Genomic DNA, 57,304 nt, shown 5'->3' with positions numbered 1-57,304 from the left:
GAGGCTGGATTTGTACCACCGGCTCAACGTGTTCCCGATTGGCCTGCCGCCGTTGCGTGAGCGGGGCAAGGATGTGGAGTTGCTGGCGCAGGCTTTTCTCGATGAACTCAACGAACAGCACAGCACGCGCAAGCATTTGCCCGAGACGTTGCGGGAGATGCTGCTGGGCTACGCTTGGCCGGGCAATGTGCGTGAGCTGAAAAATTATCTGCAACGCGCTTACATCATGTCGAGCGTGGATTCCACTGAAGTGGCCATGGTGCCGCTGCAGATTTCGCTGGCGCGTCCTGCGGCGGGCACGGCCGTGACGATTGCGTTTGGCACGTCGCTGGCACAGGCCGACCGGCAACTGATTCTCGCCACGCTGGAACAGTGCGGTGGCGTGAAAACCCGCGCTGCCGAGGTGTTGGGGATCAGCCTGAAAACCTTGTACAACCGCCTTGTCGAATACAACCAGGAAGCGCAGGCTGATGAGTCGGCGAGGGCTTGATGCGCGTTGGGCAGGGTTTTGGCAGTTGCGGTAGCGCGCCAGCAGGGTCAGGTCTGCTGGCGGGTACGGCACACGGCACACGGCACAAGACTTGCATTGCCACCGTTACCGCCCAGCCGGACTGGTTTGGGTGACTAAACGAGGAGCCTGCCATGCGAGTGTTTCACGAGTTTCCCCGCAACTTTCCTACCAGGCATTCCGCCGTTTTCTCCATCGGGTTTGCCCCGCTTCAGTGCCATCGTCCTGAGCCGACCGATCCCCCGTTACCGGATGAGCCCGATCCGCTCCCTGATCCTACGCGGGAGCCTCCTGAGCCAGCCGCTCCCCCCATTGGCGATCCGCCACCGCAGCCGCGCGAAATTCCACGCATCCTCAACGGCTGGCACTGAATTTCATTCAATTCCCCACTCAATCTGCCGCTGTAGTTGTTACAAAAAAATTGCGGTTTTTACTCGTCTGTACCTGTCTTTACCTTCTTCCCAGCCGAAACGCAGCCGCTTCCTGATAACGGCGGCTGCCTCCTTCGCGCTCCGGGTTTTGCCGCCCCTTTGCAGCTTGGTCTGGCTCGCCGGAATGCTCAAGGCACGAGACTTGCGTGTCTGTGTCCGGAACATCCCCACCCGCAACCTCAACCATGGATGAGATGGAGTCGTAATGAGCCGATTAATCGTGGTATCGAACCGAGTGGCATCAACCCAGAAAGGGAATCCTGCAGCCGGGGGCCTCGCCATTGGCGTGCTGGACGCGCTGAAGGAAACCGGTGGCGTGTGGTTTGGCTGGAGCGGCGAAATTACCGGTGAAGCCGCTGGGCAGACGCAAGCGCCTGTCATCGAGCGTCAAGGCAATGTGACCTACGCCACCGTCGGCTTGAGCCGGCGCGATTACGACCAGTATTACCGGGGCTTTTCGAATGCGACGCTGTGGCCAACTTTCCATTACCGCAACGATCTGTCGCGCTATGACCGTCAGGAATACGCCGGGTATCGGCGGGTCAATGCGATGCTCGCCCGGCAGCTCCAGGCGCTGCTGGAGCCGGACGACATCATCTGGGTCCACGATTACCATTTGCTGCCGTTTGCCCAGTGCCTGCGCGAACTCGGGGTGAAAAATCCAGTGGGATTTTTTCTGCACATTCCGTTTCCGGCACCCGAGGTGCTGCGTTCCGTGCCACCGCATGAGGAACTGGTGAAAACCATGTGCAGCTATGACGTGGTGGGTTTTCAGACAGAGGCGGACCGCCAGGCGTTTGTCGATTACGTTGAGCGCGGCCATTGCCATGGCAGCGTCGATGACGCCGGTGTGCTGCATGCGTGGAGCCGGTTTTTAAAGGTCGCGGCTTATCCGATCGGGATCTATCCCGATGCGATTGCGCAAGTCGCAGAGCAATACACCGACCGCAAACCCGTGCGCAGCCTGCGCGACGGCATGCACGGCCGCAAGCTCATCATGAGCGTGGACCGGCTGGATTATTCGAAGGGGCTGGTGGAGCGGTTTCAGGCGTTCGAGCGTTTGTTGCTGAACGCGCCAGACTGGCATGGACGCGTGTCGCTGGTGCAGGTCGCGCCCCCGACGCGCTCAGACGTGCAGACCTACCAGCGGATTCGCCAAACGCTTGAAGGCGAGGCGGGCCGGATCAATGGCCGTTTTGCGCAATTGAACTGGACGCCGATCCAGTATCTGAACCGCAAATACGAACGCAACTTGCTGATGGCCTTGTTCCGCCAGGCGCATGTGGGTTATGTGACACCACTGCGCGATGGGATGAACCTCGTGGCCAAGGAGTACGTCGCGGCGCAAAACCCGCAGGACCCGGGCGTGCTGGTGCTGTCGCAGTTCGCGGGAGCCGCCGGGCAACTGCCGGGCGCGCTGGTGGTGAATCCGTTTGATCTGGCGCAGATGGCGGAAGCGCTGGAGCGTGCGTTGTCGATGCCACTGGCTGAGCGCCAGGCGCGTTACACCGACATGATGGCGTTGCTGCGCGAGAACAATCTGTCGGTGTGGCGCGATACCTTTCTGGCGGATCTGCGCCACGTCGCCACCGCTTCGTCGGCCACGGAAAAAGCGGTCAGACGGGTTGACGCGCAGATGTTGCGGTCTTCGCTGGAGCGTTAGGGCATTAATGCGCTAGTGAACTCGCGGGCGTGGGTTAGCTGGCTACGCGGTATCGCGCTCGTGCTTGCGTACCGTAGCGGGGCATAGCACTGCATCCTGCCGCGTAGCGCTACGCAAGTCATGCAAGCGACGCAAGTCATGCACGGCACGCAAGCGACACAAACGACGCAAGCGACGCAAGCGACGCAAGCGACGCAAGCGACACAAGCGACACAAGCGACACAAGCGACACAAGCGACACAAGCGACACAAGCGACACAAGCGACACAAGCGACACAAGCGACACAAGCGACACAAGCGACACAAGCGACACAAGCGACACAAGCGACACAAGCGACACAAGCGACACAAGCGACACAAGCGACACAAGCGACACAAGCGACACAAACGACACAAACGACACAAACGACACAAACGACACAAACGACACAAACGACACAAACGACACAAACGACACAAACGACGCAAACGACGCAAGCGTCACATCCCCCGTGCCTGCCAGACAAAAGGCACTAGCCATGAAGCGGTGCTGCCTAGCGCACCAGCCCGGTGCTGCCGCGTGGCGTCACCCGCAAGGTGCTGACCAGCGCGGCCACGAGGGCAAACCCGGCGGCTACATAAAGCGCAACAGTGGGCCCATGCAGCGGCGCGACGCCGAAAATCAGTGCGGCCAGCGCTGCCCCCAGCGTTTGCCCGGTTAGGCGTGCGGTGCTCAGCATGCCGCTTGCGCCACCGCTGCGCTCGCGTGGCGCAGCCGCCAGCATCGCCCGGTTATTGGGTGCCTGAAACAGGCCAAATCCTGCGCCACACAGCGCCATGCGCCACGTGATGTCCATGGGCTCCGGGTGCGCGCCGAGAGTAGCGAGCAGCAGCAACCCCGCGCTTAGCAGCAACAAGCCAGCGCCACCAAGCCAGCCCGCCGAGATCCGGTCTGACAAGACTCCGGCTAGCGGCGCGGTCACGACGATCGCTAGCGGCCAAGGCGTAATCAGCAAGCCGGTTTGCACTTGTGATAGCCCCAGGGTGTCTTGCAGCCAGAACGGCAGCGAAACGAAGGCCAGCATCTGTGCCGCAAACGAGCACACCGAGGTGCCAATCGAGAGCGCGAACAGCGGGATTTTCAGCAGATCGACGGGCAGTAGCGGGGCCGGCTGAGACAGTTGCCGCCGCACGAAAAAATAACCAATCAGCAACGCGCCCAGCACTTCAGCCGTGAGTTGCGGCCACGCCTGCCCTTGGCCGAGACCATCGACGGCAAAAATCAGCAGGCCGAAGACAAAAGCGTTCATCAGTGCGCTGAGGTAGTCGTAAGGCGCGTCGTTGCGGCTCAGGTTGGCGGGCAACGCCTTGAGGCCGATCACGATGGCGGCGAGGCCGATCGGCACGTTGACGGCAAAGAGCCACGGCCACGAGGCAATGGCGAGCATGGCGGAAGCAACCGAAGGCCCGAGCGCTGAGGCAATCGCTACCACCATTGTATTGAGCGCGATGCCGCGCCCTAGATGCGCGGAGGGATAAATCATCCGCACCAGCGCGGTGTTGACGCTGACAATGCCCGCCGCGCCGAAACCCTGTATCACTCGCGCTAGCGCGAGTGTCGGCAGGGACTGCGCCAGGGTGCAGCCGAGCGAGGCGATGGTGAAGAGCATGAGACCGGCGAGGTAGACCCGTCGATAGCCGATCCGGTCGCCGAGCGCGGCCAGCGGCAGCAACGAGATCGTGACTGCGAGCTGATAGGCGTTGACGACCCAGATCGAGCTGGCGGCGCTGGCCTGCAATTGGCGCGCGATAGTGGGCAACGCAACGTTGGCGATAGCACCATCGAGTACGGCCAGCGTGACGCCCAGCGCCACCACGAGAATTGCCCAGTAGCGTTGCGGCACGGCGAGGCCGGGTTCAGTGGCTGAGGTGGGCGCGGACGGGGGCGATGCACGTGATACCCGCGGCGACGCGCGGGGCGAACTGGCTGCATCGGGTGAGCCGGTTGCATCAGTTGAATCAGGAGGCAGGGCGGACATGTGGGCTGGGTGGCGTGGTTTTGCGTTGCGTTGCGTGTGAGGCTTGAGCGGGGCAGCCGCGCTGGCAGGGGGGATGCGTGATGCGGGCGGCTAGCCTGATTCGCTAGCCTGGTTCAACGGATTAAGGGTGTTTAAGAGTGTTTAAGGGCGAATCAGGATGACTGTATGGACGCTCTAACTGATGCGGTGCTGCTTGAACCAGCTGCATGAGTGCACCACCCGAGCAAACCACCCGCGGCCCCAACAGACTTTTTGCTCGCCATCCGCAGGCTGTTGCTGCGCGGGTTCGCCCGGCACCGTTACGGGTTATCTACTTCAACTCGTACAGCCCCGTATAGGTAGCCGAATCAATCTGGTTCAGATGAATCATGAAGCGAGCGATGGCATTGGTGGTCTGGGCCTCGAGCGGCAATTGGGCGACTTTCATCGCATGCAGCTGGAAGATGTAGCGATGCGGTTTGTCGCCACGCGGTGGTGCGGCACCGCCAAAGCCCGGCAAGCCGTAATCGTTGCGCAACTGCAATGCTTCTGGCGGCAGTAGCGAGCCATCGGCACTGCCCGCGCCAGTTGGCAGAGCTCGTAGATCAGCCGGCAGATTGACCATCACCCAATGCCAAAAGCCGCTGCCGGTAGGCGCATCCGGGTCGTAGACCGTTAGCGCGAAACTTTGCGTGCCAGGCGGCGGCGCTTCCCATTGCAAATCAGGCGAACAATTGCCGCCATCCACACCGAAAGCCTTGCTATCGAATTCCTGAGCTTTGCTCATGAAGCCGTTCGCGGCGAAAGCGTCAGACCAGAGGCGGAACGCAGTCATGTGGGGTGTCTCCTTGCAGAAATGAGGGGAACGCAGGCCCGGGGTGAAGCTCGATGCGAGACCCAGCGTGAGGTTTAGCGGGGAGGGGGCTGCGTGAGGCGCACGAGTGTATCACCGGCTTTTTCAGCCTTGAGCGGCATTGGGCGGGTGGTGATGGGGGAGGGGCGAGGGTGGGTTACGAAGCCAGATTTTCGTTTTGCTGATTTTGTCGTGGCTTCTTGCTGCCATGGTGGGCTGGATGGATCTCGGAACAGGCCCGGACCCATCATCCTCAGGCCATGGCATCACCCTGTGCAATCAGGTCTTGAGGTATGTCAATTGAGCCACGCCATCTTCATCATTAAATTCGATGCTGAATTGATGGCGGAGTCTATTCACGCATTGCGTAATTATATTTTTCATTTGATCCTTATGCGTCTGGCTGGATTTTTCCGTGCCATACATTATGGAGTAATTTGGAATTGGCGCGCGATTCACGATTTTTATATCTATTCCATCGGCATGTTTTCCGAGCGCGATTGCAATATTTGTTTCGGCAGTGGAGTAATTGTCGAAGCGAACGTCAGCGTAGACATTTTTAGTTAGATCTTTTTTTGCATCGTTTTCATTGTAGCTGATTGCCCCGACAAGATTTAATCTCCATGTTGGGTCGCATATGTCTGAAATATTTTTCGGCAATAATTTTGGATTTATTTTTTTAATTAAAGCTTGAATAAATTCGATGCCTGGCAAGGTATGTTCTTTGGCAAATTTATTGCTGAGAAAAGTATCCATATTTTGAATGGAAAGTTTCAAAAGGGATTTTAATTCATCTTCGCTTGCATCGCTCTCGGGGAGGATGGAAATTAATTCTCCAAGCCTGGTGAGTAGTTTATTAAGATAAAAGGAAGGTTCTTTTCTGGAAAAACCTTCCACAAAACGTTTGAATGTTTCAAGGTGTCGCAGTTGGCCGAAGCGGAGTTTTTGCGAGGCCAGATTAAATAAATCATCCATGTTTTCATGGGAAAACACATCGGGAGGGCTGGGGCGCTTGATTGAAGGAGTTGGCAAATGGCGCAGGCTCTTGATAACACGCGCAGTATGATTGTGTCCCCAATGATCACGGTCATTGAAAACTAGCATCAATTTTGTGCGTAAACGCTGAGCTGCCGGATGATCTCCCGTCTCCGTCAGGCCAGACATGGATTCAATGAAGTTGTCGGTTTTAAATTCCTGCCTCATATTGTATTTGCAAATTTTATCTATCAAATTGCTGCATAGATTCATTATGTCGATCATGGCGGGAGTAGCTTTGGATTTTCTTGAACTGCTAAGAATGCATGATATGCCACGGCTAATAGATGAAGCCTCATTCCGGTTGGTGCATGGTAAGTCGATGGAGGTGAGCAATCTGGCAATGGCGGAACGCAATTGTTCGCTTTCTACCGTGTTGCTGGCATGTCTCAGGCTATCGGCAGCCATGCTGATTCTCTGGAAATTCCAGTCATTGGCATTTTTTAACAGAGGTGCCAGCGTGGAATATAGCTTGCTGGTGTTGCTGGTGATTCCCATTAAACGCACCCCATTTAATATGCGGGCCAGTATAATCGAATCAGAACATTTAATTTTTGCAATAACTGGAATGAGCGCTGAGAGAAAATTCTCGGTTTGGGTTTGGCTAATCATGTTTCTGGTCGAATAGCCCAGAAATGAAAGTTCCGAGCTGTTGAAGTAATCGTCTGAATGTGGGGAAAGTGCCTCGGTCAGTCTGTCAAGCAACAATGCAACCTGATAGTGCTCATGAAGTTGTGGTAATAACTGAGACAGGCGTAGAAAAAAATCAGGAACAAAGGTGTTGCTGTGTTTTTTTAGTAAACCATCTATCTGCTGGAAGGCAGCAGAGAGATTTTTTTCTGGATCGTAAAAACAGGTTAGCCCCGCGACAATTTGCAGAATGGTATGTTCGAGATTTTTAATTTCTAGAAAAGATGAGGCTTTTATTTTGCTACTGATAATGACGCGTTCCAGGGCAAAGCCAAGCTGGTTTGCATCACCTTGCGAAATTTTGATGGTTGGATAAGTTGGGACAGGATTTTTCCTGGAGTATGCAGAGTTGATGGCCGCCGCAATTTGCCCCAGTGTTTCTGCTGTATCAAGACGCTGAAAATTCCATTCAGGTATGGGTTCTTGAGCGTTATTGTCGCTCAGTCTTATATGCTTTGGTCTGGTTGACTGGGCATTGACCGAAGTGGCAAATATTTTTACTGAAACATCCGAATTATTGCGAGTCTGCGTTTCATAACGTGGCCTGTTATTATCCGTGGACACTTGAATCGAGCGAAAACTTGATGATGAATAATTTGTTGATGAATTATTTCTTGAGGAATCTTCAGGGGCTTTTCTTTTATGTTGGTTTACGTTGTACATATAAATTATTTATATTGATTTTACGGTTGAATATCTAATAGCTGAAAAACCGCTGGCGTACCGATGCTCTTTATCGTCATCGAGTCTGTTTAAGTGGCAATAAGCAAAAAATAGTTCCAGAGAACCAGTGGATGCATCTGTGAGTGATGTGATATAGCGATGCGGCGGGGTGCGGGCTCACTACCGGGCAGGCTCTGCCATCAGCGCCAAGCCATGCTTAAGTTTTTCTGGCCACCGGCCATCACCCCGGCCCGCGCTGCTCGAATGCGATCACATCGCTTTCCAGCCAGCTCACCAACTGCTGCAGCACGTCATCGAGATTGCGGTTGGCACCGCGCAACGCGCATTCCCACACCACCGCGACGCGCCAGCCCTGGGCGACGAGCGCGGCCTGAGCTTTCAGGTCGTGGCTGCGGTTCCGGTTGATTTTTTCGCGCCAGAATTCGGGCCGCGTCTGAGGCCATTTGAATAGCGGGCAGCGATGCCCATGCCAGAAGCAGCCATGCACGAACACCACCGCGTGATAGCGCGGCAGCACGATATCGGGCCGTCCGGGCAGCGTGCGCACGTCTAGCCGAAAGCGCAGCCCACGCCGGTGTAACAGGCTGCGGAGCAGGATTTCAGGCCGGGTATCACGGCTGCGGATGCCCGACATCATCCGGCTGCGGGTTGCGCGATCAACGACGTCCGTCATCGTCAGCCAGCGGTGCGGCCCGCCTGGGCGCGCAGCGCCTGCACGTGCGGCAGCATGATGCGAGCCACCTCGCGCATCACCGGCATGACCACGCTATTGCCGAACTGGCGATAGGCCTGGGTATCGCTGACCGGAATCCGGAAAGTATCGGGAAAGCCCATCAACCGGGCACATTCACGCGGTGTCAGGCGGCGCGGCCGCATGGCTTCGCCCTGGTACAGCAAAATTTCTGAGCCATCCTTGTGATAGCGCGCCGAAAGCGTGCGCGTGACGCTCTCGGGATAGGCCATGCCAAAACCAAAACCATTGCCCGCTGCGCGGTGTTTTTGCGCGTATTGCTGCAGGTAGTTCCAGAGTTTTTCGCTGAGCGTATAGCGCGGTTGCACCTGGCGCTGGGCATGGTCGAAAAAGCGCGTGCCGTCCCACGGCAGCACCGGCTCGCTGCCATCGGTGCGATGCAGGATCGTGGCGAGCTTCGGGCCGGTTTCGGGTAGCCGCAGGTCGTCCCACGAGAACGAGGTCTTGCCGCGAAAGCCGACGAGGATGATCCGCTCCCGGTGCTGCGGCGTGAAATGCTGGCCGTCGATCACGCGGTAATGCACTTCGTAGCCCAGTTCGTCGCGCAGGGTTTGCACGATCACGTCGAAGGTGCGGCCCTTGTCGTGCGCCAGCAAGTTCTTCACGTTTTCCAGCAGAAAGGCGGCCGGACGCCGTGCCGCGAGAATGCGCGCGACATCGAAAAACAGCGTGCCCTGAGTCGTGCATTCAAAGCCATGCGGCCGCCCCAGCGCATTTTTCTTGCTGACCCCAGCGATTGAAAACGGCTGGCACGGAAAGCCGCCCAGCAAGACATCGTGCTCTGGCACCTCGGAGGCCGGGAGCGTGACGATATCGCCCGCTAACGGATGCGTGTCGCCGTGATTCTCGCGGTAGGTTTTCTGCGAAAAGGGGTTCCATTCGCTGGTGAAGATGCATTCACCGCCGTGCGCTTCGAAGCCCAGGCGGATGCCGCCAATTCCGGCGAAGAGATCGACGAGGCGAAGTGGCGTGGCGGTGGTGGCCGCAGTAGCCGAAGCCGCGCTCGAAGCTGCGGCAAGCGAAGCGGGTGGGGTGACGCGGGGGCGGGAGGTGGGAGACATAAGAGCCAGTTCGGGGGGAGACATCACTGCGACGGTGACGGTGCTGGGCGTGGCGGATGCAGTGGATTAGCAACACGGCAGCACGGCAGCACGGCAGCACGGCAGCACGGCAGCACGGCAGCACGGCAGCACGGCAGCACGGCAGCACGGCAGCACGGCAACACGGCAGCACGGCAGCACGGCAGCACGGCAACACGGCAACACGGCAACACGGCAACACGGCAACACGGCAACACGGCAACACGGCAAAAACCTAACCGTGCGGATTCTAGAGGCCTATCGCGTAACGTGCGCGTGGACGCCCGAAAAAGTCTTCCAGCCGCAGGGGTGGCGCTTTGTCAGGCGGGCGCGAGCCCCGTCACGGCTGGGCCCTGCGCGAGCGCCGCGCGGCCGCGCGCGACGATTTGTGCCGAGAGCTTTTCCAGCCGGGGCGACTGCACCTTCCACGTGTGCCAGTACAGCTCGACATCAGTCGGCAAGGCCGGGGCGAGATCCTGCAGCAGGCCTTGCGCCAGGTCTGCGCCAAATTCGAGCTCGGGCACCATGCCATACGCCAGGCCGCGCTGGATAGCCAGATAGCGTGGCACCGCGGCGGGCACGTAATGGCTCGGATAAGCCTCTGGTGGCAAGCCCATGTGGGTTTCAAGAAAACGCGCCTGAAGCGCGTCTTTGCGCGACGAGAGCATCACCGGTGCCCGCCGTGCGGCATCACGAGTCAAACCCTCGGGAAACCAGCGGGCGATAAACCCGTTCGATGCCACCAGGCGGTAGCGCATCGCCCCAAGATGCTCAGCGGAACAGCCGCGCAATGGCGTGCTTTCGGTGGTGATGCAGCCGATCGCCAACCCTGACGCCAGCCGTGCGTGCGTGTGATCTTGGTCCTCCACGCTGAGGTCGAGCAGCACGTTCTCCTGTAGCAGCACGTCAGCCAGCGCGGGGAAAAACCAGGTGGAAAGCGTGTCGGCGTTGACCGCCACGGCGATGCTCAGCAGCGCTTCGCTGGCATGGGCGAGGTCGCTGGCGAAGTCGTCTTCGAGCAGCGCCGTGCGCCGTAGATATTGCAGCAGGCGCTGCCCGACTGGCGTCGCGCGACAGGGCCGGGTGCGCACGATGAGCGGATTGCCCAAGCGGATTTCCAGCCCGCGCACGCGCTGCGACACGGCCGAGGCGGTGAGATTGAGCCTTACGGCGGCTTGCTCGAAACTGCCGGTTTCGATCACGGCTCGCACGGCGGCGGTTTGACGGGGGTCGAGTTCCACGGTAGGCCTAGCCTGTTAATCAAGAGTTTTTAGAGCGTGTTAGGCACTTTGGATAATAGGCATGGCATGGACCAAGCATGAGCATGGCGAAGACAACGAAGTGCAGACCTGCGAGGGTTTCGGGGAGGCGCTCGTAGTCGCGGGCCAGTCGTCTGAAGCGGTTGAGCCAGCTCGACCACCCAGCGGCGGGGCAACAGAACAAAACCCTTTTTCGCCTCAGACAGCTTGATGACCTGCAGTTCGATACCTGCACCAAGAGCCGCCTGTGCAGGGGCTTCACCTGTATAACCCTGATCGGCAAACGCCACTTTCACGCTCTGCCCGGTGACATGCTGAACCTGGCTTGCCAGCTCGGCCACCTGTGCACGCTCCTGCTCATTGGCTGGCGTGATGTGCACCGCGAGCAGCAACCCCAGCGTGTCGATAGCCATGTGTACCTTGCTGCCTCGCTTGCGCTTGTAACCGTCGTAACCTGCACGCGGACTGCTTTCACACGTGGGCTGCAATGTGCGTCCATCCAGGATAATCGCACTGGGCTGGCCCTGACGCCGTTGCGCCACGCGCCGCATCGAGCGCAAATCGCTGGCCATCGCCTCGAAGCAACCCGCGTTCAACCAGCGTTGCGTTTGCTGGTAGACCAGTTCCCACGGCGCGAAGTTGGCCGGCAGCATGCGCCACGATGCACCCGCTCGCGCCATCCAGCGCAGCGCATTGAACATTTCGCGCAGTTCATTTCGGCGTTGCGGGAGCGTCTTCGTTCATCAAGCTCAGGTACGGAGCGGCAAAGCTCCATTCCTCATCCGATACATCCGCCGGGTAGGGTTTGCGTGCTGTCATTCCGCCACGTTAACAGGTCTGACCAAAAGTACCTAACACCCTCTAGATCGCCCATCAACCACAGCAGGTGCCGCTGGTTTTCCTTGCGCATCCCGTCGTCGCAGCGGCAGTTATCTGTGAATACGGTGTCGGCGGCTTGATGCAATCGTCTAGGCCGGATGGGGTGTCGTTGCAGTGCAAAGCGCGAGCGCTGCTTGGATGTTATGGCTTGGCGGAACCAGTAGGCGGGAAACGTTACTCAAGGCGGAGTAAAAAAAGTAAAAGCCAGTTAATTTTGATTAAGTGTGAATGTATATATGACTATAAAATATTCAGGCCGAGTCGGAAATTATGTAATTCGAATGCGGGACGAATTAATTTGGGAGGCGAAAACAGTTGGCTGGAACCATAATTTGGTTGGCTTGGGGCGGCGGCAATGCGAGATTGGTGTGTTATTGGAATTTAGGCGTTATTCAAATCAGGGCAGGATGAGTGAAAACGATTTAAAAATTTTTAAATTGCCAAAAATTATAATATGGCTCAGGAGTGAGTTGGCGGACATGCATTTGAGCAACTTTGGCGGGTCCGGGACGCGCTGCTGGATAGGTTGAAAAGGGGCAATGGCATTATTTGTTTGGACGGCCCGGGATTTGATGGTGGTAGATTAAATTCAATTTCCAGCAATTTGCCAGGGGATATTTTGAGTATTTTTGAGTATTTTTGAGAATTATTCAAAAATTTCATCTTGGTCTGCGCATTTATATCCCGGGATAACGCATCTTGATATCATTTTTTCTCAACTTGCTGAATGGCCTGGCGAATGGGGTGAGAGGCTGATTTCTCTTGATTTGAGCGAAAATCCGGGGGCGCAAATTCCATCTGGTCTGACAGTTAATTTTGTAAAACTTAATATGGCTTGTAGTTCTATTGCGAAAGCTCCGGAGAGCTGGTTCAGAAATTTTCAGCAATTAAATTTGTCCCGCAATCAATTGATTGAACTTGATTGTCGGCCGCTTCAGAAATTAACCATGCTGGATCTCAGTGATCATCTGTTGGCTAAAGTGCAAGGGTTTTTGCCGAAAAATCTGGTTGCTCTGAATTTTAATTTGACAGGAGTGAGCGAGCTGGGAGATGGGTGCTTTTCTCATCTCGTGAAGCTGAAAAATCTTGCTAAATTTTTATGGATTTCATTTTTCGGTGAATAATTTTTGCGCTGAAAAAACGTTGTGAAAATTAAAAAATGTGCTTCATTTTTAATAAAACTTAAACGAGGTTAATAAATGCAAGGAAATTTTTCTGTCAAGCATCCCGTTAATTCAGGCGATCGTAGCCTTCTTAATTTGCCTCCCCCAGGAGTGACGCCTCGGGAAGACTCTCTGGGTCGTGTGGCGAGTGTAGTGCCTCCGGCCATAGGAAGGGTCTGTCAGGATGAAATCATGCCCAAGGCTCTTGACATGACAACCCAGATTTCTCCGGCGAAGCCGAAGGTGGTGACGAATACGGACATGAAGCAGACGGAGGGACAAGACCATTCAACAAAAAATACTAGTTGGTTCTCGGTAATGTGGAGAAATAAAACATTGAGGAAGCATATTTTTGATTTCGCTGAGCGGCCAGAGCCCGATAAAAGAATAGAAATTCAGGATGAGTCAAGGAAAGAGATAGAGGAATGTGGAAATAAAGTAGTTGAGATTTTTAGAAAATACGATAAACACCGATGTCTGCCTGATTTCAAGCGGGATAATAACGAATGGCTGTCTTCCGAGAAGAAAAAGGAATTGAAAAGTGAGCTGGAAAATTTTTTACTTGGCGCAGATCAGAAAAATGTACGGAGTCGAATTAGTGTAGGTGGTTTACTGCCATATGACGCTGAGTCGTATCTGCCTGTTTTGATTGATGTTTTATTGAAAATAAAGACTGATCAAATTCACTCAGTTAGATTGCCGCACATGCGCTTTAAATCGGGTGAGATATTGAATCAAATTTTAGCGCCTGATATTGTTAAGGGAATAGTGAAAAGGCTTGGTGTTGATATTGATAGACTTAATAATGGGGGTCTCGATGTAATATCGAAAATGAGTAATTTAAAAAATTTGGATCTGACATTATCCAGTATTTGTGGTAAAATAAGCCCGGCTATTGAGAGTAAGTCGGTAACGTATTTCCTTTATGATGACGGGCGCGATCTAAAATTAGATGGAATAGGAAATTTTCCAGAGTTGCTTGAATTTGACTATTTTGGAACGGGCATCAATTTGACGTATGATTGGGAAGATCGTTTTGTCGATTTTGGTTGGGAATGTAAAAAGAAAATGCCAAAAATACAAAAGCTGAGATTTATGCATGATTATTTATTGCGTGATGTATTTCGTGATGATAATTTTAAAAAATATTTTAAGGAAGAGATGGGGTATGATATTGTGTTTGATTGCTACGTTTGATTATTGCGTTTGCAATATTAATGATATTCTTTTCAATTTATTAAAGCACGATAATGAATATGCTATTTATCCAGGGGGTGCGAGCAGATGATGGCGACGGTAAGGGAGGGCAAGACTATCTGAGCGCAGCATTGCTGTCAGTCATGATTCCCCCGATTAGCCTTATCCGGCGCAGTGGCGTTGCGCTGGATTTGTGAGTCATCCGGATCTGGCTCAGCGATGACTGGAATCCTTGGCGTAACTGAGGTTAAACGGCCACTTTCGTGAAAGCCGAAGGACGGCTCAGGGTCGGCAAGTGACATTCAAACCGGCACTGCAGAGTCATGCGTAAGGAGCGAAGCGGATGTGCGGCAGAGCGCCGATTTCCATGGGCCCGACTCGTGAAAAGTATTTTTCGTAACATCTCGGGCGCTTGCCCGGTGCTCGGAATCCCTATGTGGCTTGACGATAGTCCCTCGGCATTCAGCAATTTATGTCCTGAATGCCGAGAGGCTTTTTGGTTTGTGCTTCATGCAACGCTTATTTCAAGATGCCGTCCCATTGTTTGAAGGGTCGCAGCAATTCCATCAATGCGAGTGGTGTGCCGCAAATTTGTGAGGCGGTTCACTTCCTGAGGGGGGGCAATCTCCGCGCGAGTTCAGCGGGGCGAATGTTTTGCGTCACCATTTCGTTGAGTAACCAAATCTTGGCTGACAGGTTGGCCGGAAGCTTGATGACGGGTTGTCCACGCTTCGGCTTCGATGGCGTGGGCACAACGCGTTTGTCCTCAAAGTAGAATTCCATCGCTGTTTCAAGTGCTTCCTGAGCCATTGCAAGCGCTTCTTCGGTGGTCTCGCCTTGAGTAATAGCTTCAGGAATGTCGGAGAACGTTACAACAAAGCCGCCATCGGCTTCATCAGGGGTAAGGGTGACAGGAAATTTCATAAATACCTCGCTTATTATTTCAGGCCAAGTTGCTTTTTGATGCCCTCAACAGTGCTTTTTTGAGGTCGGTGTTGTGCATCGGTATCGCCCGACGAGTTCAAGCAGCGGCATTGTTCAACTGAAGCAACCGAGGCCGTTCTCCAAGATTGAAATGGCCCGAAGAAATCAGGCAGGTCACATCGGGAACTGAGCGTGGTTTTTTTCCCAGTTGGAACTTAATACTCGGATGGGTTACCAAGCTTCTTTATCTAATAAGATGTTCGTCATGAGTCAATCCACTCCATCAAGCTTAAATAAGTCCGGTTCATTAATAAATTACAACCCGCAAAATACTGCGCAGGTAGAGGTCACGTCCTCCCCCGGTCAGGTACTTGGATTCGTCGAGGTGGTGAATCCCGAAGATTCTCGTGTCACCATTTCGAGTTCTACTGTGTCACCGAAAAAAATAGCCGGTGCAGAATTTTTCAAGCCAAAAGACGCTGAGCATGATAATCATCGCGATGATCCAAAAATTAGTCAGGCTTCCAGCTGGAAAATGATTCAGGGGATTTTCCGTAAAGAAAAATCACGCGAAATTATTAAGAGGGAAATTGAGCTTGTCTTTGAAAAACATCCCCATATTTATGTCAACAAGGAATTTGTTCCTGAATTATTTGTCGATATTTTTATTGAATTGATTGGCGAGTCAGGCCAAGAAAATTCATGTCTGAGGTCAGATAGTCTATTGTCCGGCAAAAAGACCATTTTTATCGATGCGATGACCGCGAATATCGATTTTTGTGAAAAATTATCCCAGGCATCACGAGATGTAATTGATGTCAGAGTAAAAATCAAGCCATCGGAAAATTATTTTTCTGCTAGTCACATTCCATTTGTTGCCGATGAGCTTAGTAATTATCATGTGATTGATCAGAGTGGTAATTTGAGGGAAATTAATCTCAAATTTAATGCTGGTGACACTGAGAAGTTGACTGACTCTATTAAACACTCACCAATGCTTGAAAAGCTCGGTCTTGTTAAGCATCGGCAGGGTGGGCGAGGTCCGGTTAATCTTGGCGAAATAATTAAAAATTTGCCGGAAACTATTGCGGAGATAACTGTTGAGGATAGAAATGTTCCGTCGAGACAGTGTAGTCAGTATGACAATACTGATAGCGTGAGAGATTTAATATCCCGTTTTTCTGGTTTGAAGAGACTTAAAATTAATCTCCCGGCAATATCCGGAGAAGTTTTAAATATGGTTGGAAATTTAAATGAATTACATTCTCTATCTTTTCTCGGAATATTGCGTAAATGTCTGGGGAATTCTACAAGAGAACTTCCTCCAGAGAAGCCGGTAGTTTGTGCTATCGAGAAACTCGAGATTAATTCCACATCGATCCCATATATTGGGGATTTTCTTGAAATGCCTAACCTGAAAGAGATTGAGGTGGCATGGGGAACAATCAATAAAGAACACATTGATTGGTTAAGCAAGTGCCAATTGCTTAAAAAATTGACCTTCATTGATTGTAAAATTTCAAAAGACATTTTCGATCAATTGCGTTCGAATGTCGAGGTTTCTGAATTGTGTGTTCTTAACTCTATCGTGGATTGCTCCGATTTAATTGAGCCTGATTTAAATGCAGAAAAAACGCCTGATGCGTTGACCATTTATCTGGATCCTCTTTCGTCTGAAAATGCATTAAAACTCGACTCCGAGAAGGTGGTCAGTGTGCGCACGGCAACTCGCGATGGTGTTGATCTTAAAATTCTTGTGTACAAGGAAGTAAATAAATTATATACGATGGAAAATCTGGGGAGTATTAATGTTGTTTATCGTTGTGGCGCTTCTCTCGAGAAAATCGATAAAATAAATGCAATTAATGAACGGAGAGCCGAAGAAAAATTGCCACCCGTGATAATTCAGCATTACGACAATAATGAACAGTTAATTGAGTTGCATTAATTTCCTGCTTAAACGGTGCCCGTAGTGACGTCGTGGTTGAGAGCAGCTAACGCAACCTGGGCATGCCGCTACTGGTTCCGTATCTTGGTTGTATGTCCAGAAGAAAAATCAGCAACGAAGTATGGGTGATGCTAGAGCCACTGATCCCAGCGTTTATGCTGTCACCCAAGGGCGGCCGGCGATGCTCGGCCAGTGACCGCGAAGCACTGAACGGCATTTTGTGTATTCTGCAGGCAGGCCTCCCGTGGGAGCACTTGCCTGGTGCTCGGAATCCCTACGTGGCTTGACGATAGTCCCTCGGCATTCAGCAATTTATGTCCTGAATGCCGAGAGGCTTTTTGGTTTGTGCTTCATGCAACGCTTATTTCAAGATGCCGTCCCATTGCTTGAAGGGCCGCAGCAATTCCATCAATGCGAGTGGTGTGCCGCAAATTTGTGAGGCGGTTCACTTCCTGAGGGGGGCAATCTCCGCGCGAGTTCAGCGGGGCGAATGTTTTGCGTCACCATTTCGTTGAGTAACCAAATCTTGGCTGACAGGCTGGCAGGAAGCTTGATGACGTACTGTCCACGCTTCGGCTTCGTGCGGCTGCCACGGCGCTGGGTGGTCGAGCGCAGCTTCGGATGGCTCAACCGCTTCCGCCAACTGACACGCGACTACGAGCGCTTGCCTGAAACCCTGGCCGGCTTGCACTTCGTCGTCTTTGCCATGCTCGTTCATGCTCTGCCCATTATTCAAAGTGCCTGACACGCTCTAGCCGCTGCAAAGTGACGCGGCCGCCTCGCTCGCTATAATCCGCGAGCGCTATCTCTCTCAACGCGGTGGTCGCTAGCCCTTGCTGCCAAGCCCCTGCCGTTAAGCTCTCTTTCCCGCCCCTTATGCCCGACACCACCTCCACGCCTGTCACGCCTGCGCTCGAACTCGATGGTTCGGTCTGGTTCCAGTCCGGCTCGCATACGCTGGGCGGTGCGACGCGCATGGCGTTGCTGGGGGCGATTCACGCGACGGGCTCAATCACCGGTGCGGCAAAAGCGGTTGGCATGAGCTACAAGGGCGCGTGGGATGCCATCGACGCGATGAACAACCTCGCTGGCGAAGCGCTGGTAGTGCGGGCGGCCGGTGGCAAGGGAGGCGGGGGCACGACGCTGACCGCGCGAGCCCAGCGTCTGATCAAGACGTTTGCGCTGATTGAACAGGAGCACCGCAGGTTTCTTGAACGTGCGGGCGCAGCCATTGAAGGCTTCGCGCCTGACTGGGAATTAATCGGGAGGATGGGGATGAAAACAAGTGCGCGTAACCAGTTGTATGGCACGGTCACGGCGATCCGGCGGGGAGCGGTGAACGATGAAGTCACCTTGACGCTGCCTGGCGGGCAAACGTTAGCCGCCGTGCTGACCTGCGACAGCACGGCTGCACTGGGCCTGAGCGAAGGCGTCGCGGCCTTTGCGCTGATCAAGGCATCGTGGGTGATGCTGCTGGTGCAAGAGCCCACTGACACAGGGCTCAAACTATCGGCGCGTAACCAGTTGCACGGCACGATTGCCAGCGTGAAGCACGGCGCGGTGAACGACGACGTGACGCTAACGCTCGATGACAGCACGGTGCTTGCCGCCGTGGTGACGCATCAAAGCGCCGAGGCACTGGGCCTGAAGCCGGGCCAGCGCGCGACGGCGGTATTCAAGGCGTCGAGCGTGATTCTGGGCGTGCATGATTAATCAGCCGAAGGTTTGGCTCTCTGAGCGTTTGAGTGTCTGAGCGCCTGAAAAATTAAACCGGCCGCAGCGTGTGATACAGCCTGGTGCCACGTTTTCAAACCACGCGTAACTGGACCGGTTGCCTTGGACCCGAACCCATTGCCCGGTCGCGTACCTGACCGTTGTCCACCTGCACCACCTGATCGCCGAACAGCGCTAGATCTTCGGCATCGTGGGTAATCAACACCAGCGGAATGTCCAGCCGCGCCTGCAGCTCAGCCAGCTCATGGCGCATGCGCTGACGCAGCGCGCTATCCAGCGCTGAAAACGGCTCGTCGAGCAGCAGCAGGCGAGGTTGCGTGATGAGCGCACGCGCCAGCGCGACACGCTGCTTTTGCCCCCCTGACAACTGCGCCGGACGCAATGCCGCCAGCGCGCGCAATTCCAGCGCATCGAGCCAGTACGCCACTAGCGCCTGGTTGGGCGCATCATCCGGCTCGCCGCGCGCGGCGGGATTGCACCAGCCAGAGCTCAAGCCAAAGGCGATGTTCTGCCGCACATTCAAATGAGGAAACAGCGCGTAATCCTGAAACAGATAGGCCAGCTTGCGTTGCTGTGGTTTCAGATGAATACGTCGTGCGTGGTCAAACCAGGTTTGATGATCGAGCTCGATCACCCCTTCATCGGGCTGCACTAGCCCGGCAATGGCTTGCAGCGTCAGGCTTTTGCCCGCGCCCGATGGCCCGAACAGCACCAGCCGCCGGGCGTGCGCAGTGAACGCCACATCAAGCGTGAACACACGCCCAGCGGTATTGAAGGTTTTGCGGAAGTGAGCGGTGAGTGACATTTCAGCGAGGCATCCCAAGCGCAGATTGCGGCACCAGCCGGCCCGCCAGTAAAAGAATCACCACGCACGTCACCGACGTCACGAGCACGAGAAAGGCCGCGGTCTGGTCATCGCCTGCTTGCACGGCGGCATAGACCGCGACTGACAGCGTTTGGGTCCGTCCCGGCAGATTGCCCGCGATCATCAGCGTTGCGCCGAATTCGCCCAGCGCCCGCGCGAAGGCCAGCAGCCCGCCTGCCAGAATGCCGCGCGCGGCCAGCGGCAGGGTGACGCGAAAAAAGATCGCCGCTTCGCCGAGGCCCAGCGTGCGAGCGGCGCGCTCAAGCTGTGGATCGATGGTTTCGAACGCGGCGCGGGCGGATTTCGTGACTAGCGGAAACGCCACCACGCTGGAGGCGATCACTGCGCCTTGCCATGTAAAGACCAACTGAATCCCCCATTGCTCCAGCCATGTGCCGAGCACGCCGCGCCGCCCTAGCAGCGCCAGCAGGTAATAGCCGAGCACAGTGGGTGGGAGTACCAGCGGCAGGGTCAGCAACGCATCAAACAGATCCCGCGCGCCAGAGCGCCAGCGCGCCAGACCAAACCCGGCCGCGACACCAAACACCAGATTGAGTGCCGTCGCCCAGCCCGCGACCTTGAGAGATAGCAGCAGGGGAACCCAGGCAGATTGCATGACAGAGATATCCAGTAGTGGCGGGGTTAGCGTGTGATGGTGGTGGCAGGGGGGGGAGTGGTGGCAGTGACCGAAGCAGCTGAGTTGGCTGAATTAACCGAATTAACCGAAACAGCAGGCTTGAAGCCGTACTGGCTGAGCAACGCCTGGCCTGCGGGCGAGCGCACGAAGGCGATAAATGCCTGCGCCAGCGCGGGCTGGCGGCTGCCAGCCACTTGTGCCAGCGGATAGGTAATCGGTGTAGGGGTAGCGACCGTTAGCACGACCTTCACCCGTTGCGGCATCAACGCAGCATCGGTGCCGAAGACAAACCCAGCATCTACCTCGCCGCGAGCGACGTAGTCGAGGCTTTGCCGCACATTCGCCGCTAGCACGCCTTTGGCGCTGACTGCGGGCCATACGCCCGCTGCCATAAGTGCCCCCTGGGTGTAGCGGCCAGCTGGTACCGAAGCCGGATCGCCATAGGCCACGCGCTTGATGCTGGGTGCGTTGAGCGCCGCCAGCGAGGCCGGCGCGAAACGGCTATCGCTGGGCACGATCAAAACCAGCGAGTTCGCCGCGAAATCTGCCCGGGTGGCGCTGACGACGACGTTTTCGGCGACGGCCCGATCCATCGCTTTTTGATCCGCTGAAGCGAACACATCGACCGGCGCGCCATGGGCAATTTGCTGCATCAGCACGTCAGAGGCCCCGTAGTTGAGCAGCACCTGCGTGCCGGGATGCTGCTTCTCGAACACCGTGCCGACTGCGTTGAACGCCTGAGTCAGGCTCGCCGCAGCGGAAACCACCAACGTCTGACTGGCGTGCGCTGCATGCGGCGCGAGAAAAACCAGCACGCTGGCACTCAGCCGGACGAAGGGCAGACGCAGCAGGCGGCGGAACAGAGGCATAAGCAGCACGGCGAATCTCCGGGAAAAAGCGTGAGTGCAGCAGACGCAAGCCTGGATGCATGGATTGGGGGCGGCGGTAGGCACCCGGTAGCGCGAAGGCGTCATCGTAATATAGCTGGGGTGATAACGCTGGCTGACGAGCTGTCTTATAGGTATCGAGGTATTGGATGGATTGGATGCATTGGGCGGTGTCGGGTTACGCCCGGTGCTGCTGCCGTTGATATGACTCTATGACTCGCGTGTTGCAGCAGAAGCTGCGGCCGCAATTCCGCTAGTGAAACGGATTCGGCCGCATGGCTGGTGAAGGTGAAGGTGAAGGTGAAGGCGCAGCAGCAGGCGGCGCGGCAGGCTGTTTGCGCTGGGCTTTCCAGCGCGCCCGCACGAAAGGCCGCTCATGTCCGGAAAGGGTCAGCGCCAGGTGCGCGACCCAGCGATGGGTTGGCAGCCGCACATCGTGCAGTGCGAAGGTGAGTGCCGCCAGGCTGACAGCAATGGCGAACGGGCTGAACCGGCTTGGCCGGACGTGCCAGCTGCCCGCGATAAAAAGCAGCGCCGTTAACCCACCGAGGACGCAACCCGCGATGGCTTCGGCTGGCGAATGCGCCTCAAGCACCACACGCGACACGCCAACCAGCAAGCCCAGCGCCAGTCCAAGCAACACCCCGCCCAAGCGGGCCGGCGCGCGCAGATTGGCCAGCATCAAGCTCAGCGCAACGGGATACACCGCACTGGAGAGCATCGCGTGGCCGCTGACGCCGGTGAAATCCCACGCGCGAATGCCGAGGCCCCAGCCTAAAAAAGCAATTTTGCTCAGCGTGACCACACCAATCGCGCCTCCGAGCAGCCCCAGCCAGGCACATGCGGTGCGCCACGTGTAGCCCAGCACCAGCCAGAGCGCAATTGCCAGCGCGAGCGGCACCGTCAGGGCGACACCACCTAGGCGCGTCACGGGGTACCAGAGATAAAAAGGCAGATCGAACATGCAAAAAAGAGGGTGGAAAGCGCGGCAGGACTGGACGTTAGGGTGAAGCCGAGGCAGGGAGCGCGGAGTGGAGATGGTGCTGTCATGATCCGGCGCGGCCCGCGCACTCGAGTGCCGCCACACGCGGCCATGAGTATAGCCGGGCAGCTTGGGCTTGCTTTCCTCCCGTGATGGGCTGGCGAGGCTCGAACGAGCAAAATACGGCAACACATGGTACGGAAGCACACGGCGTTTGCCGCATCCGGCACGCTTAGCAGGAGGTCGGCTCACGGCCTGGCGGCTGCTTGCTGGTTGTTCTCGGCGCGTGTGGCCTGGGGCATATTGGCGCAGAGATGAAGCCTTGCGCGACAGGTGTAAATTGATGTTATTGTGCATTGCACCATTTGCACCATTTGCACCATTTGCACCATTTGCACCATTTGCACCATTTGCACCATTTGCACCATTTGCACCATTTGCACCATTTGCACCATTTGCACCATTCGCCCTGTTCGCGCCTGCAAGGGTGCTGCCGGATACGCTGTTGCCAGCCTGGCTGCGGAATCCGGGTTTTTTTGTGAGGTTTTCTCATGGCCAGAAGCCTGACGAAGCTATGGACCAGCGGTTTGCAACGCCTGGTCGAGATCCAGACCCGACAGTGGCACACTGCCACCCAGCAGCCTCCTCCCGCCGCCACCAAGGCGGCGAAGCGCACAGCTGGGCCACCGGCCCAGCCCACTCCACGTCAAAACAAAAATTCGAGCGGCCCCATACGCGATGTCACGCATCCCGCTACCGAAGCCCGCGAATCGCGGGTCCGGCCTCGAGCCGCTGCCTGGGCGAACGGGGAGTGGACCCGCTCATTTCATTCGGCCCCACCTGCCCCGGGGCGGCTGGTGAATCATCTGGCATACGGCTTGTATATCCCGGCGGGCCGGGCGCTGGCCCAGATGCCGCTGGTCGTGATGCTGCATGGCTGCAAGCAGTCCATCGAAGCGTTCGCTGAAGGTACCCGGATGAATCTGCTGGCGGACCGCTTTGGCTTCGCGGTGGTGTATCCCGAGCAATCGAAACATGCCCACCCCCATCGTTGCTGGCACTGGTACGACACCGGCGATCACGCGGGTGAGAACGAAGCGCGAGCGGTGGTGTCGCTGGTGGATGCACTGCTTGTCGAACATGAATTCGATGGTGAACGCGTGTATATAGCAGGCTTGTCCGCCGGGGCCGGGCTGGCCACCCAGTTAGCGTTGCGCTATCCGTGGCGCTTTGCGGCGGTGGCATTGCATTCCGGGCCGGCGTTTGGCGAGGCGCGTTCCGCTATCGCCGCGATGGACGTGATGCGCCGTGGCGTGCGGCACGACCCTGTCGCGCTGGTCGAGCAAGCGCTCGATGTCGCGGCCTATCCTGGTATGCCAGCGCTGGTGCTTCAGGGCACGGATGATCGCGTGGTGGCGGCGGTGAACGCGACGCAACTGACGGCGGCGCTGGCTCATTTAAACCGCTTTACCGCGCTAGACCCGGTGTATGAAAGCACGGCAGACGGGGTAATCCGGCGCGATTACGTGCGGGATGGACGCGCGGTGGTGCAGCTCTGCGAGGTGCCGGGTCTTGGGCATGCATGGAGCGGCGGTGACGACACGGTGCCATTCCATTCGGCTATCGGCCCCGATGCGAGCGTGCTGTTATGGGAATTCTTTAGCCAGCAACGGCGTCGCGCGGCCCGTGCGAGCACAACGCCGGCCACGCCTGGCGTACGCCCCGGGGACTTTTGGTGAGCGGGGCTGGCGGCTGATGCTGAGGCGCTGGAGGCGTTGAGGTTTAACTCCTTCTGCGAGGTATTCCGGCTTTGCTCTGCCTCTGACTTTGCCTCTGCGGCCATACACCGTCACTCGCTGGCGGCCAGGTCCTCGTGCTTGCCGCGTGGGCTGGGTGGGTGACCAAGCGACACGCCTGGTGCTGAATTCCAGTCTCAGATCTGTCCTATATCCAGACGCATGCCAGCCGGTCCAGACTTCACGCGCGCAAGTTATACCGCGCAGCCTTGTCGTCAATTGCCGGGAGCGATCACCCATGCGTATGCCGTTGTCCAGTTTCTGCCGTCCCACCCCCACGAGCCTTGCCGCAGCATCATTGCTGGCGCTAGCGCTAATGGCCTCTCCCTCTGCCCATGCGCAGAGCCTGCTGCTGAAACAAAGCAGCATTTCGCTAGACGGAGCTAATCGCCTGATTAAAGCTGCCATGGCGGAGTGCCAGGCTAAAGGACGCAATATTGTTGTTTCGGTTCTCGATCGAGGCGGCAATCTGGTTGCCATGCAGCGCGCCGATAACGTGGGTCCGCACAACACCGAAGCCAGCCGCCGTAAAGCGTTCACTGCGCTGTCCACCAAAAGTGACACGCTGCAGTTTGCAACCAGCGCTCGCAACAACCCCGATGCCAGCAACTTGACCAGCATGCCGGAGCTGCTCTTGCTGGGCGGTGGCATTCCGCTGAAAGCCCATCAGGAAGTGGTCGGTGCCATTGGCGTAGCGGGCGGTGGTGGCGCGGCGCAAGACCGCGCATGCGCGCTTGCCGCGCTGGCGGCCGTGCCTGAACTTGACCCGAACGACTGATGAATGACGGATCGTTTAGCCATCCGCATCCTTACCTTTTTGCCCACGACCTTCTAAAGGACACTGATGAAATCATTGAAACAACTCACTGCTGCACTGGCGCTTGCGGGCCTGTCGACGGTTGCCATGGCGGTGGGTAATCCGCTGAGCGTGCATATTCTCAGCTTGCAGACGGGTACACCGGTTAGCGGCGTGACGGTCACGCTGGAACAAAAAGAAGGCGATAAATGGCAAGAGCTGAATCACGCCGAGACCAATGCGCAAGGCCGTGTCACGGAGCTGTTCCCGGCGGACAAGACCTTTAAAACGGGCGATTACCGTGTTGTGTTCAAGACCGGCGCTTATTACCAGAGCATCAAGCAAGACACGTTTTTCCCTGAAATACCGGTGCCGTTCCGCGTCCAGAATGCCGGGCAGCACTATCACATCCCGCTGCTGCTAAGCCCTTACGGTTACTCCACCTATCGTGGCAACTAAGCCAGACAACCAGGCAGGGAAAAATCGTTGTTTGGTACGCGAGCGGACGGCCCAGCGCCGTCCGCTCGCGTTTGTTTGTATTTGTTGTTTTCTTCTGCAGTACGGCACGGCACGTCGCTGGATGGCTGGAACTGGGCGAGGTAGCTGATATCAAGCTGGCTTGCGCAACCGCCTTACCGGCTCTGCTTCAAATCAAATACCACCACGCTTTCCTGCGTCACACGCCAAACCGCGCCAGCGTCAACAAGCGCGCCTGGGCGTGATCGACCACGGGCCGCGGGTAATTCTCCCCGAGCACCACGCCTGCCTCGTTGAGCACTTCAGCGGGCGCTAGCCACGGCGCGTGAATCCACTTCGGCGGTATTCCTGCCAGTTGCGGCAAATACCGTTTGATAAAACGTCCATGCGGATCGAAGGTTTCCGATTGACGCACCGGATTAAACATCCGGAACCACGGCTGCGCGTCACAACCGGTCGAAGCCGCCCACTGCCAGCCGCCATTGTTCGCCGCGAAATCAAAGTCGTTCAGACGCGTAGCGAAATAACGCTCACCCCAGCGCCAGTCCAACCCCAGATCCTTGACCAGAAAACTTGCGGCCAGCATGCGCAGCCGGTTATGCATATAACCGGTCTGGTTGAGTTGCTGCATGGCCGCGTCGATCAACGGATAACCGGTGCGGCCATCACGCCAGGCCAGCCAGTGCGCTTGCGCTTGCGGCCCGGTTTCCCAGCCAAGCGAGGCGAACTTCGGATTGAATGACTCACCGTCAGCCAGGCGGGGGTGCGTGGCCAGAATCATGAAGAAAAAATCACGCCAGATCAGCTCGGAGAGCCATGTCGAGCTGCCCGGGCCATGCGGCAGCAACACATCGGCATGAGCAGCCCGCGCCAGAGTGCGAATCGAAATCGTGCCAAAGCGTAAATGCACCGACAGATAGCTCGGGCCTTTCACCCATGGAAAGTCGCGCTGCTTGGCGTACAGGTCGATCCGCGTCATGAAATCGTCGAGCAACTGCTGTGCGCCGCTCATGCCGCCTGGCACGGGCTGCGTGGGCGCTGGGCCAAAGCCCAGTTGTGCGAGCGTGGGCCACGGCTGGTCAAGCGCGGCGGGCAGGGCGGCGAGACTATCCCAGTGCGATTCGACGGGATACGGCTCGAGATGGGCGGGCGTCAGATGCTTCATCCAGCTACGGCGGTATGGCATGAAGATCGAGAACGGTTTGCCTGCGCCGGTCAACACTTCATCGTGCTCGAAGATCACCTGGTCTTTGAAGCTGCGCCACTGGCGTCCCGCCGTGTGCAACTGGGCCGCGACTGCCGCATCGCGCGCGATGGCCGCAGGCTCGTAATCGCGGTTGCTCAATACAGCGGCGACGTCCAGTTCGGCGCTTAGCGCGGGAATCAACGTGACCGGATCGCCGTGCCGCACCAGCAGGCCGCCGCCATTGGCGCGTAGCGCCTGGTCCAGTTCAGTGAGCGCAGTGAGGATGAATTCGACGCGCCGGTCTTGCGGCATCTCGCCGGGGTGTTCTTCGTGCGCGGCATTGAGCAGTGGCTGCAGGATGGCGGTGTCGAACACGAACACACACCAGACCTGCTGATAGTCGCGTAACGCGTGATAGAGCGCGGCTTGATCGGTGCTGCGCAGATCACGGCGAAACCACACCAGCGCGCGATCAGTGCCGTGCAGCGGAGCCGGCTGCGTGCCAGATGTTTCGGGTGTCTCGCTGAGATCGGCGGCGAGGTTCATGGCGTGCTGGGCAGATCAGGCTGACCAGGGGAGGGCACTGCGAAGCAACCCCGGTAAGTGGCATAGAACGAGCAATACAGTGCCGTCGTAATCAGGATCGAAATGGCCATGAGCACCGGATAGGCGAAGTTGCCCAGATCGAGCGTTTGCAGCATCAGCGATAAACCGAACGACAGCAGGATGACCGCGCTGATCCATAACCCGCCATAGACGATAAACGCGCCGCGATTGCGCCAGCAGCAAATGAAGCTGAAGAACATCGCCTTGACTGGCGGCACGTCGTGCCACGCGGTGAGCACCGGGGCGAACCAGAACAGCATCATCACGGGCAGATACAGCGCGAGGGCCGCGATGACCGCGAGCGGCACGCCACTGCTGGCTAGCACGGCAGGATCGTCTGGCAATGGCTGGTTGTTCACCAGCGCCTGCAACAGCAAGCCATCGTCGAACAGCGAAGAGAACAGCAGTACCAGCGCAATCGCCACGGCGTACACCACGCCCAGCAGCAATAACCGCTTGGCCACCGCAGAGCCATAGGTGCGAAAGCCGTCGGCCAGCAATGTCGGGTACACCGGCTGCGCCGCAATGGTGTTGCGGCAGGCCGCCATGAAGCCCACGGCGATGCCTGGAATAAACAGCGTCGGCAGCACTTTGCCCACGACCGGAATAAACGACGACACGAGTGTCATCGCCAGCAGGTACGTGAGAAAGAGCGTCAGCAGCGCCAGAGGATTCTTGCGCAAGAGCCAGATTCCCTGGCGCAGCCAGAGCAAGCCGGTTTTAGCGGGGACTTCGATTAGTTGCATAGGGTCGGGATGCCAGGGAGTTCAGCGCCAGACAGACGCTCGCGCAGGATGCGCTCGAAATGGCCGGGGTCGTGCGGTTGCAGCAGTTCAGCGCTGCGTGGCAAATAAAAATCGTAGAGCCGTGACACCCAGAAACGGTACGCCCCGGCGCGCAGCATATCGCCCCAGTGACGGGTTTCAGCGGGGGTGAAGGGCCGCACGGTCTGGTACGCGCGCAGCAGTGCCGCGCTGCGTTGCGGGTCAAGCTGGCCGGTGGCGAGATCGACGCACCAGTCGTTGACGGTGACCGCGACATCGAACAGCCATTTGTCGCAGCCGGCGAAATAAAAATCGAAGAAGCCGCCAAGGCGGACGCCACTGGCCTGCCCGGACGGAGCGGCGGTAAACAACACGTTGTCCCGGAACAGATCGCAGTGGCAAGGGCCCGCAGGCAATTCGGCGTAAGCCGTCGAGGCAAAGAACGCCTGCTGGTATGCCAGCTCGTTGCTGAGCAGCGTGCGTTGCGCATCGTCCAGATGGGGCAGCAGGGCTGGCACGGTATCGCGCCACCACGGCAGGCTGCGCAAGTTGGGCTGATACGCGGTGAAATCGCGTCCTGCCAGATGCATGCGCGCCAGCATCTGGCCGACTTCAATGCAGTGCGCCTCCGCAGGTGCCATTTGCGGCGCACCGTCAAGCTTGCTCACGATGGCCGCAGGCTTGCCGTGCAACGGGCCAAACAGTGCGCCATCGTCACGTGGCACGGGGTCCGGCACCGGCACCTGGTGCGCGGCGAGATGGCGCATCAGATCCAGATAAAACGGCAACTGCGCCGCAGTCAGTTTTTCGAAGATCGTCAGGACGTACTCGCCCTGGGTCGTCGTCAGAAAGAAATTGCTATTTTCGATACCGGACGAAATACCGCGAAATTCAATGACTTCGCCAAGCGAGTAGTGCTTGAGCCATTGAGCGAGATCAGCGGGAGAGACAGCAGTGAAGACAGCCATGCAGGAAACGGAGATTAATTAGATGGGTTGGGCTGGCGCGATGCGGCTTGTGCGGCAGAAGGGGCGGTTCAGGCGGGCTTCGCCGCTAGCGCGCTGGCAAACCTTGGAACCTGTGCCAGCGAGGACGGCGGCGGCTATCACGGTGACGTCCGTCCTGCGAGCGGCTCTCGGGTGCGCGGGTTTTAGTAGCGGAGATTGACCGATGGCAAACGCGTGCTGGCACGGCCGTTATCACGCACAGCGGGGGAGGTGTCAGCGGGGGTGCTCATCTGGTAGCGCGTGCCGAAATTCGATTGCACGTTGATTTCGACCGGTTTGCCCTTGTCCCGGTATTCGGTGATCTCGGTGCCATTGCCGCTGCGTTCGTGGAAGCTCGGCGTGCGCGGCACATTGATGTCGACTTTGGAGCTGATTTCAGCGGCGGGGCGATTGATGGTTTTCAGATCGGGCAGGCCGACCCGTTCGTTGGCGGATTGTTCGGCTGGTTCCGGTGCTGGATCGACGGGGGCGCTCTGCGCGGCGAGGACGGTGCCGCCGCAGGCCAGGGTCATGGCGAGCGCGATGGCGGCAGGAACAAACGACTTCATGCAGGTTCTCCAGAAAGGTGCTCGATTCTAGCAAATCCAGCTTGAACTACGCTCGCAATTATTTGATTTTGCGCTGTTTTAGCGTATTTAGGCGCTGCTTTTCAGCGGCGCTCGGCAGGCTGCTGGCGGCAGTGCTGCAGCGTGCTTCCGTGGTAATGTCAGCACCTCTCTTGAGGCAGATAAAGATGAAGCACACGACCCGTCCGCGCACTGCGCAAACCCCACCTAACCCCTTTCCCACCGAAGCGTTTGCCGATGCCGCCGATGCGGTGGCGCGCCTCGCCGAGATCTACCACACCAACACGGCGTTTCTGCGCGACGCGTTTGCCCGCTACCGCCTGGGTGAGCCATTCGAGCGCCGTGTGCGCGCCTGCTATCCGTTTGTGCGGATTCGCACGGAAGTGAACACCCATATTGATTCGCGCCGCTCTTATGGTTTTGTCGCGGGCCCGGGTGTGTTTGAAACCACCGTGACCCGGCTTGAACTGTTCGCGGGCTATTACGGCGAGCAACTCCGGCTGCTGGCGAAAAACCATCACGTGATGATCGAAGTAGGTGTTTCGGCGCAGCCGATCCCGGTGCATTTTGCTTTTGCTGAAGGCATTCACCTGGAGGGTGATCTAGACCGCGAGCGCCTGCTGGCGATGCGCGACGTCTTCGATACCCCGGATCTGGCGCTGCTGGACGACCGCATTGTCAACGGCACCTACGTGCCGGACGCCGATGAGCCGCAGCCGCTGGCGCTGTTTACCGCCGCGCGGGTCGATTTTTCGCTGCACCGCTTGCGTCATTACACGGCAACCTCCCCGGCGCATTTCCAGAACTACGTGCTGTACACGAACTACCAGTTTTATATCGACGAATTCGTCGCGCTGGGCCGCACGATGATGGCGGCGAGCGATGATCCTGAGACGCGCGCTTATCGCAGCGAATACACCTCGTTTGTCGAACCTGGCGATGTCGTGACCGGCAACGCCAACCTGGGTGACACAGCGGTTCAGGGCGTGGCACCACCGCGCCTGCCGCAGATGCCGGCTTACCACCTGAAGCGGGCCGACGGCAGCGGCATCACGATGGTGAATATTGGCGTGGGGCCGTCGAATGCTAAGACCATCACCGATCACATCGCGGTGCTGCGCCCGCATGCGTGGATCATGCTGGGACACTGCGCGGGCTTGCGCAATACGCAGCGCCTGGGCGATTACGTGCTGGCCCACGGCTATGTGCGTGAAGATCACGTGCTGGACGATGATTTACCGCTGTGGGTGCCGATTCCCGCGCTCGCGGAAATTCAGGTGGCACTTGAGCGTGCGGTCGCGCAGGTGACGCAGCTCGATGGCGTAGAACTCAAGCATGTGATGCGCACAGGCACAGTGGCGAGCGTGGATAACCGCAACTGGGAGTTGCGTGACCACCGTGAGCCGGTGCAGCGGCTGTCGCAAAGCCGGGCGATTGCGCTGGATATGGAAAGCGCGACGATTGCGGCGAATGGCTTTCGTTTTCGCGTGCCTTACGGCACGTTGCTGTGCGTGTCGGACAAACCGCTACACGGCGAACTCAAACTGCCAGGCATGGCCGACCAGTTTTACCGGGCGCAAGTGGATCAGCATTTGCAGATCGGCGTGAAGGCGATGGAGATCTTGCGCACCAATGGCTTGCACCGGCTGCACAGCCGCAAGCTGCGCAGTTTTGCTGAGGTGGCGTTTCAGTAATCTTTGCCTTTGCCTTGCCGCATGGCGCTTAAAAGCAAAACAGGAGGCATAGCCTCCTGTTTTGCTTTGTTTTGCGTGTTGCCGGACGCATTACTGCGGCCAGCCAATGAACCGGCTACAGATAAAACATGCGGTCGTCGTCGGGGCGATGCACCCGCACTTCATCGTCAGCAGTTCCTTCAGCGCCATCGTCACGGTCTTCATAAAACGCCAGCACCGCTTCCAGCACCTGGTCGGGATCGTCAATCACCTGCATCAAGTTGATGTCTGCCGGATTAATGAGGCCCATCGGCGTTAAGGAGTCGGTGAACCATCCCAGCAACCCTTTCCAGAACTCACTGCCGACCAGAATGATTGGCACATGACGTGACTTCTTGGTTTGGATCAGCGTGAGGACTTCGGCGAGTTCGTCGAGCGTGCCAAAGCCACCTGGCATCACGATGACCGCATCCGAGTTTTTCACGAACGTGACCTTGCGCGTAAAGAAATGGCGAAAGCGCAATGAGATGTCTTGCCACTGGTTGCCCGACTGCTCGTGCGGCAACTCGATGTTGAGACCGACTGAAGGTGCCTTGCCTGCATGCGCGCCTTTGTTGGCCGCTTCCATGATGCCAGGGCCACCGCCGGAGATCACAGCAAAGCCCGCATCGGATAGCTTGCGGGCAATTTGCATGGCTAGAACATAGTAAGGAGATTCGGGTTTCAGACGCGCCGAACCATAGATGCTGACAGCTGGGCGGATCTCCGAAAGGTACTCGGTCGCCTCTATAAACTCTGCCATAATCGTGAACATTTGCCACGACGCGCGGGCCTTTTTGGCTGTCGCGCGATCTTGATCTGCGAGCGATCGCAGACTCGGAATCACTTTTCTCTTGTTCATAATGCCTGAAGATAAAAACTTGAAAGGTAAGACCCTGCTATTGGTCGACGGTTCGAGTTATCTGTACCGGGCCTACCATGCGATGCCTGATTTGCGTGGCCCTGATGGCGGGCCAACAGGTGCGCTGTACGGGATCATCAACATGCTGCGGCGCATGCGCAAGGAAGTAAGCGCAGAGTATAGCGTGTGCGTCTTCGATGCCAAGGGCAAAACCTTCCGCGACGACTGGTACCCCGATTACAAAGCTAACCGTCCTTCAATGCCTGTTGATCTGGCGCAGCAAATCGAGCCGATTCACCAAGCGGTGCTGGCGTTAGGCTGGCCGATGCTGGTGGTCGAAGGGGTGGAGGCGGATGATGTAATCGGCACGCTCGGCCGTCAGGCCGAACAGCAGGGCATGAAAGTGCTGATTTCCACCGGTGACAAAGACCTCACGCAGCTCGTGACGGAGCAAGTCACGCTGATCAACACGATGACAAACGAGACGCTTGACCGCGATGGCGTGATCGCCAGGTTTGGCGTGCCGCCAGAGCGCATCGTTGATTATCTGGCGCTGATTGGCGATACCGTTGATAACGTGCCTGGGGTCGAGAAATGCGGCCCGAAAACCGCGCTTAAATGGCTCACGCAATACGATTCGCTTGATGGCGTGATCGCTCATGCCGATGAGATCAAAGGTGCAGTGGGTGACAATTTGCGGCGTGCGCTCGATTTTCTGCCGCTGGCGCGCAAGCTGGTCACGATTGATACGGACTGCGATCTCACAGCGCAAGTAGCAACGATTGCCGAGTCGCTTGCCACGCGTCCGGAAGCGCACGAGGCGTTGCGCGATATCTTTAAACAGCATGGTTTCAAAACCTGGCTGCGCGAAGTCGATGCAGCAACGGTTTCCGCCAGCCCGGGCGCGAGCGTCGCGCCACCGCCCGCCACCGATCTGCCGTTGCAGTACGACACCGTGCAGGACTGGGCACAGTTCGATGCCTGGCTGAGCAAGATCGAGGCCGCCGAACTCACCGCATTCGATACCGAAACCACCTCGCTCGATCCGATGGTGGCGCAACTGGTTGGCCTGTCGCTCTCGGTTGAGCCCGGTCAAGCGGCATATATCCCGCTGGCGCATCGCGGGCCGGATGCGCCAGTGCAGTTGCCCCGTGATGAGGTGCTGGCGAAACTCAAGCCCTGGCTCGAAAGCCCTCAGCATAAAAAAGTGGGCCAGCATCTGAAATACGATGAACAGGTTCTTGCCAATTACCGTATTCAGTTAAATGGCATTGAGCACGACACGCTGCTGCAGTCTTACGTGCTCGAATCACATCGCACGCATGACATGGACAGCCTGGCGCTACGTCATCTCGGCCTGAAGACGATCAAGTACGAAGAGGTAGCGGGCAAAGGCGCACAGCAAATTGGTTTTGACGAAGTGGCGCTGGAGCAGGCCGCGGCCTACGCTGCTGAAGACGCAGACATCACGTTGCGCTTGCATCAGGCGCTCTATCCGCAGCTAGCCGCTGAACCGGGTTTGCTGCATATCTACCGCGATATTGAACTCCCCACCGCGCGCGTGCTGTGCAAGATGGAACGCACGGGGGTGTTGATCGACAGCGAAAAGCTGCGGCGTCAAAGCAGCGAGATCGCCGCACGCCTGATCGAGCTGGAGCGCGATGCCTATGTGCTGGCCGGTGGTGAGTTCAACCTCGGTTCACCTAAACAGATTGGCCAGATTTTCTTCGACAAGCTGCAGTTGCCGGTGGTCAAGAAAACCCCGAGCGGCGCGCCTTCCACGGATGAGGAAGTGCTGCAAAAGCTCGCGGAAGATTACCCGTTGCCCAAGCTGCTGCTGGAGCATCGCGGGCTCTCCAAGCTGAAATCCACCTATACCGACAAGCTGCCGCGCATGATCAACGCGCAGACTGGCCGGGTGCATACGAACTATGCGCAGGCGGTGGCCGTGACCGGGCGGTTGGCATCAAATGAGCCTAATTTGCAGAACATCCCGGTGCGCACCGCTGAAGGGCGGCGTATTCGTGAGGCATTTATTGCACCGCCTGGCCATCAACTGGTGTCGGCCGATTATTCACAAATCGAGCTGCGCATCATGGCGCATCTGTCGGGTGACGAATCGCTTTTGCAGGCGTTCGCACAAGGCGAGGATATCCACCGCGCGACCGCTGGCGAAATCTTTGACGTGACGCCTGCCGCGGTTTCCGCTGACCAGCGGCGCGTGGCCAAAGTCATTAACTTTGGCCTGATTTACGGCATGAGCTCGTTCGGTTTGGCGGCCAATCTGGGCATTACCCGGGAAGCCGCCAAGCTGTATATCGACCGCTATTTCATGCGCTATCCGGGGGTCGCGCGCTATATGGACGACACCCGCGCCAAGGCAAAGCAGCACGGCTATGTCGAAACCGTCTTTGGCCGCCGCCTCTGGCTGCCCGAGATCAACGGTGGCAATGGGCCCCGGCGTCAGGCGGCTGAGCGCGCGGCTATCAATGCGCCGATGCAAGGCACCGCAGCGGATCTGATCAAGCTGTCGATGGTGGCCGTGCAGGGGTGGCTTGAGCAAGCCGGTGTTGGCACGCGAATGATTATGCAAGTCCACGATGAACTGGTGCTTGAGGTGCCTGACAGCGAGCTGGCCGAAGTGCGTCAGCGGCTGCCCGAATTAATGTGCGGCGTGGCCAGCCTGAAAGTGCCTCTGGTGGCCGAAGTGGGTGCCGGTGCGAACTGGGAAGAAGCGCACTGATTGCACCAGACTGTGGGCGGTGGGCTGCAGCGGATACACGCTCCGGCCCACCGCCCATATGACGTAAAAAAGGAATCTTTGATGCATCGTTTGATTGTGGTGGGCGGCGGGGCTGGCGGGCTGGAGCTGGCGACTCGCCTGGGTGACCGCTATGTCAGCGGCAAACGCCGTGGCTCGCCACGGGTTCAGGTGACGCTGGTTGACCGGTATCCCACGCATATCTGGAAGCCGTTGTTGCACGAGGTCGCCGCAGGCAGCATGGACCCGTTCACGCAAGAGCTTGAATACGCCGCCCAGGCGCGCTGGCATGGCTTCGAATTTCAGCAGGGAGAGCTAACCGGGCTGGATCGTGCAGCACGGCGGCTCACGCTGGCCAGTGTCATGGACGACGATGGCGCTGAGCTGCTGCCGTCACGCGTGCTCGAATACGACACGCTGGTGCTGGCGATTGGCAGTACGACGCATTTTTTTGGTGTGCCAGGAGCGGCTGAATATTCGCTGGCGCTCGACACCGTGGGGCAGGCCGAACGCTTTCGCAAACGCCTGATCGCCGCGTGCATGCGCGCCGAACATCAAGTGCATGAGCCGGTTGAGAACACGCTTGGGGGGGAGGCCGAGGTAGCCTCCAGCGCTTCAGCGTCTCAGGCACTCGCGCTGGCGACGGCCGAGCCCAGAATTCAGGTGGCGATTGTCGGCGGCGGCGCGACGGGCGTTGAGTTATCGGCCGAGTTACGCAACACCGCCCAGGTGTTGTCCGCCTACGGCTTGCACAAGCTCGATCCGCGCACGGATGTGGGCATCGTGCTGATCGAATCGGGGCCGCGAATTTTGCCCGCGTTGCAAGAGAGGGTGTCGAGCGCCACGACTGAACTGCTGCTGAAGCTGGGCGTGAAGGTGATGACGGGTGAGACCGTGGCACAAGTCGCGCCTGGCCTGGTGCGCACTGCCAGCGGTAAAACGGTGCGCGCTGACCTGACGGTCTGGGCGGCGGGCATCAAGGCGCCCGCGATCCTGAGCCAGCTCGATGGACTGCCGGTCAACCGTCTGGGCCAGTTGATCGTGCGGCCCACCCTGCAAACCGAGATCGACGACAACATTTTTGCCCTTGGTGATTGCGCTGCCTGCCCATGGCCTGGCACGGAGCGCAACGTGCCACCGCGCGCCCAGGCGGCGCACCAGCAGGCCAGTTTTCTGCTCAAGGCGCTGGCATGCCGGCTCAATGACAAACCACTGCCGGGATTTACTTACCGTGACTTTGGCTCGCTGGTGTCGCTGGGGCATTTCAGTGCGGTGGGTAACCTGATGGGCGGGGTGATCGGCGGCAGCATGCTGATCGAAGGGCTCTTCGCCCGCTTTATGTATATGTCGCTCTACCGGCTGCATATCGCGGCATTACATGGCTATCCGCGCATGGTGCTGGATACCTTCGCTCACTGGCTGCGGCGCTCGACCTTGCCGCGCGTCAAGCTGCACTAGCAGTAGCACTGGCAGTAGATGCGGAAGGCACCTTGCGGTGCTTTCGTTCGTTGGGTCTTGTAGATGGGTCTTGCAGATCGTTGAGTAACAGGCGCTGCCAGAGCAGTTGTGCCTGCGGCTCGAGTTTTAAGCGTGAACGTCAGTGCAAATGGCAGTTCTGCCTCAAACGAGGCCGCAAGCGATGGCTAACCCCCCCCCGGCTTGTCCAGCCATAGCGTGCTGCGCATGCAAGCCGCGCTGCACGCATGTTCTGGCGCAGCGCGGCTTGCATTACGGCGTCGCCCCTTGTGCGACAGGGCGCGACGGATCGGCACTCCATTCGCTCCATGAGCCGGGATAAAGTGCTGCGCCATGCAATCCGGCAATTTCCATTGCCAGCGCATTGTGGCAAGCCGTCACGCCAGAGCCGCATTGCAGCACCACGCGTTCGGGTGCAACGCCCGCCAGCAATGGGTTGAATGCCTCACGCAAGTCGTGGGCGCTTTTGAAGCGGCCATCGGCGCTGAGGTTGTCTTTGAAAAAGCGATTTAGCGCACCAGGAATATGGCCGCCAACACGGTCGAGGGTTTCGTTTTCACCGCGATAACGGTCGGCGGCCCGGGCGTCGATGATGACGCGCTCGCGCGTGGTCAGATTTTGCTCGACGGTTTGCGCATCGACGGTCACGGCAAGCGGCGCGCCTGCCTTGAAATCGCCCGGCGATGTGACAGCGGGCAGCGCCTGGGTGAGTGGCAAGCCAGCGGCCTGCCATGCTGGCAAGCCGCCATCGAGCAGTGCCACCGAGTCATGCCCCAGCCAGCGCAGCAGCCACCAGAGACGCGCGGCGAACATGCCACCCTGAGCGTCGTAGGCCAGCACTTGCTGGCCTTGGCGTAAGCCCGCTGCCGCAAGGCGGCTGACCAGCGCTGCGCGCTCAGGTAACGGATGGCGGCCATTCGTGCCGTTTTTGCCGCCAGAGAGATCCCGGTCCAGATGAAAGTAGTGCGCACCAGGCAGATGGCCGGCCGCGTAAGCGGCAGCGCCTGCAGTGGGGTCACCCAGATCGAAGCGGCAGTCGGCAATAAAAATCTGCTCGGGTGCGCTAGCCAGCCATGGCGCGAGATTGGCGGGGGAGATCAGCGTGGTGTAGTGGGTGTGAGGCATGACGGCTCCTGAAGAGGACGGGTCCGGCGGCACCGGGCGATGGCGCCAGTCTAAACAAAAAAGACGGGGGGTAGCCCGTCTTGTCTTGTTTTGCCTGCTCTGTTTCGGGGCGATGGCCGGGGCTGGGGTGCCTGGGTTGGTCCGCGTTTTGCGGCCAGGCGTTACCGTCAAATGGGCCGCTGTCATAGTGGCCTGGGCGGTGAGTCATGCCGGGCTGCTGCAAATCTTCACTTCAAACCCGCCTTAGACCGGACCCAGTTCGCGCCGTAAAAACTCATGGAAATGCTGCATGCCGTCTTCCATGGGGCTTTGATACGGGCCTACCTGGGATTCGCCACGGGCCATCAGGGCGCGCCGGCCGGCATCCATGCGCTCGGCGATTTCATCGTCTTCACGCGCGGTTTCCATATAGGCGGCGCGCTCTGCCTCGACAAAATCCCGCTCGAACAGCGCGATTTCTTCGGGGTAGTAAAACTCGACGATATTCGTGGTGTGCTGCGGGCCACGCGGAATCAGCCAGGACACGACCAGCACATGCGGATACCACTCGATCATGATGCCGGGGTAATACACCATCCAGATCGCGCCGAACTCTGGCGGTTTGCCGCCGCGAAAGCGCAGGACTTCGTCGTGCCACTTGCTGTAGACCGGGCTGCCCGGACGGGCTAGTTCATGATGCACGCCAACGGTTTGCACGCTGTACCACTCGCCGAATTCCCACGTCAGGTCGTCGCATGAGACAAAACTGCCCAGCCCTGGATGGAATGGCACCACGTGGTAGTCCTCGAGATACACCTCAATGAAGGTTTTCCAGTTGTACTGGCACTCGTGGACTTCGATGTGATCGAACATGTAGTTCGAAAAGTCGAAATGCTGCTGCGGACCGAGACGGGCCAGATCGTCAGCGACTTTGCGCCCGCCAGCTTCAAACAGCAGGCCATGCCAGTTCTGCAATGGCGTGGCATTGAGGTTCAGGCAGGGATTGTCAGGAAAATGCGGCGCGCCAAGCAACTGGCCATTCAGATCGTAGGTCCAGCGATGCAACGGGCACACGATATTGGCCGTCTGGCCGCGACCGTTGAGCATGATCGCTTGACGATGGCGGCAGACGTTGGAGAGCAGTTCGATACTGTTGTGCTCACGCGGGCTGTGTACGAGCACACGCCCCTCGCTTTCGCTGGGCAAGGCAAAGTAATCACCCGTTTCCGGCACCATAAGTTCGTGCCCGACGTAACGAGGACCTTTTTTGAAAAGAGTTTCGAGTTCACGCGTGAAAAGCGCTTCGTCAAAATAAGCCGTGACCGGCAACTGACTGAACTGATTGCGGACTGCCTCAGGCTGCAAAGCATTGTTCAGATTGGACATTCCCACTCCCGATGAAAACGTGAAAGCAGTGAACAACCCAACCATCGAAAATTCGATTTAGGGAAACTTCCGATTATAGCAGCTTTCGTTTTTGTAATGGCGTTTTGGCCGCTGACTCTGGCTAAAAATATTTTAATCCAGCAAATTTCAGGCTGATGTCCTGGAGAATTGGGGCGGCCTTGCATGGCTGTGTTTTGACCTGTCTGGCAGCGTTTAAACGCCCACACCGCGAGCCGGATTTGCCTGGCCAGGGCATGTGCGGGCGAGCCTTGGAGGATCGGCTGCCACGCTTTTGCCGTAGAATGCTCGACTTGTTTTAATTTTGCGATGATTCATGGCGAAAAGCGCAGCGAAAGAGATGGCAGAAACAGCAGAGGCGGCAGAAATGACAGCAGCGGCAAAAACGACCGGCAAGTCAGCCGCCACGCCCGGGCAGCAAGGCTCTGGCGCTGCTGGCCTGCCGCTTCCCGTGAACTATGAGGCGGCCCTGGCTGAGCTGGAAGAACTAGTGGCCAGGATGGAAGACGGAAGCCTGAGTCTCGAAGCCTCGCTTGCTGCTTACCGGCGTGGCGCGGCGCTCGTGACGTTTTGCCAGCAGCAACTGGAAGCCGTCGAACAGCAAGTGCGTGTGCTGGACGGCGAAACGCTCAAGCCCCTCTCTACACATCCCGCAGGCACCCTCGCTGCCGAGAGCGGAGACGATCTATGACGTTTGAACAATGGATGCGTTCGGTGCTCGAACGCGTCGAGATAGCGCTCGACAATTATTTGCCCGCGCCAGACACTGCGCCCGCACAGCTCCACGAAGCGATGCGCTACGCCATGCTGGGGGGCGGCAAGCGGGTGCGTCCGCTGCTGTGCCACGCCGCAGGTGAGCTGAGTGGCGCGCGTACCGAGGGTCTGGATGCAGCCTGCGCCGCCCTCGAAATGATTCACGTGTATTCGCTGGTGCATGACGACATGCCTTGCATGGACGACGACGCATTACGCCGTGGCAAACCGACCGTGCATGTGCAGTACGACGAGCCGACGGCGTTGCTGGTGGGGGATGCGTTACAGTCGCAGGCGTTTATCGCACTGACGGCTGAGGTGCTGACGCCGGTGCAGCAAGCTGCGCTGGTGCGCGAACTGGCGCTGGCCAGCGGCTCGGTGGGGATGGCCGGTGGTCAGGCGATTGATCTGGCCAGCGTGGGGCACAAGTTGACGCGCGAACAGCTCGAAACCATGCACCGGATGAAAACCGGCGCGCTTTTGCGTGCAGCTGTGCGCATGGGAGCGCTGGCAGGTGCGGCGCCAGACGCCGCGCAGATGCAGGCACTGGATGTTTATGCTGCCGCGGTTGGTCTGGCGTTTCAGGTGGTGGACGACATTCTCGACGTCACGACTGATTCCGCCACGCTGGGCAAAACCGCAGGCAAAGACGCGAAGGACGGCAAGCCGACCTACGTGTCGCTGATGGGACTGGACGCATCGCGTGCCCTCGCGGAGCAGTTGCGCGCCGAAGCACACGCCGCGCTGCTGCCTTTCGGCGAGCGCGCCCGGCGTCTCGCCGAGCTGGCTGACCTGGTGGTGAACCGGGTGAGTTGAAGACGTAAGCCCACCGCCGCGCGCCTGTTTTTTGTTTTTTTTAAGCACGTGCGTGAATGAAGTGCTGGCGCGTTGAGTTTTCCTACAATGGAACGACGATGTACGACTTGCTGAAAACCATCAATGATCCGGCTGCCTTGCGCCGCCTTGATCGCCGTCAATTGCAGCCCCTCGCTGACGAATTGCGCGCTTTCGTGCTCGATAGCGTGTCCCAGACAGGTGGACACCTGTCGTCTAACCTGGGCACGGTCGAGCTGACCATTGCGTTGCATTACGTATTCAATACGCCGCACGACCGGATTGTCTGGGACGTGGGCCATCAAACCTATCCGCACAAAATTCTGACGGGACGCCGCGACCAGATGCATTCGCTGCGCCAGCAAGGCGGGATTTCTGGTTTTCCACGCCGTAGCGAATCTGCTTACGACACGTTTGGCACCGCGCATTCCAGCACCTCGATTTCTGCGGCGCTGGGCATGGCGATTGCAGGCAAGTTGCAAGATGACGAGCGCTTTGCGATCGCTGTGATTGGTGATGGCGCGATGACCGCTGGCATGGCATTCGAGGCGATGAATAACGCCGGGGTCGCAGATGATGTACCGCTTCTGGTGATCCTGAACGACAACGACATGTCGATTTCGCCGCCCGTTGGCGCGTTAAATCGCCATCTGGCGCGTTTGATGTCTGGACGGTTTTATGCTGCCGCGCGGGCGGGGGTCGAACGGGTGTTGCGCGTCGCGCCGCCGGTGCTTGATCTGGCGCGCAAGCTGGAAGAGCACGCCAAAGGCATGATTGTGCCCGCCACGCTCTTCGAAGAATTTGGTTTCAACTACATTGGCCCGATCGACGGCCATGATCTCGATTCACTAATCCCGACGCTGCAAAACATCCGCGAGTTGCGCGGCCCGCAGTTTCTGCACGTCGTGACGAAAAAAGGGCAAGGCTACAAGCTGGCCGAAGCCGATCCGGTGCTCTATCACGGCCCGGGCAAATTCAATCCGGCCGAGGGCATCAAGCCTTCCACGGCACCTGCCAAAAAAACCTATACGCAAGTGTTTGGCGAGTGGCTGTGCGATGCGGCGGAACTCGATTCGCGCGTGGTGGCGATCACGCCTGCCATGCGCGAAGGCTCTGGCATGGTGGAGTTTGAAAAGCGCTTCCCCCAGCGTTACTTCGACGTCGGAATTGCTGAGCAGCATGCGGTGACATTCGCCGGCGGCCTTGCGGCCGATGGCATGAAGCCGGTGGTAGCGATTTATTCGACCTTCCTGCAGCGTGCCTACGACCAGTTGATTCACGACGTCGCGCTGCAAAATCTGCCAGTGGTATTTGCCATCGACCGCGCGGGTCTGGTGGGTGCCGATGGCGCGACGCACGCAGGCGCTTACGATCTGGCGTTCCTGCGCTGTATTCCAAACATGACGGTGATGGCGGCATCCGATGAAAACGAATGCCGTCAGATGCTGCACACCGCGCTGCAGCAGCCTAATCCGACGGCAGTGCGCTATCCGCGCGGCGCGGGCACCGGGGTGGCGACGGTTAAGCAGATGGCAGCGTTGCCGCTTGGTAAAGGTGAAATACGGCGCGAAAGCGCACAGCCTGCTGGCAAGCGCGTGGCGATTCTGGCCTTTGGCACGATGGTCGCGCCTTCGCTGGCTGCGGCTCAGGAGCTGGACGCCACGGTGGCCAATATGCGTTTCGTGAAGCCGCTCGATGCCGAGCTCGTGCGCCAGTTGGCTGACACGCATGATTATCTGGTGACGGTCGAAGAGGGCTGCGTGATGGGCGGGGCGGGCTCTGCCTGCGTCGAAGCGCTGCTGGAGCGCGGCACACTTCGGCCGGTCTTGCAACTGGGCCTGCCAGACCGCTTCATTGACCACGGTGAGCCCGCCAGGCTTCTGGCCGAGTGCGGGCTGGATGCCACAGGCATCGCACGCTCGATCCGCACGCGTTTTCTCGACGAAAATGCAGCCGCAGGGCAATCAGTCAAGCGGGTTGCTTGATACAGCTCATAGGCTTTTCTAGTTACCCCCCGTTTTTTATGAATCGACCGGCCTGCTGGGTCTGGTGATGCCGGCCACAAGGCTGGCATCTGGCCGTCAGGTGCGGTTCACCCGGCCTGCACGGTAAGTTGAGGAACGAACATGAATCAGATGAACCCGGCCTTTGTGATGCCCGATGTGCAAAGCACGGTCGATACCCGTCAAATTCCGATCCAGCGCGTGGGGGTCAAGGCCGTGCGGCATCCGCTGACGGTGCGTACTCAGGACGGTGCCACGCAACCTACCGTGGGCCTGTGGAACCTTGATGTGGCGTTGCCTGCGACGCAAAAGGGCACGCATATGTCGCGTTTCGTGGCCCTGCTCGAAGAAAACAAGGTTCCGCTGGATCTGCCCAGGTTCCGCGCGATGCTGGCCATGATGCTGGAACGGCTTGAAGCCAGTGCAGGCCGGATCGAAGTGTCGTTTCCTTATTTTGTGAACAAGACCGCCCCGGTATCTGGTGTGCAAAGTTTGCTGGATTACGAAGTCACCCTCACTGGCGACATGCGGGCCGGGGTGACGCGGGTGTTTCTGAAGGTGCTCGTGCCGGTAACGAGCCTGTGCCCTTGTTCAAAGAAAATCTCGCAATACGGCGCGCATAACCAGCGTTCGCACGTGACACTCGACGTCGAACTGGCTGACGAAATGCCGGTTGAAACGCTGATTCGCATTGCCGAAGAAGAAGCCTCGTGCGAACTCTGGGGGCTGCTCAAGCGTCCCGATGAAAAATTCGTTACGGAGCGCGCTTATGAAAATCCGAAATTTGTCGAAGACTTGGTGCGCGACGTCGCGCAACGTCTGAACGCAGATTCCCGGATCGTGGCTTATGTGCTGGAGGCGGAAAATTTCGAATCCATTCATAACCACAGTGCTTATGCGCTGATTGAGCACGACAAGCGACGCATCGCAGCAGCTTGAGCCTCGGGCTTGAGCCGGGGTGAGCAGATGAGCCGCTGCCAGAGCGAAAGGCGAAGCGACCCCAGGCTAGCGACGCGGACGCGATACAAACCGTAAAAATAATCAGGGCCGCTCAATGATTCATTGAGCGGCCCTTGTTGTAAGCGGTGTCACGAACTCAGGTTTAACGCGCGAGCGAAGCAAGATCCCAGCGGGGCTTGACGGTAAACGCATAGTTTTTGTCCGCTTGCTCCGGCCAGCGTTGCAGCCTGAGCGCGCCGGCCAGCGCGATCATCGCGCCGTTATCGGTGCATAACGCCAGATCCGGGTAATACACCTCAAAGCCGCGCCGCACGGCTGCCGCAGATAGCGCATCGCGCAACTGCCGGTTAGCGCCAACACCCCCCGCGACCACCAGACGGCGCAAACCGGTTTGCTTCAGCGCCGCAAGCGATTTGGCCACGAGCACTTCAATGGCCGCATCGACAAAACCCCGCGCGAGATCCGCCTTGTCTTGTTCACACACGTTGGAGCCGAGTTTTTTCACGTGTGTCAGAACGGCTGTTTTGAGCCCGCTAAAGCTGAAATCGAGGTTGCCGGAATGCAGCATGGGCCGTGGCAGTGTCACCGTGCCAGGCATGCCGAACTGCGCCATGCGCGAGATCTCGGGCCCACCCGGATAGCCGAGGCCCAGCAGCTTGGCCGTTTTGTCGAAAGCTTCGCCAGCGGCGTCATCCAGCGTTTCACCGAGGGTTTCATAGACGCCCACGCCGGTCACGCGCATCAATTGCGTGTGGCCACCGGAGACCAGTAGCGCAACGAACGGAAACGGCGGTGGTGCCGCCACCAGCAGCGGCGAGAGCAGATGCCCTTCAAGGTGATGAATGCCGATGGTGGGTTTATCCCATGCCATTGCCAGCGCATTGGCGATGCTCGCGCCGACTAGCAGTGCGCCCGCGAGCCCGGGCCCTTGCGTGAACGCGATGGCGTCGATGGCCTGGGGCGTGGTGGCGGCCTGTGCGAGGACTTCTTCGAGCAGGGGTAAGGCGCGGCGAATGTGATCGCGCGATGCCAGCTCGGGTACGACGCCGCCGTACTCCTGGTGCATGGCGATTTGCGAGTGCAGCGCGTGCGCCAGCAAGCCGCGCTCAGTGTCGTAGAGCGCAAGGCCGGTTTCGTCGCAGGAGCTTTCGATGCCAAGAACGAGCATGTTGTGGAGGAGAAGTGAGACGGCTGGGAAGACCGGCAGGGCTGGGGGAAATGGCTGCGTCAGGCTGCGCGCATGACCAGGAGCGCGCGTGATTCAAGCAGCGAAAAGCTACAGTGAGCGTGCAAAAAACAGCCGCAAAGTATAGCAGTGCGGGCTTGAGGGCCGCGGGTACAATGCGCGCCATGAAAGCATTTGATATAGCGGTGATTGGCGCGGGTGCGGCCGGCATGATGTGCGCGGCGGTGGCTGGACAACGCGGAGCACGTGTGGTGCTGATCGACCATTCGCCCCGGCTGGCAGAAAAAATCCGCATCTCTGGAGGCGGGCGTTGCAACTTCACCAACCTCTATGCGGGGCCTGCGAATTACCTGTCGGCCAACCCGCATTTTTGCCGCTCGGCGCTCGCGCGTTACACCCCGCGCGATTTCATGGCGCTGCTCAAGCGTTATCACGTGAGCTGGCACGAAAAGCATAAAGGGCAGTTGTTTTGCGATCAGTCGAGCGATGCGGTGATCGACGTGCTCAAAAACGAATGCGAGGCGGGCCGGGTCGCATGGCGGCGGCCGCTGGTGGTAAGCCAGGTGCGTCAGGACGCGGCCGGAGGGTTTGTGCTGGATACCCCATCCGGGGTGATCGAAGCCCGCGCGCTGGTGGTGGCCACAGGCGGGCTGTCGATTCCAAAAATCGGTGCGACCGATTTTGCTTTTCGCGTAGCCAAGCAGTTTGGCCACAAGCTGGTGGATACCCGTCCGGCACTGGTGCCGCTGACCTTCGCTGCACACGACTGGGCCCCGTTCGCCGCGCTCTCCGGGGTGTCGCTGGCGGCTCAGATGACGACGGGCAAGGGCCGCACTGGCGCGGAGTTTACCGAAGACCTGCTGTTCACCCATCGCGGCCTGTCGGGGCCCGGTGTGCTGCAGATTTCCAGCTACTGGCAACCGGGCGAGCCGATTCACCTGAACTTGCTGCCGGAACAGGACGCGGGGCACGCCTTGCTGGAAGCGAAAGCGAGCGTCCGGCGCACGATTGTGAACCTGCTGGCGGAATGGTTGCCCGCGCGCGTCGCCGAGACCTGGCTCGAAACCCAGGGCGTTGCCGCGCAAGCGCGCGTTGCCGATCTGCCGGACCGGACGTTGCGCCAGATAGGGGCTGCGCTCTCGCGCTGGAGCCTGATGCCAAATGGCACGGAGGGTTATCGCAAGGCTGAGGTCACGCGCGGCGGAGTGGATACGCGTGATTTGTCATCGACGACGATGATGAGCCAGCGGGTGCCGGGGTTGTACTTCATCGGCGAAGCGGTGGATGTGACCGGCTGGCTGGGGGGCTATAACTTCCAGTGGGCGTGGGCCTCAGGCGTTGCCGCAGGTGAAGCGGCAGCGGACTATGCGCGGCATCCCATGCCGGTTTGACGCATGGCCGGTGTGTGGCGGGGGCTCTGTTATACTCGCCAGTCTTTGCGAACCCCGTCACGCTGAAACAGGGCGCGAAAACGTGTTCTGAGGCACTGACGCACGTACTGGCCTGAGTGGCCGGACTCGATCCCTGCGGCATATCTGCGCCGCGCTGCGGCACTTTCATTGTGCGAATTCGCATCAACCCGCTTGAGGGCATTTCCCAAGCGGGTTTTTGTGTTGTGGCGCAATGTTTTTTTCGGGGTTTCGCACGCTTTTTCAAGTCACAGCATTTATTCAGTTAGCCAAAAGGTGAGCCCGATGAGTCTCAAGGAACAGATCAACGACGACATGAAAGCCGCGATGCGGGCCCGCGAAACCGGGCGTCTCGGCACGATTCGTCTGGTGCTGGCGGCGATCAAGCAACGCGAAGTCGATGAACGAGTGACGCTTGATGACGCAGCTATCACCGCTGTGATCGACAAGATGATCAAGCAGCGCAAAGACTCGATTAGCCAGTTTGAAACCGCTGGGCGCGCTGACCTGGTTGAACAGGAAAATGCTGAACTGGCTGTGCTGACGGCCTATATGCCCGAGCAGTTATCCGCCACCGAAATTGACGCCCAGGTAGCTGCCGCGATTGCCCAGACGGGCGCGGCTGGGCCACAGGACATGGGCAAGGTCATGGGCGTGTTGAAGCCTGCGCTGGCGGGCCGTGCTGACATGACAGCTGTCTCCGCGCGGGTCAAGGCGGCACTCGCCAGCTAGTTCTGGTTCTGGTTTTTCAGCGGCACGCATTGGCGTGCCGCTTCGTCTTCAAGGTTGCGTTAAGCCACTGTGATTCCGCACTCGTTTCTTCAGGATCTACTGAACCGTATCGACATCGTCGATGTGGTCGGACGGTATGTCCAACTGAAAAAGGGCGGGGCGAATTTCATGGGGCTGTGCCCTTTTCATAACGAAAAAAGCCCGTCATTTACGGTGAGTCCGACCAAGCAGTTCTATCACTGCTTTGGTTGCGGGGCTCATGGCACCGCGATTGGTTTTTTGATGGAGCACGCCGGGCTGACTTTTCCCGAGGCGGTCAATGAACTGGCGCAGTCAGTTGGGCTGACCGTGCCGCAAGAGCCATCACCGGCACGCGGCGGTGGCGAGGGTTATGCACCAGCGGTAGCAAAAGCCGTGACCACGGCGCTTGCGGATGTGACCCAACTGGCGTGTGATTTTTATCGCAAGCAACTGCGCGGCGCGCCCAGCGCGATTCAGTATCTGAAGCAGCGCGGTTTGACCGGTGAGGTGGCGGCCCGTTTCGGGCTGGGTTACGCCCCCGACGGCTGGCAGAATCTGGAAGCGGCTTTTCCCGACTATCGCAATGAAGCACTGGTTGAATCCGGGCTGGTCATCGTCAGTGACAAAACTGGTAGCCAGGGCGAAGCGCGCCGCTATGACCGCTTCCGCGAGCGGATCATGTTCCCCATCCGTAATGTGAAGGGGCAAGTGATTGGCTTTGGTGGCCGGGTGCTGGATGGCGGTGAACCCAAATATTTGAATTCTCCGGAAACGCCGCTATTTAACAAAGGCAGCGAGCTATATGGCCTGTTCGAGGCGCGTCTGGCGATCAGGGAGCAAGGTTACGCGCTGGTGGTCGAAGGTTATATGGATGTTGTCGCGCTGGCCCAGCTTGGCTTTCAGAATGCTGTGGCGACGCTGGGTACAGCATGCACGCCGGTTCATGTGCAAAAGCTGCTGCGCCAGACCGATACCGTGATTTTCAGCTTTGATGGCGATGGGGCGGGCCGCCGTGCTGCGCGTCGCGCGCTGGATGCGTGTTTGCCGCACGCGGCGGATAACCGGACGATCCGTTTTTTGTTTTTACCGCCTGAGCATGATCCCGATAGCTATGTGCGCGAATTTGGCGCGCAAGTGTTTGGCGAACAGGTCGAGCGGGCGATGCCGCTGTCGCAGTTTTTGCTCAACGAAGTGCTGGCGGGCAAAGAGCTGGATCAGCCTGAGGGCCGGGCACGGGCGCTATTCGATGCCAAGCCGCTGTTGCAGGCGCTGCCGGCCAACGCGTTGCGCTCGCAGATCATGCATCTGTTTGCCGACCGGCTCGCTGTGCCATTTGAAGAAGTGGCGGCACTGTGTGAGGTCGATGCGCGGATTGCTGCCGCTAGCCGTCAGGCACCTGCGCGCAAAGACCGGCGCAGTGTGACGGGCATCGAAGAAATTACGTTACGTAATCTGGTGATGTACCCGCGTATTGTCGCGGTGCTCGACGAAGACGCCGAGCAGGCCTTGCTCAGCATTGGCCGGCATGCAGAACTGTTTGAAGAAGTGACGACGCATGCCCGTGCGCTGGGTGAGGCGGCTGAGTTTCAGTTGCTGTCGGATTTGTTGCGCAACGGTGCAAACGCAGCCACTTTCGAAGAAATTTTTCGCAAAATTCTGAACTATGATGAAAACGTGCGGGATCTGCTGATGGCCAATCCGGGCGACCCTGCTGTGGTGGAAAAGCGTCAAGAGCAGGAGCGGATCGTTGGCGAAGAACTCAAGGCGGCGATTCTCAGAATGCGTTATGACGCCTGCGGCAAGCGTCTTGAAATCTTGTCACGACAGTCCCGGCATAGTCCGGAAGAGTTGCTTGAATACACCAGCCTGAACCAGATACGAGCGGTGATGAAACGCCAGCTTGAGGGGGGGTAGGGTGCTGCGGTGCTATAATTAAAGGTTTTCAGCTGTTTCCAGTTTCATTTCCAGGATTCCCAGGTAAAAAAGGGCGATTGCAATGGCAAAGACTACGAGCGGGAAAAAAGCGACAGGCAAGGGTTCTGAGGAGCCGACCAAAAAGGTCACACAGGCCAAATCTGCTTCTTCCGCGAAAAAAGCGTCTGCTGCCAGCGAGGCGCCTGCTACTGGGCACGAATCTTCGGCCATGCCGGCGCAGCACGCGCCGGTGAAGGTGGCGAAAGCCGCCGCATCTGCCGCTAAGCGGCCGGGTGCAAGAAGTTCAAAGGAAGCGGCTGCCGCGCGGGACGATGCGGCAGCACGCAAGACTCAAGCATCCACGGTTCAACCGGCTGTTGTCCAGCAGCCGCGAGTCGAGACTAAAGCCGGTACGGCGAACTCCATGACGAAAAAGCTGAACGAAGTACCTGCCGGGGACAATGCGGCCCCGAGCGAAGAGGTTGCCGTTGTGCCCGCCAAAGTTGAAAAGGTGAAGGCGCGCGATCGCCGCGCCAAAGAAAAGGCATTGCTGAAAGACGCTTTTGCCTCGACCCAGCCAGGCACCGCTGAAGAGCTTGAAGAACGCCGCGCGAAGCTGCGGGCGTTGATCAAGCTCGGCAAGGAACGTGGCTTTCTGACTTACGCTGAAATCAACGACCACCTGCCTGATAACTTCGCTGAAACCGAGGCGATTGAAGGCATCATCAGCACGTTCAACGATATGGGCGTGGCGGTTTATGAGCAGGCCCCGGACGCTGAAACCCTGCTGCTGAACGACAATGCGCCTGCTGCTTCATCGGATGACGAAGCCGAAGAAGAAGCCGAAGTAGCGCTGTCCACGGTCGATTCCGAATTTGGCCGCACTACTGACCCGGTTCGCATGTATATGCGCGAAATGGGCACGGTTGAGCTGCTGACGCGCGAAGGCGAAATTGAAATCGCCAAGCGCATCGAAGATGGCCTGAAGCATATGGTGATGGCAATTTCCGCTTGCCCCACGACGATTGCTGACATTCTGGCGATGGCGGAGCGTGTGGCGAATGAAGAAATTCGCATCGACGAGCTGGTAGACGGCCTGATCGACGCCAATGCAGAGGATGCCGACGGATTTTCGCCGCAGGAAGCAGAAGCGATCGAGAGCGAGCCGGAAGAAGCCGAAGAAACCGAAGAAGACACGCCGGAAGAAGACGATGGCACGGCGCAAGCCACGGCCAATGCGGCGCAGATGGAAGCGTTGCGTCGCGCATCACTGGAAAAATTCGCGTCAATCAGCGAGTGGTTCGACAAGATGCGCCGCGCGTTCGAGAAAGAAGGCTATAAATCGAAGGCTTATCTAAAAGCGCAGGAAACCATCCAGACTGAACTCATGACCGTCCGCTTTACGGCGCGCACGGTGGAGCGTCTGTGTGACACGCTGCGCGCCCAGGTGGACGAAGTCCGCCAGGTTGAGCGGCAAATTCTGCATACGGTTGTTGATAAATGCGGCATGCCGCGCGCTGAATTTATCGCCCGTTTCCCAGGCAATGAAACCGATCTGAAATGGGCCGACAAGATTGTCGCGGAAGGTCATGCGTATAGCGCGATCTTGACGCGAAATATTCCGGCTATCAGCGAGCAACAGCAGCGGCTTCTTGATTTGCAGGCGCGCGTGGTGCTGCCGCTCAAAGACCTGAAAGAGACCAATCGCCAGATGGCGGCGGGCGAACTGAAGGCGCGGCAAGCCAAGCGTGAAATGACTGAGGCTAACTTGCGTCTCGTGATTTCGATTGCGAAGAAGTACACGAACCGTGGCTTGCAGTTTCTTGACCTGATTCAGGAAGGCAATATCGGCCTGATGAAAGCGGTGGACAAGTTTGAATATCGCCGTGGCTACAAGTTTTCGACTTATGCGACATGGTGGATTCGCCAGGCCATTACACGCTCGATTGCCGACCAGGCGCGCACGATCCGGATTCCGGTTCACATGATCGAAACGATCAACAAGATGAACCGTATTTCACGCCAGATTCTGCAGGAAACCGGACTTGAGCCGGATCCAGCAACGCTGGCCGAAAAGATGGAAATGCCGGAAGACAAAATTCGCAAGATCATGAAGATTGCGAAAGAGCCGATTTCGATGGAAACACCGATTGGTGATGACGATGATTCCCACCTCGGTGATTTCATTGAAGACACGAATACGGTTGCTCCAGCTGATGCAGCGCTTCATGCGAGCATGCGCGACGTCGTTAAGGATGTGCTTGATTCACTGACACCGCGTGAGGCCAAGGTGTTGCGCATGCGCTTTGGTATCGAGATGAGTACGGATCACACGCTGGAAGAGGTGGGCAAGCAGTTTGACGTGACGCGTGAGCGGATTCGCCAGATCGAGGCTAAGGCACTGCGCAAGTTGCGTCATCCAAGCCGCTCGGACAAGCTGAAGTCGTTCCTGGAAGGCAGTTAAGCGAATACTTCGGGTGCTGTGAGGTGGCGGTATTGCTGAAACGGCATCTGGTGTCAGGGCTTTCGGGTCGTGCGTTGTAGCATCTCCGCAACGTCGGCTTGATGGCCCTTTTTTCGTGTAATATCCGCTGCCAATAAACACTAGATGTGCCATTGCCTTGGGGATGTGTTGGCAGGTTGGCAGTGGCAGCGTTGATAGCAGTGTCGGGGCCTCTAGCTCATGCTTGGTTAGAGCAGCGGACTTAGCAGGTGTTCTCCTAAGGCTTGATTCAAGTACGGAGTGCACCAGATGGGTTGCCTTGGGGCAAGTTCACTCTGCCCTTCGGTAGAATTGCTCAAATTCGGGGAAACCTCTGGTGTTGATCGCCGTGGCAATCCCGAGCGAAGCTCTCAAGGATCGAGAGAACGTGTAGAGACTGTACGGGCAAGTCGTAAAGACAAGAGACAGTCCAGACCACAAACCCGAAAGGGGCAGCGAAAGCTGTAGCTGGTAAGCATAATCCGTTGGTGCCGTGTTCGACTCACGGGAGGCCCACCAAATAAAAGCCGCAGCACGTTTAACGTGCTGCGGCTTTTTCATTTGCGCGCTAAAGGCGCGGCAAAAAATTAAGTGATATGCGGTGAATTAGCCGCGAGTATCGACCCAATGGCGGGCCCATTTATATGAATGCTGGAGCGCTTGCTCTTCGCTCTTGAAGTAATCAAGTGCATAAAATTGATAACGCTGTGCTTCAACTGCGTGACTTGGTCGCTCAAGCAATAAGTTAGATGAGAAAAAACCGTCTGGCAGACGATGCGCCGAGGGCTGGATCGCGTAGCCGTTGTAATGATGTGTTTTTATGTTTTGCATATTATTTTTTAAGTTGTGCAGCACCCTGCTCCTAATTTGAAAAATCAGGGTGCGAGTTGCATCCGTGCCATCAAGGCAACGGGTTGATAAACCAGGCAAGGAAACGAGCTGAACTGAAGAAGGGGGCTGAAAAAACAAGCCTGAAGAATGAAAGCAGCGAAACGGCTGGTACCGATAAAACTTTCGGCGTCAACGATGGGAGGCTAGCTCCGCGGAGGGGTCGCTGCATTCAGACCCGCCAGGGGCGGGCCTGAATTGTCACACTTTACAGCGGCTTGATATTAGCCGCTTGCAGACCCTTCGGGCCTTGCTTCGTTTCGAAACTGACTTTTTGATTTTCAGCGAGTGTTTTAAAACCATCACCGCTGATTTCTGAAAAATGGGCAAAAAGGTCATCACCACCTGCATCAGGGGTAATAAAACCAAAGCCCTTGCTGTCGTTAAACCACTTTACGGTACCGGTATCCATGAGAAATCCTGAGAAAAATAAAAAAATCGCTCTGTTTAGAGCACTGGAAGTATCAAGGAGGGAGAGGACAACGAATACCGCAGAGAGGAAGCGGGCAATTGATGAACAGCAATCGAACTTCTTGAACTTCAGGCCGCACCTTAACCGGCGTGGTTGCGAGAGTCAAGGCTTTTCTTGTAAAAATGAATGGATGTATCTAGCAGGCTGGTTTGAATGTTTTGGCTCTTTCGAACGGATTAGTGCGCGGTCTGACTGGTTAAAAAGGAGGGTTCAATGATCAATACTGCGTGCGCAGTTGGGCAAAACCGGTGTTAGAATTCGCCTCGGATCAATGCTGTCACCCTTGCGTTATCTGGCTGTTCCCGCTTGGTCCTTACTGCGCTGGTTCTTGCCGCAGGGGCTTCTACAGCAAACATATGATCCATTCAAGACGCAGTTTTTGATCGACTATCGCGGCTGTCGTTATCGGCAGGTGGTCTATGCCGGTTGCGCGCATTATCCATTTACGCGAATGCATCATGAGCTTATTCGTCTGACCCAATATTTTGTATTCAGGCTGCGCTGCAAGGCGTGAGGCAATTGTTTTCTAGTGCGAGCGCATTGTCGCCGCGAAACCGGTAAGTTATGAAACAGCGAGAGGAACAACGAGTGTTGGAACTCGACGGGCAGGCGCGTGAGCGTCTGATTCTGTGGATTCGACGTCGTATGGATGAGTTTGGTATTACGCTCGAGGCTTTAAGCGCAGCGATAGAGATCGAAGCGGCAAAGCCAAAGTATCGGGATGCCTACGGTAACGTCTGGGATGGCAACGGTGACCGGCCTGACTGGCTAACCCGGGCGATTCATGCGGGTCAGAATATCGAGCATTTCCGGTGCTAAATACCGTATTTGTCGTATTGCATGGCATCTCGAATATCTAAATGCCATTAACGTAAAAAACCTGCATGTGGCAGGTTTTTTACGTTGGCAGAAAAACGCGATGCTGTGAGGGGCGTTATATCCGGGTCATAAATCAAAAAAGACCGTTTCACGCGCGCCTTGCATATGAATATCAAAGCGGTACACCGTCTGGTTCGGTTGCGTGTCTTTTTGCGCAATTAATGTGGCGCGTCTGTTTTCAGGTACTGAGCCAAGCACCGGGTCGCTGTCATTGGCGCTGGTTTCATCACTGAAATAAATCCGTGTAAAGACATGTAGCAGTAAGCCGCGCATTGTCACGATCAGCTTCAGATGGGGTGCTTCGCCGTTTGCGGCGCGCTCTGCCGTCAGGCCTGGTTTGATCGTTTTGACGATAAAGCGGTGCTCTGCGTCAGTGCCGGTGCCCACCCGGGCGAAGCCGCGAAAACCTGTCGCCGCAGCCGCCTCGCGTGAGGCGGGATAGCCGCCCTGGCTGTCTGTTTGCGCTACTTCCAGCAGCGCGTCACCAATGGTGTGGCCGTTGCCATCAAATATCTGCCCAATAATCGTGATCGGCTCGCCTGGTGTGCCGGGGCTTGTGAGTTCCGGTGTCAGCAGGCTTTTGAAGTCATAGCCATATTGTTCCGGGCATAGGCCGTAGGCGAAATACGGCCCGACGGTTTGCGATGGTGTCTGTTTCAGTTCAGTCATGGTTTAGCGCTCCAGTGGGGTGGCATCGCGGCCGCGCAGCACGATGTCGAATTCATAGCCCAGTGCATAGCCTTCTGCAGTGGTATCAAGCGAAAAACGCGCGATCAGACGCTCGCGTGCAGCAGCAGGGGTGCCCTGGTAAATCGGGTCGAGTGCGAGCAGTGGGTCGCCAGGAAAGTACATCTGGGTCACGAGGCGTGAGCCGAAATACTCGCCGAATAGCGAAAAATGAATATGGTTTGGACGCCATGCGTTCGGATGATTACCCCACGGGTAGGCACCGGGTTTGATCGTGAGAAAGCGGTAGCGTCCGGTGTCGTCCGTCAGGCAGCGTCCTGCGCCAAGAAAATTGGGGTCGAGCGGGGCGGCGTGCTGGTCGGTCTTGTGAATGTAGCGGCCAGCTGCATTGGCTTGCCAGATTTCTACCAGGGTATGGCGTATCGGCCTGCCAGCCTGGTCGAGCACTCGGCCCGTCACGATGATTCGCTCGCCTAATGGCTCGCCGTTACGGCACGCGTTTCGCGTTAGGTCGTGGTCGAGCGGGCCGAGGTCGGCGCTGCCGTATACCGGTGCGTACTGGTCGCGCAGTTTTTCCCGTAGTGGAATCAGGGCTTGGGTTGGGGCGCGTTGCAACGATGAGCCGTAACCTGGCTCGAGGTATACGGGGTGTGAGGCGGGGTCGCGGGGGGAGAGAAACCAGTCGTTCATCGCAATCATCCTGTTTAAAGCGGGCTGAGCCCGGATGGCGCGACTTTATCTAAAACAAATGATTAAGCAAACTAACTTTTATTCGTTTCTTCTAGAGCGCATTCTCATGCGGCGTCTTCTTGCGGGGAGTCGTGTCTAGTTGCGTCATTTTCAGTGTTTTATGACTGTTGCCTGGTCGGGCCGCGCCGGGTGTGACGCTATTCGTGTCTGGCTGTCATGGGGTGCTGGCGAGGTCCTAAGAGGCGTTGTTTTTGTCATGTGAGTGCTTGTTTGAACGCGTTGCGGGAGGGGGTGGGTGCTCGCGTGGTGATGCGTGCGATGGTGCTGGCGCGCGAAGTCGGTTTTCTGCCGGCTGTCATGTCAGTGCGGGTGCCGGCAGTGTTCAAGCGTTTCGCTGTGCGTTGGCCATTGGTCGCTGGCGCTGATGCAACTGACGATGGCCGTGAATCACGTGCTGCTGCTGCCGTTCGAGCCGCCCGGTGCTGCAAGCCGCATGTCGATCGAGTGAGGCGGCATAGGGGGTGGCCCGTTGGCTGTCCCCTATGCCGCTTGGCTTCAACTTCAGGTGGGCTTTTCCTTACCCGACGATATCTTTGCTGCCCTTCGTGCCCATGGTGCTGATCTTGGCGAAGGTGTTGGCCTCATTGATCAGGTTTTCGTCGTGGCTCGCCTGGTTGATCTCGGCGATGTATTTGTCGACGTTGCTGGTGCCGTCAGATGCGTGTTCGCTTGAGTTCTCGCTTGAGTTCTCGCTTTTTTCCAGGCCACCGCTTGCGGCCCAGGCGAAATTGGCTTGGCCTGAGATGCCGTCGTCACCCGGCACATCATGGGTTTCGATTGTTTCGAAGATATCGGGGTGGCTCAGCATGAACTGTGCGGCGGCGCGCGTGCTGTCGTTGATCGACTGGTTCAGCGACAGGTGGTACAGGTCGTTCAGGTTCACCACGGGCAACTGGCTTTGCTGCATATAGCTGAGCAGGGCGGCCGACGCGGTTTGCGCTTGCGTTGGGGCGGAAGGTAGTAGCCCGCCGTTTGCAGCCCAGGAGAAATTGGCCTGACCTGAGATGCCGTCGTCACCCGGCACATCATGGGTTTCGATTTTTTCAAAGGTGTCTGGGTGGCTCAGCATGAACTTTGCCGCAGCGCGTGTGATGTCGTTGACCAACTGGTTTAGCGACAGGTGATACAGGTCTTTCAGATTGACCACGGGCAACTGGTTCTGTTGCATGTACGCGAGGAGGGCGGCGGAGGCGGATTGCGCATCCAGTGCTGGCGCTTTGGGGGCTGAAGGGGTGTTGCTGGTGGTGCTGGTGTTGCCAGTGGCCGTGCTGACGGTGCTAGTGCTGGACGGGGTAGTGGCTGCATTGGTGTTCAGGCCGCCGCCGCTGGCCCAGGCGAAATTCGAGCGGCCTGAAATGCCATCGAATCCTGCTACGTCGTGGGTTTCGATCCGTCCGTAAATGTTCTTGTGTTGCACCATGAAACTGGCGGCGGCGCGTAACGCTTCGTTGGTGGCGGGGTCTTTGGCCAGACGATACAGGTCGTTCATATTCACGACCTGGCGACCGCTGGCCTGCATGTAGCCGAGGATCGTGGCCGAAGCTGATTCAGCTGTGACTTTGTGTGCGGCCGGTGCCGATGCGACAGCGTTTTGCGTGGGCGCTGTGACGAGGGTTTTGGACGGCTTTGCGACAGCGTTTTGTGTGGGCGCTGTGACGAGGGTGTTGGACGGCTTTGCGACAGCGTTTTGTGTGGGCGCTGTGACGAGGGTGTTGGACGGCTTTGCGACAGCGTTTTGTGTGGGCGCTGTGACGAGGGTGTTGGACGGCTTTGCGACAGCGTTTTGTGTGGGCGCTGTGACGAGGGTGTTGGACGGCTTTGCGACAGCGTTTTGTGTGGGCGCTGTGACGAGGGTGTTGGACGGCTTTGCGACAGCGTTTTGCGTGGGCGCTGTGACGAGGGTTTTGGACGGCTTTGCGACAGCGTTTTGTGTGGGCGCGGTGACGTGTGCGTTGGACGGCTTTGCGACAGCGTTTTGTGTGGGCGCGGTGACGTGTGCGTTGGACGGCTTTGCGACAGCGTTTTGTGTGGGCGCGGTGACGTGTGCGTTGGACGGCTTTGCGACAGCGTTTTGTGTGGGCGCGGTGACGTGTGCGTTGGACGGCTTTGCGACAGCGTTTTGCGTGGGCGCTGTGACGAGGGTTTTGGACGGCTTTGCGACAGCGTTTTGTGTGGGCGCGGTGACGTGTGCGTTGGACGGCTTTGCGACAGCGTTTTGTGTGGGCGCGGTGACGTGTGCGTTGGACGGCTTTGCGACAGCGTTTTGTGTGGGCGCGGTGACGTGTGCGTTGGACGGCTTTGCGACAGCGTTTTGTGTGGGCGCGGTGACGTGTGCGTTGGACGGCTTTGCGACAGCGTTTTGTGTGGGCGCGGTGACGTGTGCGTTGGACGGCTTTGCGACAGCGTTTTGCGTGGGCGCGGTGACGTGTGCGTTGGACGGCTTTGCGACAGCGTTTTGCGTGGGCGCGGTGACGTGTGCGTTGGACGGCTTTGCGACAGCGTTTTGCGTGGGCGCGGTGACGTGTGCGTTGGACGACTTTGCGACAGCGTTTTGTGTGGGCGCGGTGACGTGTGCGTTGGATGACTTTGCGACAGAAGTCTGGGGTGGTGTTTTGACCGGTGATATGGATTTTTTGGCTTGTGTTTGTGCC

48 protein-coding genes and 2 pseudogenes (2 of these 50 cut by a window edge) are annotated in these 57,304 nt (G+C 57.8%); 24 read left to right on the top strand and 26 right to left on the bottom strand.

Going from position 1 to position 57,304, the window contains the following annotated elements; translation table 11 throughout:
• On the top strand, window positions 1–490 hold the final stretch of the coding sequence (locus GH656_RS09760; protein ID WP_153075699.1) for a sigma-54-dependent transcriptional regulator. It extends 881 nt beyond the left edge of the window; only the last 490 of its 1,371 coding nucleotides appear in the window; the start codon falls outside the window, past its left edge; the stop codon is at window positions 488–490.
• Window positions 491–1,144: 654 nt separating this feature from the next.
• A complete protein-coding gene (gene otsA / locus GH656_RS09755; protein WP_153075698.1) occupies window positions 1,145–2,602 on the top strand; it encodes an alpha,alpha-trehalose-phosphate synthase (UDP-forming) in 1,458 nt (485 codons plus the stop codon).
• Window positions 2,603–2,738: 136 nt separating this feature from the next.
• Here otsA and GH656_RS09750 read toward each other — a convergent pair whose 3' ends face one another.
• The 6 genes from GH656_RS09750 to dcm all read right to left on the bottom strand — a co-directional run bounded on the left by GH656_RS09750 (window position 2,739) and on the right by dcm (window position 9,673).
• Entirely contained in the window at window positions 2,739–3,122 is a 384-nt protein-coding gene (locus GH656_RS09750) for a hypothetical protein (RefSeq protein WP_153075697.1), read from the bottom strand.
• A 13-nt stretch (window positions 3,123–3,135) separates the two neighbouring features.
• The gene (locus GH656_RS09745; protein ID WP_153075696.1) at window positions 3,136–4,620 is read right to left on the bottom strand and encodes an MFS transporter; all 1,485 of its coding nucleotides are present in this window, start codon (window positions 4,618–4,620) and stop codon (window positions 3,136–3,138) included.
• A 310-nt stretch (window positions 4,621–4,930) separates the two neighbouring features.
• Window positions 4,931–5,434 (bottom strand): YbhB/YbcL family Raf kinase inhibitor-like protein, encoded by a 504-nt coding sequence (locus GH656_RS09740; protein WP_153075695.1) that lies wholly within the window; start codon window positions 5,432–5,434, stop codon window positions 4,931–4,933.
• A 297-nt stretch (window positions 5,435–5,731) separates the two neighbouring features.
• Window positions 5,732–7,840: a hypothetical protein gene (locus GH656_RS09735; protein ID WP_153075694.1), complete on the bottom strand. Its 2,109-nt coding sequence runs from the start codon at window positions 7,838–7,840 to the stop codon at window positions 5,732–5,734.
• Between the two features lie 241 nt (window positions 7,841–8,081).
• The gene (locus GH656_RS09730) at window positions 8,082–8,534 is read right to left on the bottom strand and encodes a very short patch repair endonuclease (RefSeq protein WP_153075693.1); all 453 of its coding nucleotides are present in this window, start codon (window positions 8,532–8,534) and stop codon (window positions 8,082–8,084) included.
• Between the two features lie 2 nt (window positions 8,535–8,536).
• Complete coding sequence (dcm, locus tag GH656_RS09725) at window positions 8,537–9,673, bottom strand: DNA (cytosine-5-)-methyltransferase (protein WP_281349647.1); 1,137 nt, start codon at window positions 9,671–9,673, stop codon at window positions 8,537–8,539.
• Window positions 9,674–9,729: 56 nt separating this feature from the next.
• On the opposite strand from dcm, the gene GH656_RS09720 reads away from it, so the two are divergent.
• Entirely contained in the window at window positions 9,730–9,930 is a 201-nt protein-coding gene (locus tag GH656_RS09720; protein WP_153075691.1) for a hypothetical protein, read from the top strand.
• A gap of 81 nt (window positions 9,931–10,011) precedes the next feature.
• Here GH656_RS09720 and argP read toward each other — a convergent pair whose 3' ends face one another.
• Window positions 10,012–10,932, bottom strand: a complete 921-nt coding sequence (gene argP / locus GH656_RS09715) for an HTH-type transcriptional regulator ArgP (RefSeq protein WP_153075690.1) — start codon at window positions 10,930–10,932, stop codon at window positions 10,012–10,014.
• A 19-nt stretch (window positions 10,933–10,951) separates the two neighbouring features.
• Window positions 10,952–11,769: pseudogene (locus tag GH656_RS09710) on the bottom strand (IS5 family transposase).
• Between the two features lie 689 nt (window positions 11,770–12,458).
• Between GH656_RS09710 and GH656_RS09705 the strand changes: the two are divergent.
• Both GH656_RS09705 and GH656_RS09700 read left to right on the top strand, forming a co-directional pair.
• Window positions 12,459–12,953 (top strand): hypothetical protein, encoded by a 495-nt coding sequence (locus tag GH656_RS09705; protein WP_153075689.1) that lies wholly within the window; start codon window positions 12,459–12,461, stop codon window positions 12,951–12,953.
• Window positions 12,954–13,028: 75 nt separating this feature from the next.
• On the top strand, window positions 13,029–14,189 hold the full coding sequence (locus GH656_RS09700) for a hypothetical protein (RefSeq protein ID WP_153075688.1): 1,161 nt from the start codon (window positions 13,029–13,031) through the stop codon (window positions 14,187–14,189).
• A 603-nt stretch (window positions 14,190–14,792) separates the two neighbouring features.
• On the opposite strand, the gene GH656_RS09695 is transcribed toward GH656_RS09700, so the two are convergent.
• Complete coding sequence (locus tag GH656_RS09695; protein ID WP_343039009.1) at window positions 14,793–15,113, bottom strand: type II toxin-antitoxin system HicB family antitoxin; 321 nt, start codon at window positions 15,111–15,113, stop codon at window positions 14,793–14,795.
• 265 nt (window positions 15,114–15,378) lie between these two features.
• On the opposite strand from GH656_RS09695, the gene GH656_RS09690 reads away from it, so the two are divergent.
• The 4 genes and pseudogenes from GH656_RS09690 to GH656_RS09675 all read left to right on the top strand — a co-directional run bounded on the left by GH656_RS09690 (window position 15,379) and on the right by GH656_RS09675 (window position 18,774).
• Entirely contained in the window at window positions 15,379–17,061 is a 1,683-nt protein-coding gene (locus tag GH656_RS09690) for a hypothetical protein (RefSeq protein ID WP_153075687.1), read from the top strand.
• Window positions 17,062–17,123: 62 nt separating this feature from the next.
• Window positions 17,124–17,348 carry a transposase gene (locus GH656_RS18290; RefSeq protein WP_153075686.1) on the top strand — a complete coding sequence of 75 codons (225 nt, stop codon included), beginning with the start codon at window positions 17,124–17,126 and terminating at the stop codon, window positions 17,346–17,348.
• A 287-nt stretch (window positions 17,349–17,635) separates the two neighbouring features.
• Window positions 17,636–17,806, top strand: a pseudogene (locus tag GH656_RS09680) (transposase); the annotation flags it as partial.
• A gap of 131 nt (window positions 17,807–17,937) precedes the next feature.
• Window positions 17,938–18,774 (top strand): TOBE domain-containing protein, encoded by an 837-nt coding sequence (locus GH656_RS09675; protein WP_153075685.1) that lies wholly within the window; start codon window positions 17,938–17,940, stop codon window positions 18,772–18,774.
• Between the two features lie 94 nt (window positions 18,775–18,868).
• Here GH656_RS09675 and GH656_RS09670 read toward each other — a convergent pair whose 3' ends face one another.
• The 4 genes from GH656_RS09670 to GH656_RS09655 all read right to left on the bottom strand — a co-directional run bounded on the left by GH656_RS09670 (window position 18,869) and on the right by GH656_RS09655 (window position 22,148).
• Window positions 18,869–19,600, bottom strand: a complete 732-nt coding sequence (locus tag GH656_RS09670; protein WP_153075684.1) for an ATP-binding cassette domain-containing protein — start codon at window positions 19,598–19,600, stop codon at window positions 18,869–18,871.
• Window position 19,601: 1 nt separating this feature from the next.
• Window positions 19,602–20,276, bottom strand: coding sequence for a molybdate ABC transporter permease subunit (gene modB, locus GH656_RS09665; RefSeq protein ID WP_153075683.1), 675 nt, complete (start codon window positions 20,274–20,276; stop codon window positions 19,602–19,604).
• A 26-nt stretch (window positions 20,277–20,302) separates the two neighbouring features.
• Complete coding sequence (gene modA, locus GH656_RS09660; RefSeq protein WP_153076625.1) at window positions 20,303–21,166, bottom strand: molybdate ABC transporter substrate-binding protein; 864 nt, start codon at window positions 21,164–21,166, stop codon at window positions 20,303–20,305.
• A 271-nt stretch (window positions 21,167–21,437) separates the two neighbouring features.
• A complete protein-coding gene (locus tag GH656_RS09655; RefSeq protein WP_153075682.1) occupies window positions 21,438–22,148 on the bottom strand; it encodes a phosphatase PAP2 family protein in 711 nt (236 codons plus the stop codon).
• Between the two features lie 569 nt (window positions 22,149–22,717).
• On the opposite strand from GH656_RS09655, the gene GH656_RS09650 reads away from it, so the two are divergent.
• The 3 genes from GH656_RS09650 (at window position 22,718) to uraH (ending at window position 25,217) form a co-directional block, all read left to right on the top strand.
• Entirely contained in the window at window positions 22,718–23,905 is a 1,188-nt protein-coding gene (locus GH656_RS09650) for an extracellular catalytic domain type 1 short-chain-length polyhydroxyalkanoate depolymerase (protein ID WP_153075681.1), read from the top strand.
• 295 nt (window positions 23,906–24,200) lie between these two features.
• Complete coding sequence (locus tag GH656_RS09645) at window positions 24,201–24,740, top strand: GlcG/HbpS family heme-binding protein (protein ID WP_153075680.1); 540 nt, start codon at window positions 24,201–24,203, stop codon at window positions 24,738–24,740.
• A gap of 66 nt (window positions 24,741–24,806) precedes the next feature.
• Complete coding sequence (gene uraH, locus GH656_RS09640) at window positions 24,807–25,217, top strand: hydroxyisourate hydrolase (protein WP_153075679.1); 411 nt, start codon at window positions 24,807–24,809, stop codon at window positions 25,215–25,217.
• Window positions 25,218–25,434: 217 nt separating this feature from the next.
• Here uraH and GH656_RS09635 read toward each other — a convergent pair whose 3' ends face one another.
• The 4 genes from GH656_RS09635 to GH656_RS09620 form a co-directional block, all read right to left on the bottom strand.
• Complete coding sequence (locus tag GH656_RS09635) at window positions 25,435–26,967, bottom strand: cryptochrome/photolyase family protein (RefSeq protein WP_153075678.1); 1,533 nt, start codon at window positions 26,965–26,967, stop codon at window positions 25,435–25,437.
• Complete coding sequence (locus GH656_RS09630; protein WP_153075677.1) at window positions 26,964–27,773, bottom strand: BPSS1780 family membrane protein; 810 nt, start codon at window positions 27,771–27,773, stop codon at window positions 26,964–26,966. The genes GH656_RS09635 and GH656_RS09630 overlap by 4 nt, the downstream gene beginning before the upstream one ends.
• Window positions 27,764–28,759 (bottom strand): homoserine kinase, encoded by a 996-nt coding sequence (locus GH656_RS09625; RefSeq protein ID WP_153075676.1) that lies wholly within the window; start codon window positions 28,757–28,759, stop codon window positions 27,764–27,766. The genes GH656_RS09630 and GH656_RS09625 overlap by 10 nt, the downstream gene beginning before the upstream one ends.
• A gap of 182 nt (window positions 28,760–28,941) precedes the next feature.
• Entirely contained in the window at window positions 28,942–29,346 is a 405-nt protein-coding gene (locus tag GH656_RS09620; protein ID WP_153075675.1) for a hypothetical protein, read from the bottom strand.
• Between the two features lie 185 nt (window positions 29,347–29,531).
• Between GH656_RS09620 and GH656_RS09615 the strand changes: the two genes are divergently transcribed.
• A complete protein-coding gene (locus GH656_RS09615) occupies window positions 29,532–31,058 on the top strand; it encodes an AMP nucleosidase (protein WP_153075674.1) in 1,527 nt (508 codons plus the stop codon).
• A gap of 115 nt (window positions 31,059–31,173) precedes the next feature.
• Here GH656_RS09615 and GH656_RS09610 read toward each other — a convergent pair whose 3' ends face one another.
• Window positions 31,174–31,938, bottom strand: coding sequence for an LOG family protein (locus GH656_RS09610; RefSeq protein WP_153075673.1), 765 nt, complete (start codon window positions 31,936–31,938; stop codon window positions 31,174–31,176).
• 1 nt (window position 31,939) lies between these two features.
• On the opposite strand from GH656_RS09610, the gene polA reads away from it, so the two are divergent.
• Together polA and GH656_RS09600 are read left to right on the top strand one after the other, a co-directional pair.
• A complete protein-coding gene (polA, locus tag GH656_RS09605; protein ID WP_153075672.1) occupies window positions 31,940–34,681 on the top strand; it encodes a DNA polymerase I in 2,742 nt (913 codons plus the stop codon).
• 81 nt (window positions 34,682–34,762) lie between these two features.
• The gene (locus GH656_RS09600) at window positions 34,763–36,157 is read left to right on the top strand and encodes an NAD(P)/FAD-dependent oxidoreductase (protein WP_153075671.1); all 1,395 of its coding nucleotides are present in this window, start codon (window positions 34,763–34,765) and stop codon (window positions 36,155–36,157) included.
• A gap of 270 nt (window positions 36,158–36,427) precedes the next feature.
• Here the strand turns inward: GH656_RS09600 and GH656_RS09595 are convergent, their stop codons facing one another.
• Entirely contained in the window at window positions 36,428–37,300 is an 873-nt protein-coding gene (locus GH656_RS09595) for a sulfurtransferase (protein WP_153075670.1), read from the bottom strand.
• Between the two features lie 243 nt (window positions 37,301–37,543).
• Window positions 37,544–38,665, bottom strand: a complete 1,122-nt coding sequence (locus GH656_RS09590) for an aromatic ring-hydroxylating oxygenase subunit alpha (protein WP_153075669.1) — start codon at window positions 38,663–38,665, stop codon at window positions 37,544–37,546.
• Between the two features lie 385 nt (window positions 38,666–39,050).
• Between GH656_RS09590 and GH656_RS09585 the strand changes: the two genes are divergently transcribed.
• From GH656_RS09585 to folE2, 4 genes are all read left to right on the top strand, one after another.
• Window positions 39,051–39,374 carry an exodeoxyribonuclease VII small subunit gene (locus GH656_RS09585; protein WP_153076624.1) on the top strand — a complete coding sequence of 108 codons (324 nt, stop codon included), beginning with the start codon at window positions 39,051–39,053 and terminating at the stop codon, window positions 39,372–39,374.
• Window positions 39,371–40,252, top strand: coding sequence for a polyprenyl synthetase family protein (locus GH656_RS09580; RefSeq protein ID WP_153075668.1), 882 nt, complete (start codon window positions 39,371–39,373; stop codon window positions 40,250–40,252). The genes GH656_RS09585 and GH656_RS09580 overlap by 4 nt, the downstream gene beginning before the upstream one ends.
• A gap of 98 nt (window positions 40,253–40,350) precedes the next feature.
• Complete coding sequence (gene dxs / locus GH656_RS09575; protein ID WP_153075667.1) at window positions 40,351–42,255, top strand: 1-deoxy-D-xylulose-5-phosphate synthase; 1,905 nt, start codon at window positions 40,351–40,353, stop codon at window positions 42,253–42,255.
• A 141-nt stretch (window positions 42,256–42,396) separates the two neighbouring features.
• Window positions 42,397–43,212 carry a GTP cyclohydrolase FolE2 gene (folE2, locus tag GH656_RS09570; protein ID WP_153075666.1) on the top strand — a complete coding sequence of 272 codons (816 nt, stop codon included), beginning with the start codon at window positions 42,397–42,399 and terminating at the stop codon, window positions 43,210–43,212.
• A 163-nt stretch (window positions 43,213–43,375) separates the two neighbouring features.
• On the opposite strand, the gene tsaD is transcribed toward folE2, so the two are convergent.
• On the bottom strand, window positions 43,376–44,401 hold the full coding sequence (gene tsaD, locus GH656_RS09565; protein WP_153075665.1) for a tRNA (adenosine(37)-N6)-threonylcarbamoyltransferase complex transferase subunit TsaD: 1,026 nt from the start codon (window positions 44,399–44,401) through the stop codon (window positions 43,376–43,378).
• Between the two features lie 119 nt (window positions 44,402–44,520).
• On the opposite strand from tsaD, the gene GH656_RS09560 reads away from it, so the two are divergent.
• The 4 genes from GH656_RS09560 to rpoD all read left to right on the top strand — a co-directional run bounded on the left by GH656_RS09560 (window position 44,521) and on the right by rpoD (window position 50,959).
• Complete coding sequence (locus tag GH656_RS09560; protein WP_281349645.1) at window positions 44,521–45,810, top strand: BaiN/RdsA family NAD(P)/FAD-dependent oxidoreductase; 1,290 nt, start codon at window positions 44,521–44,523, stop codon at window positions 45,808–45,810.
• Window positions 45,811–46,113: 303 nt separating this feature from the next.
• The gene (locus GH656_RS09555) at window positions 46,114–46,560 is read left to right on the top strand and encodes a GatB/YqeY domain-containing protein (RefSeq protein ID WP_153075663.1); all 447 of its coding nucleotides are present in this window, start codon (window positions 46,114–46,116) and stop codon (window positions 46,558–46,560) included.
• A 69-nt stretch (window positions 46,561–46,629) separates the two neighbouring features.
• Window positions 46,630–48,495, top strand: a complete 1,866-nt coding sequence (gene dnaG / locus GH656_RS09550; protein WP_153075662.1) for a DNA primase — start codon at window positions 46,630–46,632, stop codon at window positions 48,493–48,495.
• A gap of 82 nt (window positions 48,496–48,577) precedes the next feature.
• Window positions 48,578–50,959, top strand: a complete 2,382-nt coding sequence (gene rpoD, locus GH656_RS09545) for an RNA polymerase sigma factor RpoD (RefSeq protein ID WP_153075661.1) — start codon at window positions 48,578–48,580, stop codon at window positions 50,957–50,959.
• Window positions 50,960–51,583: 624 nt separating this feature from the next.
• Here the strand turns inward: rpoD and GH656_RS09540 are convergent.
• Both GH656_RS09540 and GH656_RS09535 read right to left on the bottom strand, forming a co-directional pair.
• The gene (locus GH656_RS09540; RefSeq protein ID WP_153076623.1) at window positions 51,584–51,808 is read right to left on the bottom strand and encodes a hypothetical protein; all 225 of its coding nucleotides are present in this window, start codon (window positions 51,806–51,808) and stop codon (window positions 51,584–51,586) included.
• A gap of 265 nt (window positions 51,809–52,073) precedes the next feature.
• Window positions 52,074–52,277: a cold-shock protein gene (locus GH656_RS09535; RefSeq protein ID WP_153075660.1), complete on the bottom strand. Its 204-nt coding sequence runs from the start codon at window positions 52,275–52,277 to the stop codon at window positions 52,074–52,076.
• Window positions 52,278–52,901: 624 nt separating this feature from the next.
• Between GH656_RS09535 and GH656_RS09530 the strand changes: the two genes are divergently transcribed.
• Window positions 52,902–53,156 carry an H-NS family nucleoid-associated regulatory protein gene (locus GH656_RS09530; RefSeq protein ID WP_153075659.1) on the top strand — a complete coding sequence of 85 codons (255 nt, stop codon included), beginning with the start codon at window positions 52,902–52,904 and terminating at the stop codon, window positions 53,154–53,156.
• A gap of 126 nt (window positions 53,157–53,282) precedes the next feature.
• Here GH656_RS09530 and pcaG read toward each other — a convergent pair whose 3' ends face one another.
• From pcaG to GH656_RS09515, 3 genes are all read right to left on the bottom strand, one after another.
• Window positions 53,283–53,885: a protocatechuate 3,4-dioxygenase subunit alpha gene (pcaG, locus tag GH656_RS09525; protein WP_153075658.1), complete on the bottom strand. Its 603-nt coding sequence runs from the start codon at window positions 53,883–53,885 to the stop codon at window positions 53,283–53,285.
• A gap of 3 nt (window positions 53,886–53,888) precedes the next feature.
• Window positions 53,889–54,593 (bottom strand): protocatechuate 3,4-dioxygenase subunit beta, encoded by a 705-nt coding sequence (pcaH, locus tag GH656_RS09520; RefSeq protein ID WP_153075657.1) that lies wholly within the window; start codon window positions 54,591–54,593, stop codon window positions 53,889–53,891.
• A 577-nt stretch (window positions 54,594–55,170) separates the two neighbouring features.
• Window positions 55,171–57,304, bottom strand: partial view of a hypothetical protein gene (locus GH656_RS09515; RefSeq protein ID WP_153075656.1) — the 3' portion only. The gene runs 347 nt beyond the window's last position; 2,134 of the gene's 2,481 nt are visible here — the last part of the coding sequence; the start codon falls outside the window, past its right edge; its stop codon occupies window positions 55,171–55,173.

It is taken from the genome of Paraburkholderia bonniea (assembly GCF_009455625.1).
GTDB classification, from domain to species: Bacteria; Pseudomonadota; Gammaproteobacteria; order Burkholderiales; family Burkholderiaceae; genus Paraburkholderia; species Paraburkholderia bonniea.
Note: the sequence above shows the minus strand (reverse complement) of the source record. Positions and strands in the feature narration are given on the sequence as shown.

Excerpts from the sequence above, each read along its gene's own strand:
- GH656_RS09530 (WP_153075659.1), top strand. The coding sequence starts at position 52,902 with ATGAAACAGCGAGAGGAACAACGAGTGTTGGAACTCGACGGGCAGGCG.
- dxs (WP_153075667.1), top strand. The coding sequence starts at position 40,351 with ATGTACGACTTGCTGAAAACCATCAATGATCCGGCTGCCTTGCGCCGC.
- GH656_RS09655 (WP_153075682.1), bottom strand. The coding sequence starts at position 22,148 with ATGTTCGATCTGCCTTTTTATCTCTGGTACCCCGTGACGCGCCTAGGT.
- GH656_RS09720 (WP_153075691.1), top strand. The coding sequence starts at position 9,730 with ATGCAGTGGATTAGCAACACGGCAGCACGGCAGCACGGCAGCACGGCA.
- uraH (WP_153075679.1), top strand. The coding sequence starts at position 24,807 with ATGAAATCATTGAAACAACTCACTGCTGCACTGGCGCTTGCGGGCCTG.
- modB (WP_153075683.1), bottom strand. The coding sequence starts at position 20,276 with ATGCAATCTGCCTGGGTTCCCCTGCTGCTATCTCTCAAGGTCGCGGGC.
- GH656_RS09745 (WP_153075696.1), bottom strand. The coding sequence starts at position 4,620 with ATGTCCGCCCTGCCTCCTGATTCAACTGATGCAACCGGCTCACCCGAT.
- GH656_RS18290 (WP_153075686.1), top strand. The coding sequence starts at position 17,124 with ATGCCGCTACTGGTTCCGTATCTTGGTTGTATGTCCAGAAGAAAAATC.
- GH656_RS09600 (WP_153075671.1), top strand. The coding sequence starts at position 34,763 with ATGCATCGTTTGATTGTGGTGGGCGGCGGGGCTGGCGGGCTGGAGCTG.
- GH656_RS09645 (WP_153075680.1), top strand. The coding sequence starts at position 24,201 with ATGCGTATGCCGTTGTCCAGTTTCTGCCGTCCCACCCCCACGAGCCTT.
- otsA (WP_153075698.1), top strand. The coding sequence starts at position 1,145 with ATGAGCCGATTAATCGTGGTATCGAACCGAGTGGCATCAACCCAGAAA.
- GH656_RS09620 (WP_153075675.1), bottom strand. The coding sequence starts at position 29,346 with ATGAAGTCGTTTGTTCCTGCCGCCATCGCGCTCGCCATGACCCTGGCC.
- tsaD (WP_153075665.1), bottom strand. The coding sequence starts at position 44,401 with ATGCTCGTTCTTGGCATCGAAAGCTCCTGCGACGAAACCGGCCTTGCG.
- dcm (WP_281349647.1), bottom strand. The coding sequence starts at position 9,673 with ATGTCTCCCACCTCCCGCCCCCGCGTCACCCCACCCGCTTCGCTTGCC.
- pcaG (WP_153075658.1), bottom strand. The coding sequence starts at position 53,885 with ATGACTGAACTGAAACAGACACCATCGCAAACCGTCGGGCCGTATTTC.
- folE2 (WP_153075666.1), top strand. The coding sequence starts at position 42,397 with ATGAATCAGATGAACCCGGCCTTTGTGATGCCCGATGTGCAAAGCACG.
- GH656_RS09585 (WP_153076624.1), top strand. The coding sequence starts at position 39,051 with ATGACAGCAGCGGCAAAAACGACCGGCAAGTCAGCCGCCACGCCCGGG.
- GH656_RS09580 (WP_153075668.1), top strand. The coding sequence starts at position 39,371 with ATGACGTTTGAACAATGGATGCGTTCGGTGCTCGAACGCGTCGAGATA.
- GH656_RS09730 (WP_153075693.1), bottom strand. The coding sequence starts at position 8,534 with ATGACGGACGTCGTTGATCGCGCAACCCGCAGCCGGATGATGTCGGGC.
- GH656_RS09590 (WP_153075669.1), bottom strand. The coding sequence starts at position 38,665 with ATGTCCAATCTGAACAATGCTTTGCAGCCTGAGGCAGTCCGCAATCAG.
- GH656_RS09595 (WP_153075670.1), bottom strand. The coding sequence starts at position 37,300 with ATGCCTCACACCCACTACACCACGCTGATCTCCCCCGCCAATCTCGCG.
- GH656_RS09555 (WP_153075663.1), top strand. The coding sequence starts at position 46,114 with ATGAGTCTCAAGGAACAGATCAACGACGACATGAAAGCCGCGATGCGG.
- GH656_RS09750 (WP_153075697.1), bottom strand. The coding sequence starts at position 3,122 with ATGGCTAGTGCCTTTTGTCTGGCAGGCACGGGGGATGTGACGCTTGCG.
- GH656_RS09690 (WP_153075687.1), top strand. The coding sequence starts at position 15,379 with ATGAGTCAATCCACTCCATCAAGCTTAAATAAGTCCGGTTCATTAATA.
- GH656_RS09650 (WP_153075681.1), top strand. The coding sequence starts at position 22,718 with ATGGCCAGAAGCCTGACGAAGCTATGGACCAGCGGTTTGCAACGCCTG.
- GH656_RS09625 (WP_153075676.1), bottom strand. The coding sequence starts at position 28,759 with ATGGCTGTCTTCACTGCTGTCTCTCCCGCTGATCTCGCTCAATGGCTC.
- GH656_RS09670 (WP_153075684.1), bottom strand. The coding sequence starts at position 19,600 with ATGTCACTCACCGCTCACTTCCGCAAAACCTTCAATACCGCTGGGCGT.
- GH656_RS09630 (WP_153075677.1), bottom strand. The coding sequence starts at position 27,773 with ATGCAACTAATCGAAGTCCCCGCTAAAACCGGCTTGCTCTGGCTGCGC.
- GH656_RS09740 (WP_153075695.1), bottom strand. The coding sequence starts at position 5,434 with ATGACTGCGTTCCGCCTCTGGTCTGACGCTTTCGCCGCGAACGGCTTC.
- GH656_RS09635 (WP_153075678.1), bottom strand. The coding sequence starts at position 26,967 with ATGAACCTCGCCGCCGATCTCAGCGAGACACCCGAAACATCTGGCACG.
- GH656_RS09540 (WP_153076623.1), bottom strand. The coding sequence starts at position 51,808 with ATGCAAAACATAAAAACACATCATTACAACGGCTACGCGATCCAGCCC.
- GH656_RS09610 (WP_153075673.1), bottom strand. The coding sequence starts at position 31,938 with ATGAACAAGAGAAAAGTGATTCCGAGTCTGCGATCGCTCGCAGATCAA.
- polA (WP_153075672.1), top strand. The coding sequence starts at position 31,940 with ATGCCTGAAGATAAAAACTTGAAAGGTAAGACCCTGCTATTGGTCGAC.
- GH656_RS09735 (WP_153075694.1), bottom strand. The coding sequence starts at position 7,840 with ATGTACAACGTAAACCAACATAAAAGAAAAGCCCCTGAAGATTCCTCA.
- rpoD (WP_153075661.1), top strand. The coding sequence starts at position 48,578 with ATGGCAAAGACTACGAGCGGGAAAAAAGCGACAGGCAAGGGTTCTGAG.
- GH656_RS09700 (WP_153075688.1), top strand. The coding sequence starts at position 13,029 with ATGCAAGGAAATTTTTCTGTCAAGCATCCCGTTAATTCAGGCGATCGT.
- GH656_RS09675 (WP_153075685.1), top strand. The coding sequence starts at position 17,938 with ATGCCCGACACCACCTCCACGCCTGTCACGCCTGCGCTCGAACTCGAT.
- GH656_RS09695 (WP_343039009.1), bottom strand. The coding sequence starts at position 15,113 with ATGAAATTTCCTGTCACCCTTACCCCTGATGAAGCCGATGGCGGCTTT.
- pcaH (WP_153075657.1), bottom strand. The coding sequence starts at position 54,593 with ATGAACGACTGGTTTCTCTCCCCCCGCGACCCCGCCTCACACCCCGTA.
- GH656_RS09535 (WP_153075660.1), bottom strand. The coding sequence starts at position 52,277 with ATGGATACCGGTACCGTAAAGTGGTTTAACGACAGCAAGGGCTTTGGT.
- modA (WP_153076625.1), bottom strand. The coding sequence starts at position 21,166 with ATGCCTCTGTTCCGCCGCCTGCTGCGTCTGCCCTTCGTCCGGCTGAGT.
- GH656_RS09615 (WP_153075674.1), top strand. The coding sequence starts at position 29,532 with ATGAAGCACACGACCCGTCCGCGCACTGCGCAAACCCCACCTAACCCC.